The organism is Janthinobacterium lividum, from assembly GCF_034424625.1.
Lineage (GTDB): Bacteria > Pseudomonadota > Gammaproteobacteria > Burkholderiales > Burkholderiaceae_D > Janthinobacterium > Janthinobacterium lividum.
The window spans coordinates 3,196,291-3,253,069 of the sequence record NZ_CP139976.1 but is presented as its reverse complement, the minus strand read 5'-3'; the positions used below and the strand labels follow the sequence as shown (position 1 = coordinate 3,253,069).

Genomic DNA, 56,779 nt, shown 5'->3' with positions numbered 1-56,779 from the left:
TAAATTTTAAATTCGATGCGGGGGAAGGACTTGAGCAGGCTCAAACGAAATAACAAAATTATATCGTTTTGATGAGCCTGCTTAGAGGGGAATGGCGCTCAGCGGCGCGACGGGTGCTTTTGCAGGAATTGCGGTACTTTCGCGGCGGCCAGCTTGTTCAGCGACACCAGCAAATCCGCGTCGACATCGGCGATGCCATAGCTGCTGCGCAAATGGCGGCCGATATGGATCAGCACTTGCGCCGCCACTTCCGCATCGGACTCGGCCCTGTGGGCGGCGCTCTTGAAGGCGATGCCCAGCTGGCTGGACAGCAAGCCCAGCTTGTAACTGGCCATGCCGGGAAACACGCGGCGCGACAGTTTCAGGGAACACACGAGCGACTGGTGCGCCGGTGTCAGGTTCAGCCTGGCGCTTTCCGCGCGCAGGAATTTCTCATCGAAGCTGGCATTGTGCGCCGACAAGGCATCGCTGCCAATAAAATCCAGCAGCTGCGGCACCACCTCGGCCACGGGCGGCGCCTTGTCCACCATCGCCTGCGTGATGCCCGTCAAGCCCGTGATGAACGAGGGAATGCGCGCATTGCAGTTGATCAGGGTTACATAGCGGTCCGTGATCCGCCCGCCCTCGATGCGCAGCGCCGCCACTTCCGTGATGCGGTCGCCCATGTCGGGCGATAAACCGGTCGTCTCGAAGTCGATCATGACGATCGGTTTGTCAAACACATTCATGGGGCGCTCTTTCGTGGGTGCAACAGTGGGGGTATCGATAAAATGCGCAGGGCAAGGCGCCGCGTCGCAGACAGTACACTAGTACGGCAAGACGCGGCAACGCCGCCATGCACATTTTATCAGCCGAACTTGCGCACGGCGTCCAGCGCCAATCCCGCGCCAATACTGCCGAACAGATCGCCCTCGACCTTGCGCGCGGCCGGCACCAGGGCGGCGATCTTTTCACGCAGCAAGCGCACGCCGCTGGAGCCGCCCGTGAAGAACACGGTATCGACGGCTTCCGGCGCCACGCCCGCGTCGCGCAGCAGGCGCAGCACGGTTTCTTCCACGGAACCGCACAGGTGGCCGATGGCTTCGTCGAACTGCGTGCGTTTGAGCAACAGGCTTTGCGCGGGCGACAAGCGGTCCAGTTCCAGCTGCACTTCGGCCGCGTCGGACAGGGCAATCTTGCCCTCTTCTACTTTCATGGCCAGCCAGTGGCCGGCGCGCTCGTCGATCAGCTTTTGCAGACGCCCCATCTTGTCTTGCTCACGTGCATCGCGGCACACGTCGGCCAGCTGCACCCAGATCTTTTTCGTGTACGCCAGGTTGATCGTGTGCCAGGTCGCCAGGTTGAAATAATAACTGGACGGCACTTCGCTATTGTTATGCAGGCGGCTGCCGTAGCCCAGCAAGGGCATGACGGAAGACAGGCTCAGGTACTTATCGAAATCCGTGCCACCGATGTGCACGCCGCCGGTGGCGAGGATGTCGTCGCGCCGCTCGGTCTTTTTCGCCCGTTCCGGCGACAGCCGCACCAGCGAAAAGTCGGAGGTACCGCCGCCGATGTCGGCGATCAGCACCAGCTCTTCCTTGTCGATTTGCGACTCGTAGTCGAACGCGGCGGCAATCGGCTCGAACTGGAAGGCGACGTCCTTGAAACCGACGGAGCGGGCCACTTCGGCCAGGGTATCCTGCGCCAGCTGGTCGGCTTGCGCATTGTCGTCGATAAAGAAGACGGGACGGCCGAACACGGCGGACGAGAATTCGCGGCCGGCGGACTGCTCGGCGCGGCGTTTCACTTCGCCAATGAATTGCGCCAGTAACATGCGAAATGGCAAGGCGCGGCCACCCACTTCCGTCTGGCCATCGATGAGGCTGGTACCAAGCAAGCTTTTCAGCGAGCGCATCAAGCGCCCCTCGTAACCGGCCAGATAGCCGGCCAGCGCCGCGCGGCCAAAACTGACCTCCTCGTCTTCCGCATTGAAGAAGACGACGGACGGTAAGGTCGTCTTGCCATCTTCCAGGCCGAGCATGGTGCTCTGCCCGGGACGTGCCCAGCCTACCGTGGAATTTGACGTGCCGAAATCGACGCCGCAAGCATTGGCCATGTCGACCCTTCCCTGAATAAAGGGGCGTTATGTTATCAGAAGGCAGGCCATTGCACCAGCAAAACCCGTTCGACGGGGTCAACAGCATAAACTTGCTTTGCATCAAGTAGCGGCCGCGCGCAAAAGCTACTCTTGGAAGTGATGCCGAGCAACTCGGCCAGCTCCCGGAGACCCATCGTGCCCCTCGCCCGCCTGCGCCACCTGCCCGCTGCCTTGCTGCCTGCTACCTTGCTGGCGGCCTTCTTCGTTTCCCTGGCCGGCTGCGGCGGCGGTTCGGCCGATACCCAGGCCGGCGCCGGCTGCTCGCTGCACAGCACGGCAGGCTGCGGCGGCAGCCCGCCGCCCACCGTGCCGCCCGTGAAGCCGCCAGTTACCCCGCCCGTGACGCCACCCGTGATTCCGCCCATCACGCCGCCCGAGCCGGCCAGCCTGGCCAGCGCCGTCAACCTGGTCTTTTCCAGCACGGAACTGGCCTCGGCGGGATTGGCTGGCAGCGAAGTGGCCGTCACGGCCCTCGTCAAGGATGGCGCCAACCTGGCCTTGCCAAACGCAAAGATTTCTTTTGCCGCCGATTCCGGCATCCTCGGCAACGTCGACGCCGTAACGGACAAGAACGGCCAGGCGCGCGCTTTGCTGGGGACCGGCGGCGTCAACAGCAACCGCAGCATCACCGTGACGGCGCATGTCGGCACGCGCAGCGGCAAGGGCACGGTGGCCGTCACGGGCAGCAGCGTGGAAGTGCTGGGGCCGGCCGCATTGATGCTGGGCCAGGGCGCCGACCTCACCGTCACCGTGCGCGACTCGGCGCGCAAGCCCGTGGCCGGCGCCGCCATCGCCTACAGCACGGGTGGCGGCAACGGCGTGCGCGTCAAGGATGGCGGCGCGGCGCTCAGCAATGCGCAAGGCCAGCTGCTGTTGCGCCTGACGGCTGGCAGCCTGGGCAAGGATGCCGTCTCCGTTAGCGCCCTGGGCGCCGCCACCACGCAAGCGTATGCCGTGGCCGGCAGCGACCTGCGCCTGAGCCCGGCCGTGGGCCAGGACGCCAGCGGCGCGGACGTGCTGCCCGAGATCGCCACCCTGGCGTGCCAGCCCATCGACGCGCGCTATGACAGGGCGGGCGTGGCGCAAGCGGGCAGCGCCAGCCTGTCGACCTCGCGCGGCAGCCTGTTCAGCGACAGCGCCTGCAGCCAGGCCTTGCCTGCCAGCCTGATTTTCAGCAATGGCAACTTGCCGCGCAGCTACGTGCAATCGGCCAACGCGGGCGTGGCCACCATCACGGTCGCCGTGGCAGGCGGGCCCACGGCGCAGACGCGGCTGGAATTCATCGCGCCATTGAGTCCTGCCAGCAAGCTGGCCGTGCAAGCGGACCCGGCAGTGCTGCGGGCCAATCCCGGCAATGGCGTGCCCGCCGACAGCATCAGCACAAGTATCAGCACAATCAGCGCCGTCGTGCGCGATGGCGCCGTCAACAACCTGGTCAAGAACGCGCCTGTGCTGTTCAGTATCTTGAGCGACCCCAGCGGCGGCTACCTGCGGCAGGCGGGCCGGGTGCTGACGGGCAGCGGTGGCCTGGCGCGCGCCGTGTATGTGGCGGGGCCGGCCGACAGCGGCCGCGACGGCGTGCTGATCCAGGCCCGCATCGAAGGCGCGCCGCAAGCGGCGGCCACGGCCCTCGTACGCCTGACGGTGGCGCGGCAAGCGCTGTCGATCAAGCTGGGCACGGGCAGCCTGCTGCGCGAATATTCCCCCAGCGTGCTGCAGAAGGACTTTGCCGTATTCGTGTCCGACAGCGCCGGCAATGCCGTGCCCGGCGTTGCCATCACGGCCGCCGTCTGGCCCAGCCGCTATGCCAAGGGATCTTACGTGTGGCAGGCGGACAAGCCCGAATTCCCCGACACGGGCATCTGGCGCCTGGCCCTGCCCCACTACAGCTGCGCCAACGAGGACGTCTTGCGCAACGGCATTTTTGACGCCGCCTACGACAGCAACGGCAATGGCGTGCTCGACCCGGGCATCCCCCTGACCGTCAGCGCCAGCGGCCTGAGCGACACGCTGGGCATGGCCACCGTCACCGTCAGCTATCCGCGCAACTACGGTTCCTGGGTGGACGTCGTCCTGACTGTGCGGGGCAGCGTCAGCGGTACGGAGGCGAGCGCCACGGCGGAATGGCCATTGCCTACCCTGGCCAGCGATTTCAGCGCCCGCCGCGTGGATCCGCCGGGACGCCTCAGCCCCTATGGCAGCGGGCCGTGCGACAGCAGCGATTGAGGGGCTGCCCGAGCACTTGCCATTCAGTCATATTTTTTTGCAACATGAACAATAAGCGTGAATAAGCATGCAGTCTTGCCATAAGGCAATCTTTTGCGCTATGCTCATTCTGCCCGCCCAGGCCGTCACAAGCGGCCGGGCCTGCAGGAATACTTTGAGACAGGTTGCTTGCCAGACCAATATGCGAAAAAAGAATACTGTAGCCCGGACACCCATCACCACCACCCGCGCCATACCCGGCGCCGGACGACGCGTGACCTCGTATGACGTGGCCCTGCTGGCCGGCGTGTCGCAATCGGCCGTGTCACGCTGCTTCAAGCCGGGCGCCAGCATCTCGCCCGCCACCCATGCCAAGGTCATGCAGGCGGCCATCACCCTCGACTACATCCCGAACGCGGCCGCGCGCAGCCTGATCACGCGCCGCTCGAACCTGGTGGCCGTCATCATTTCCAACCTGGCCAATCTGTACTATCCGCAAGTGTTGTCCGACCTGAGCCAGCAAATCGCCCGCCTGGGCAAGCGTCTCTTATTGTTTACCCTGGAGCGCGAAGCAGACATTGGCAAGGTCTTGTGCGATGTGTGGCAATACCAGGTCGACGGCGCTGTCGTGGCCGCCTGCCTGTCGGACGAGCAGATGGCTGAATTCGGCCGGCGCGACGTGCCGCTGGTGCTGTTCAACCGCAGCCCGCGCGAGCACGCCGTGCACGCCGTACTGTGCGACCAGGCCGAAGCGGCGCGCCTGCTCGTCTCGCGCCTGGCCGAAGCGGGCCACCGCCAGTTTGCCATCATCGACGGCCCAGGCGACTCGGCCGTCGCGCAGGAACGCAAGGGCGGCATGCTGGACCGGCTGCTGACCCTTGGCTTGCCCGCGCCCATCGTCGTCAGCGGCAACTACGACTATGCCAGCGGCGGACGCGGCTTGCGCAAGGTCATCGACCGCCTGGGCCGCGTGCCGGACGCCGTCATTTGCGGCAACGACATCATGGCCATCGGCTGCCTGGACACGGCGCGCCACCAGATGGGCATCCAGGTGCCGCTGCAGATGTCGGTGGCCGGTTTCGATGCGATGGAAGCGTCCGGCTGGCTCAGCTACGACATCACCACCCTGCGCCAGCCCGTGCAAAAGATGGCCACCGATGCCGTCGCCATGCTGGGCGAACTGATGGAGCGGCGCGGCGGCATCGCCGAGCGGCGCCGCTATTGCTCGTATCTGGTCGAGGGGAGTACGGCGCGGCTGACTGCTGAGCAGCACCACTTCGGCATGATGGCCGCCGCCTGAAAACAAAAAAACCCCGCATCGCTGCGAGGTTTTTTGTTGCCGCATCGGTTGATCAGCCGAAGATCTTGCCCTTGAGCATATTCAAGCCCTGGCTGACGAGGTCATTGCCTTCCGGCACCTGACCATCGGGCGTCAGCTTGTCGATCAGCTGGGGCAGCAAGGCTGCCAGGCCGCCCGAGGCCGCGTCCGGTGCGACGCCCGCTTTTTCAGCGATCTGGGTGATGGTGTCGCTGCCGAGCGCATCCTTGATCTGTTCGCCGGAGACGGGCGCATTGGCGCCGGTGCCGATCCAGCTGGCCACCTGGTCGCCGAGGCCGCTTTCCTGGAACTTCTGCAGCAGGCCGGGCAAGCCGCCATGCTGGTTGACCAGGTCCATCACGCTGGCCATCAATCCCGATGGGGCTTCCCCGTCAGCACTTTTATTGCCCAAAGCGCTCATCGCCTGTCCTGCAAGTTGGTCTAGCAAACTCATCGTATTCTCCTGAACGCTATCGATTAGTGCCGCGTGACTGCGGCGTCGGTATGGCGCAGACCATTCTCCGCCACGGAAATCATTATACTATGAATAATAACAGTGACATAATTACAACCCCAAGGCGAACGCACAGACGGCCTCAGTGTCGAGGCGCCCACCTCCATCATATTTAGTTCGGCACAACTTGCAAGCGTAAATTGATCGTGCGCAAAAACGTGTAGAATTAATTTTCCTACTTACTGAGGAGTATCAACATATGAACATCAATAAAGCGGTAGACAAGGCTTACGAAAAAAAGACGTTCAAGGAAATCGCTGATGCCCCCGTCGACGCGCTGCAAGGCGTGAGCGAGAAGGATGCGGAGCTGCTCAAGCAGGCATTCAATATCAAGACCGTGCGCGATCTGGCGAACCTGAAATACTCGAAATGGGCGCGCGCCATCGTCACCCTGGCCGATACGGAAGAATAGACCGGGCCATGCTTTTGGCATCCCCGTCAGCACAGCCCGCCCGAATCGGCGGGCTTTTTCATTCCAAACAGCCAGCGGCTGGCAAGGCGATAGCCGCCGGGAGGCGCCATTGGCCACGCCGCTGACCCTGCCCGGCATCTGCTGGCCCCTGCAAGCGAGCACAGGCCATCTTGCCGTCACCACATCCCACATCACGGGCCACTTTCGCGCCGGTGCGGGGCTGGACGCCATCGTCCTGTGTGATCTGCTGCCCGCTGGAAAATTTCGCAACGGCGCGGCGCGCCACTGGTGCCGCACGCACCAGTGCTACTGGGGCACGCAAGCCGATCTGGCCGGCTGGCAAGCAACACAGCCCATGCGTTGCCGCCAGCACGCCAGCCCCATGGGCTATGTGCTGTATCCGGAATTGTTCGACCCCACGCAATTCCACGCCAGCACCCTGCGCCTGGGCAATGATGGCCTGCTGCAACTGCGCGCCCGGGCCAATGACGGCGGCGCCCTGCTTGCGCGCGACGCGGCCGCGCTGGCCATCGACTGCCGCACCCTGCCCGGCCTGTTTCCTCCCGACATAGTGCAACTGAATATCACACCGCCCGCCGCGCAGGCGTTCGCCGCCGCGCTACAGGCTGGCGGACCGCTGGGCTGCAGCGACTGCGCCCGCTGCAGCCACCCGCACCTGGATCTGGGCGACTTCGCGCTGGCGCCGCACCGTCGCCACAGTTGCGGCCATTGCGGCCACGACGCCTCGCACAGCGCCACGGCCATCGTCTCGACGCCGCTGTGGCGGCTGCGCGAGTACGCCGCCCGCCTGCCTGGGCGCGGCATGCAATGCTTCTGAAGGTGCGCCCGCCCACAGTCGGGCAAGGCACTGCCGGGTAGACTGGTTCCATTACCATCACGAGGACGGTCCCATGCCAACAGCGCAACACCAGGATGAAAATGACCAGCCAGGCGATGCAGGCGACTTGTCCGACCTGCTCAGCGAATTGCGCATCCTCTTGCCCGGTGCGCAGATGCTGACGGCCTTCCTCATCATCCTGCCCTTCAACGGCGGCTTCGCGAAGATCGTGCAGGCGGAGAAAATCGTCTTCCTGCTGACGTTTTTCCTGTCCATGACCAGCCTGGTGCTGCTCAGCGCGCCAGCCATCCAGCACCGCGTGATGCGCCCCCTGCAAGACCGCGAGCGCTTCAAGCGCGTGGCCGACCGCATCATGATGTGCGGCGCCTTTTCCCTGGCGCTGGCGTTTATCTTAGGCACTAACCTGGTGATGTCGGAAGTGTTCGGCCACGTCGCCGGCATCATCGCCTGCGTGCTGATGGGCGCGCTCATCATTTGCATGTGGTGGTGGTTGCCCTTGCACTTGAAACACGCGAGGAAAATCTAGGCGGCTACGCTCGCCTGCTGCAGCAAGGTTTCCCGGAAAATCCCCACCAGCGGACGCAAATTGACCTTGTGCCAGGCCAGCCACAGGGGCGTGCGGTAGCTGAACCACGGCAATTCCCTTACGACGACGCCGGCCGGCGCGTGCTGGCGCAGGCTGTGCTGGATCATGGCCATGCCCAGCCCGGCCGCCACCAGGCCCAGCGCCGTCAGCGGCTCTGTTGCTTCCATGCGGATATCGGGCGTAAAACCGGCGCGCGCGCAGGCGGCGATGAAATTATCGTGTTTCAGCACGCTTTCCTTGTGCAGCACGGCAATCCATTCCTCGCCTGCCAGATCGTCCGGGGTCAGCTCGGCCTTGTGCGCCAGCGGGTGCGTTTCCGGCAAGGCCAGCAGCATGGGGTCGCTCAGCACTTGCGCGCAATCGAGGTCCGGGTCGTTCGGCAGCGGCGGCTCGCACAGCAGCGCGATATCGAGGCTGCGCTGGCGCAAGCCTTCGATCTGCTCGGCCGAATGCAGGTTGTACAGGGCGATGTGCACTTGCGGCCGCGTGGCTCGCAAGGCGCGCAAGCCGTCCGGCAACACGCCCGCATGCATGGCGTTTTCGATGTAGCCTATGCACAGGCCACCCTCGTCGCCGCGTCCCAGCCGTTTCGCCAGTGCTTCCAGGCGGTTCCCGTGGGTGATAAACGCGCGCGCTTCGGCCAGGAAGGTATGGCCGTCGCGCGTCAGGCGGATGCGCTGGGCGCTGCGCTCGAACAGGGTCAGGCCCAGCCTGTCTTCGAGCTGGGCGATTTGCCGGCTCAGCGGCGACTGGGAAATATGCAGGCGCTCGGCGGCCCGTCCCACGTGTTCTTCCTCGGCGACGGCGATGAAGTATTGCAATTGGCGTATGTCCAGCACGTCAGACCTTTCAGGACTCAAGTTACGCCAATTATGTCTTGGACAGGCTTAACTTGTCTAGCTATTCTGTCTTCACTGATCCACACATTGAAGGAAAACATCATGACAATCAAACACTTACTGACAGGCAAACTGGGTTTCGGCACGGCGCCGCTGGGCAATATGTTCCGCAACATTCCGGAACAGGAAGCGCTGGCGACCGTCGACGCGGCGTGGGAATCGGGCATCCGCTACTTCGACACGGCCCCGTTCTACGGCGCCGGCCTGGCCGAGCTGCGCCTGGGTGCCGCCCTGAAGCAGCGCCGCCGCGACGATTACGTGCTCAGCACCAAGGTCGGCCGGCTGATCCTCGATGAACTGGAAGACCCCGCCGCCCGCGAACTGGGCGAAAAAGGCGGCCTGTTCGAATTTGGCCGCAAGAACAAGATTGTCGATGACTACTCGGCCGACGCCACCCTGCGTTCGATCGAAGACAGTTTGAAACGCCTGGATACGGACCACCTCGATATCGTCTGGGTCCACGACATCGCCCAGGATTTTCATGGCGGCAACTGGCTGGCGCAATTCGAGATTGCCCGCACGGGCGCCTTCCGCGTGCTGACCCGCTTGCGCGAAGAAGGCGTCATCAAGGCCTGGGGCGTGGGCGTGAACAAGGTGGAACCGCTGGAACTGACCCTGGACCTGGCCGAAGCCCAGCCGGACGCCTTCCTGCTGGCCGGCCGCTACACCCTGCTCGACCATGAACGGGCGCTGCAACGGCTGATGCCGGCCGCGGCAAAACAGAACGTCGACATCGTCGTGGGCGGCCCCTACAGTTCAGGCATCCTGGCTGGTGGCGCGCACTTCGAATACCAGAAAGCCTCGCCCGAGATCATTGCCAAAGTCGAACGCATCAAGTCCATTGCCGCACGCCACGGCGTCAGCGTGAAGGCGGCCGCCCTGCAATTTTCCCTGGCCAATCCGGCCGTGGCCGCCGTGATCCCCGGCGCCAGCCGTCCGGAACGCCTGGCCGAAGACCTGGCAGCCTTGAACAGCGTCATCCCCGCCACATTCTGGCAAGACATGCGCTCCGAGCAACTGGTGTCGGCTTTCGCGCCCCTGCCCGGCAGCCCTCTCTGATATAGACAAGGAATTCATCATGGCACACACGACTACTTCGATCGACATCGCCGCCACACCGGCACAAGTGTGGCAACTGATCGGCGGCTTCAATTCGCTGCCCGACTGGCTGCCCTATATTCCCAGCAGCACGTTAAGCGACGGGGGCCGCATCCGCCACCTGGCCAACCCGGCCGGCGACGTCATCGTCGAGCGGCTGGAAGCGTACGACAATGCAGCGCGCAGCTACAGCTATTCCATCCTGCAGGCGCCGTTTCCCGCCACCGATTACCTGTCGACCCTGCAAGTGAGCGCGATTGCCGGCAGCGACGGCGCGCGGGTCACCTGGTCGGGCCGCTTCACGCCCGTGCGCGTGAGCGAGCAGGAAGTGACGGAGCTGTTCCACGGCATTTATGTGGCGGGCCTGGAAGCGCTGCAGCAATCGTTAGCGAAGTAATACGCAAGGAAGACCATTTCCGCCACAGCCAGGCTTTCTTCGCTCTCCCTGTGGCGGAATCGCGCATATTCCGTGTTATCGTTAACAACAAGAGCAAACGCTGTTGTGTGCAGTGCAGCAGATTTTAGCCGGCGCCCTGCAGAGCTTGCCCGAATCTTTTACAATGTTGTCTTTGGGCAGCTCTTCTAGCCCGAGAATACCGGCCATCCGTCGATTCTGGTGGCGCATTGCCACCTCCGGCTGGGCCACTGCGCGCCCCTCCGCCCTGTCATTCTTTACCCAACTAACAAGAACATGCACGCCTCCGTAGATCCCCTGATTCCGCGCGTCACCGCGCCATTTGGCGCTGGCTATGCCGACCTGGCCCTGGCCATCGGCGGCCTCGCCATCGGCACGGGCGAATTCGCCTCCATGAGCATCCTGCCCGTGGTGGCCGACGACCTGGGCACGACCTTGCCGCAGATGAGCCACATGATCAGCGCCTACGCGCTGGGCGTGGTCATCGGCGCGCCCCTGATCACGATCTTCCTGGCGCGCATGCCGCGCCGTTTGATGCTGATCTGTCTGATGCTGATGTTCGCTGGCGGCAACTTGCTCAGCGCTATCGCCCCTAACTATGGCTTGCTGGTCGTCGCCCGCTTCGTGGCCGGCATCCCGCACGGCGCGTACTTTGGCGTGGCGGCGCTGGTGGCGGCCGCCCTGGCCGAACCAGACCGGCGTGGCCAGGCCGTGGCCCGCGTCCTGATGGGCTTGACCGTGGCAAATATCTTTGGCGTGCCGCTGGCCACGTATATCGGCCAGACCCTGGGCTGGCGCTCGGCCTTTTTGCTGGTCGCCGCGCTGGGCTTGCTGACCATGCTTATGGTGCGCATCTTCGTGCCCATGGTCGCTGCCGGCGATTCGAGCCCGCGCCGCGAACTGGGCGTCTTCCGCCGCCTGCAAGTGTGGCTGACCCTGCTGATGGTGGCGATCGGCTTCGGCGGCATGTTCGCCGTCTACACGTTTATCACGCCAACCCTGCTGGAAGTGACAAAAGTGTCGCCCCTGGTCATTTCCATCTTGCTGGCCATTATCGGTATCGGCATGACCGTGGGTAATCTGATCGGCGGCTGGCTGGCCGACCGCTCGCGCCTGTGGACCATCTTCGGCGTGCTGCTGTGGAACGTGGCCGCCCTGGCCGCCTTTACCTATACCAGCAGCAATGTCTGGTTGACGGCGATCAACCTGTTCGCCATCGGCGCCGGCATCGCCGTCGCCCCGGCCGTGCAGACGCGCTTGATGGACGTGGCCGGCGACGCGCAAACCGTGGCCGCCGCCCTCAACCATTCCGCCTTCAACATCGCCAACGCGCTGGGCGCCTGGGCCGGCGGCATCGCCATCGCCATGGGCATGGGCTTGCGCTCGACGGGCTGGGTCGGCGCCATGCTGGCCTGCGGCGGCATCGTCGTGCTCGGCATTTCCGTGCTGGTGGAAAATCGCAGCCGCAATGTGGGCGGCGCGCAGCCGGCTTGATGCTTGCGCATTGGTAGGATAATTTTCTTTGGATAGTTATCATTTCCTATATCATGAATAAAGATCGGATCTCGCAATTCCTGCTCATCCGATTTCTTTACATGATGAATGTGCAAGCCATGAACAAAGCAATCATCGCTAGATACACATCTGAAAGCTGTCCTCTGTGAATACAGCGACCATCTTCATTGACGAGGTTCTCGGGAGAGCGCAGCAAGGCATAACCGAGCCATTTATTTGCCGAGGCGACGATGGAGCGATTTACTTTATCAAAGGCAAAGGGGCTGGTCGGCGTAGCCAGATTTGTGAGTGGGTCTCGGCGCAACTGGCGACCGAATTTGGCCTTCCCATCGCGGAATATGCATTGGCCGAAGTGGCTGAGGAACTCATTGAGGCAAATGCATTTCCAGATATCAGTCAACTCGGTAGCGGGATAGTCTTTGCATCGAAAGAGCTTCCACATCCACAAGAGTTGACAGCGATCACACGAGACCTTGTGCCGGATCAACTGGCAAGCGATGTGTTGGTTTTCGACTGGTGGTTGCATAACGAAGATCGTCATTTAACCGCACGTGGCGGCAATCCTAACTTGCTTTGGGACATGCAGAGTTCAGAATTGGTCGTGATCGACCATAACCAAGCCTTTGATCGACACTTCGATTCGAGCAACTTCCTGAAAACGCATGTGTTTGCGAGCAGGTGGAATGACATTTTTAGCGACCATTTTCAACGCGAACACTACGCAAGGAAACTGGAGGCAATTTTGCCAAAATTGGCGAATATCCGTGCTAACATACCCGACTCTTGGTGGTATGTTGACGAGGGCGTCCCAGCAAATGTGACATGGGATGAAATCGAAGCATGCCTGCAACGGTGCCGCCGAGAAGATTTTTGGAATACCCCATGAAAAAGTTCGCCTGCCAATATGCTCTTTTGCGATTTCGCCCGTTTGTCGAAACCGGAGAGTTCGCCAACGTCGGTATTGCGCTGATCGCCCCCGAAGCGCGCTTCTTTGGCTTCCGCATACTGAAGCGGTATGGCCGCATCACACAATTCTTTCATCAGCTTGACCGTCAAATTTATCTGGATGGCCGCCAACTCTTTAAAGAAGAGATGGATCGCTTCGCTCTTGAGCTTCGTCGGCTGGCACTAGATGGACGAAAAACACAGCCAAATATTGTTCTCGCAAGAAATCTGTTTGCTGAAGTGGTACGCCCACGAGAAGCGATGCTGCAGTTTGCCGATCAACGAGTCGTCTTGGCGGAGGATCCAAAGGCCAAACTTCTGCAGCTGTTTGATCATTATGTCGAACGCAACTTTGTAACCAAGGAATACCAAGAGCGTTTACTGGAAAACAATGTTCGCAAACTCCTCATCAACGCGCAAATCGGAGCGCGATATCAACGTGAAAAGCTTGGTACAGAAGACTTCGCCGTAAACTTTCCCTTTGTCGACATGGTTGAAGGCAAAGCTGAGCGGGTGATCAAACCACTGTACCTTGCTCAAGGCGACAGCACCAAGATCCTTACGCATGGTGGTCAATGGGTTGACAAAGTCCGGCGCCTACGCAAACGCAATGCATTACCACCAAAGGTCTTGTTCCCCGTCACTCAACCGGCGGCCAACACCAAGCCTTACCATGCATTCCAAGAGATTCGGCAAGATTTGCTGGCTGAAAATGTACAGGTAGTGGCCGCAGACGATGAACGTCAAATACTCAAGTTCGCGACTGACAGAAGCTGACTTTAGCGCCTGATCATAATAGTAGCGATCTTGAAAGTGGCCGTACCGCTCAAAATGTCCGTGAATGACCCAGGTCGCTACTTATATCGCGCAGAGGACATTGACAGGTATGGCTACTCCGCAATGGCAAACGCCACCGCCGCCTCGCAATGAATCGCCGTGGTATTAAATAGCGGCAAATCGACATCGCCGAGCTTGACCAGCAATGGAATCTCCGTACAGCCCAGAATCACGCCCTGCACGCCTTTTAGCCGCAGTTTCTCGATGATCTCCAGGAAAATGTTCCGGCTGGCGTCGGTAACAATATTCTGCACCAGTTGCGTGTAGATAATGTCGTGCAAGATTTCCTGGTCGGCCTCATCGGGCGTCACGGTCGTGATGCCCAACTTCTCCAGCGCATCGTGATAAAAGCGGCCCGTCATGGTCTGTTTAACGCCCAGCAAGCCGACCTTGCGCACACCCGACTGCCGCACCCGCTTCGCAGTTTCCTCGACGATGCTGATAAAAGGCAAGCCGATCCGCGGCACGACGGCCGGCGCGAAGCGGTGCGCACCATTCGCGCACAGCAGGAAGAAATCCGCGCCCATGTCTCGCAGGCGCAGCCCTTCGCCGATCAGAAATTGTTCGATGGCATGCGAATCGGGCTGCGCCGCGTGCGCAACGAAATCGGCCTGGTCCATGCTGACCAGCATGATGCGCGCGCTGTGCGCGGGTCCGATGCACGCCACCAGCATTTCATTGATGAGCCGATAGTATTCCAGGGTGGAGGCCCAGCCGATGCCGCCAAGTAAACCTATAGTCTTGTTTTGCACATTATTCCCAGCGAAAAGAATTGCGCAAATTATACGTTGAGATATATCAATTTATCTGCAGCGATGCAAGCGGACAGGACTGTCAGAAGTGACGCATGTCAACGATGGAGCGCCAGTCCACTTAATGGTCCGTGCAACTCGCGCCAAAGCCCGTGCGCCAATGCTTGTAGCCCGTTCCCGCGTTAGCCGCCTCCGCCAGCAAACGCTGTATCGCATGGAAGCCGAACAGGCTGGCGCAGGCGCACAGCGCGGCGTCATCCACTTCATCCTCGTATGCATTAAGAAATAGTTCTGCCAGCAAACCTTGCAGCGATGCATAGCTGCACCACACCTCGTCAATATTTTCCAGGCTGCAGCGCTCGAAGCGGCCATTGGCGGGATTGAAGTAATCGAGCACCATGCCGCATTCCCACAGGGGTACGATGCCGCGCCCGGCAATGGGCGAGGATCGCCACGCACGCGCCGCCCGGCAATGGTAATCCAATGGCGCCGCAACGCTGTCACCATCCAGATGACGCAGCATGGCTTCGCTGAGTCCCAGCGCGCTCAGCGCTTCCTGATGACTCATCGCCCTGCCCTGACGTGGCGGCAGCGAGCCATCAGACATCCGCCACAATGCCGCCGCACCTTATGCATCTACCCACGCAAACAGCGCCTTGTCCGGCATGGCAGACCGATGCCAGTTCGATTTCAATTCCAGGAGAAATCCAGCCAGGTCGAATGGCTGAACATCGATACCCGCCCATGGTGCCGCTCTGGACCATGCCACGGCAAGCTCCAGCAGGTCGTCATCCGCCATCCGGCCGATCGCCTGCGCAATCGCATCATTGAATACGTAAATATCGTGCCCCTCGATCCGCAGGGGCCGCAGCGCATGTTCTGCCGACTGGGTCAGCAATTGCGCCAGTGACGCAAAATCGAGTTCCCCTGGCAAGGTGATGCCGGTGACGGGAAACGCATCGAAGGCATCTTCCCAGCTGGCACATGCGCGCATCCCGGCGTCGGAACAGACAAAAATATCGATTTTCTTTATGTATTCAATCATGTATCAGCACAATTGCTTGTTGATGAGTTCAAGCAATTGCGCATCGACGTTTTCCGCCTCCAGCACAATCGCCCGCAAGTCCGCCAGTGCATAGCGTACTTCGTCCTGATGGCCACCCGGATAGCCGCTCACGTGCACCACTTGCTGCGTGAACGGCAGGATACCCCAGCGGCCATGGGCAAAACGGTTCCGCTGGAGACTGACCGATTTCGCTGCCGCATGCCATGCATGGCATGCCCGCAGAAAATCGGCGCGCTCCTGATGCAATACATCGGCGAAGCACAGGAAAAAATCCAGCTTTCTGGCAAAGTGGCAGTTCGACAATGCCGCTTCCGATGCACTCATCTTGGCCATGACAGACATGGCCACAAGATGGAGCGTCAGATTTAATTCGATGCGGGAGAAAACAAATAAAAGCTTGCCCAGGCAACAACTGGCAAACTCTTCCATGTCTTCAGCGTTCAACTCCCCTTCGGGTATCGGCAACAAGGCGACTCTCCTTCCGTTCAGCAGGGCACGCCCTGCCGGTTCGACCTCTCGCGGTCATACCGCCGTTCAAAGGCGCCGACGTCGGCGGCTTCTGCCCACAAGCTTGCAATGTAGTCGAATTCCAGCTCGAATGGCTGCTCGAAATCGGCCACGTCCGTCGCGTATTCGCAATTGCGGCTCAGCATGACCAGCCAGTCGGGATAGCCTAGCGCCGGATACAAGCGCGTCAGTTTGGCGTCGAGCGACTGCACGCTTTCGCGGCCTGCCAGGTAGGCGGCGCGCAGTTCGACGATGTATTTGCCAGCGAGGAATTCCTCCTCCACGCGCGCGTCGCCACGGTAGCGTCCGATGATGGCCTCGGCCAGCGGCAGCACTTCGTCGCGGCTGCGGGCGCTGGCCAGCAGCACGATATTCAGGTCGTCGCCCTCCTGGTCCAGGCGCAAGCGCTCCACGGCCCAATCTACGCAGCGATCCGCCCGGCCATCGCCATGGCGCAGCTGGAAGCACTCAAGCTCAAGTTCTGTCAATTGTTCCATTGTTCTTCTTCGCAAGCGCGTAGCTGCCATAAACGGTGCACGGCACCTGGAAGGATGGTTATTGCGGTCATATTATACGACGGGCAGCGAAAAGCACACGCATGGAATATCACTTGGATAGACTGGGAGCACGCTTCGACATGGAAGGAAAGGAAACAATTAATTATATTGCCGCGCAGCGGGGTATTTAATCATAAAAATGGAAACAATGAACTAATTATAAATACAAACCCAAGGTTTTTCGGGAAATTTTTTTAAGGAAATATCAAAACAAAAAGGCCATGTACGCGGCATGCCGGACATGGCCATCACCTCGCTTATTGCGGATTCGTCGCCACGATGAATGGATCGAAGGTCAGCAGAGTATTGCCCGACAACAACAAGGTTATCGTATATTGCACATTGCTGCCTTTGGCATTGACGCGGCCACCCCATACGGTGCTGTCATATTGCGGGTAAGGCGCCGGATTGATCATGCCGCTGGTGATGGCGGTGCCATCGAAGTTGTGAATGGAAACCCGCTCGGCCGGGTCCAGCGAGGTGACGTTCCAGACGATGGTGTCGCCGTTCTCGCACGTTGTCACCAGTTCATTTCCGCCTTCGCTGCCATTGCCCGAGTAGCCGGTCGTATCGACCATGAAGACGTACTTGCTCAGATTTTTTTGTGCCACTGCCTGACCAACATTGACCGCTACCAGTACATTAATTGTTGCCATGATTTTACCCCTATTTGGAATGGAATTAAACATTACAACTATCCTTTGTGCGATGAAATAATGAAGGCCTAGTCAAATTAGCAGCAGCGCTTTCTGCGCAATCGGAACCCATCACTGGCGCATAAAAATACGCAGAATATATCAATTAAAAATACACGAAATATATCAATAAGTCACAAAATCTATCAATAACATCACGCACGCCATGATCAATAAGACTTTTTAATCTTCATTACCGCAACCACGATGAGAGGATATTTTAAATATTTTTTCAAGTCAAATTATTTCTAATAATATTTAGAATCTATCCATTAATAACATTTAATTTTCAAATGAAATTTTTTATAGATTAAGTATTAGCATTCCGTATTTGATTTACCGCAAGCAATAGAGGTATTTCAACGGAAATAGATGACAGGGAGGAGAACAGGCGCAGGCAATGGGTGCCGCATCCGGGCCGGATGGCCCTAGGAAAATTCAGTTCGTTTGCAACATCTTCTGCAGCACCGCATCAAGCTCATAAAAATCCACGGGCTTGGTCAGGTGCAAATCAAAGCCCGCATCGGACGCCATCTCGCGGTCCTTGTCCTGGCCCCAGCCCGTGACGGCCACGAGGATGGCATCCTTGCCGCAGGGTTCACTGCGCAGCAGCCGCGCCACGTCGTAGCCATTCATGTGCGGCAAGCCGATGTCGAGCAATATCACTTGCGGCATGAAGCTGTGCGCCGCCTCCATGCCGGCCGTGCCGTCGTAGGCCGTGCGCACGTCATAGCCGAGGATGTCGAGCGCCAGCGCCAGGCTTTCGGCCGCGTCGGCGCTGTCATCGATCACCAGCACCTTGCCTTCGCGCGTGCCGGCCAGCAAGCGGCGGTTGGGCTCGGGCGGCGCCAGCAAAGGCACGGCCGGCAGCGGCAGGCGCAAGGCAAAGGTGCTGCCCTGCCCCACGCCATCGCTGTGCGCGCTGATACTACCACCATGCAATTCGGCCAGGCCCCGCACGAGAGACAGGCCGATACCCAGGCCGCCCTGGGCCCGCGACAGGGCCGGCTCCAGCTGCGAAAACAGCTCGAACACCTTCTCCAGGTGCCCGGGCGCGATGCCGATGCCCGAATCGCGCACGGTAATGTGTACTTCGTTAGCCGTGCAGGCCACCTCCAGCCCGATGACGCCATTGGCGGGCGTATACTTGACGGCATTGGTCAGCAGGTTGGCGATCATCTGCCCCAGGCGCGTGGCATCGGCGTCGAGCCAGATAGGCTGCGGCCATTGCTCCACGAGCACCTTGTGGCCGGATTGCGCGGCCAGCTCCGCCACGCTGTGCAGGGCCGCTTCGACCACGGGCGCCAGTTCCACGCTGGCGCGGCGCAGTTCCAGACGGCCCTGCGTGATGCGCGACACTTCCATCAGATCGTCGACCAGGTGCGTCATGTGCCCCACTTGCCGACCCAGCACGTCTCGCGCCCAGCACAGTTGCGGGTCGTCCAGCTGCGCCAGGCGCAGCACTTCCAGCACATTGCGCATGGGCGCCAGCGGGTTGCGCAGCTCGTGCGCCAGGGTGGCCAGGAACTCGTCCTTGCGCCGGTCGGCGGCCGCCAGTTGCTCGTTGAGCTCGCCCGCCTCCTTGCGCGCCAGCTGCAGCTGCTGTTCGTATTTGCGCCGGTCGCTGGCGACAAAGACGGCGATCTCGTCATAGCGCAGGCCCTCGTGCACGCGGCGCACGGCGTTGAACAGCATGGGGATGGAATGCCCCTGGCGCTGGCGCATGTCGAGCAATATTTCCGACACGCTGCCCTGCACCTGCATCAGGGGCAGCCAGTGCGTCTGGTGGAATACGCGCCCGCCGATGGTCAGCAAGTCCTGCAATTTCTTTTTGCCGAGCAATTCCCCGGCGCCATAGCCGAGCCAGCCGCAAAAAGTGGCGTTCGCCTGCACGATGGTGCCGTCGGCCGTGCACAGCAGCAAGCCGCACGCCGCGTGCTGGAACAGGGTACCGGTATCAGGCATGGAAGGCATCGTGTCGCGCATTACAGGTGCAGGCCATCGAGAAAATGACGGATGGTGCGGTAGCTGGCGTCGGGCACGCTCATGTGCGGACAATGGCCGACATTCTCGATCACCTGCAGGCTGCTTTGCGGCAGCATTTCACGCAAGTACTCGCCCACGGGCAGCGGCGCGATGAAATCGTCGCTGCATTGCACGATCAAGGCCGGCGTGCTGTTGTGCGGCAAGACGGCGCGGTGGTCGGACAAAAAAGTGGTTTGCGCGAAATGCCGGGCGATGGCCGGATCCGTGCGGCAAAAACTGTTCACCAGGTCTTGCCCCAGCGCCGGCTGGCCGGGCGCGCCCATGATGGCGGGCGCCATGCCGGCGGACCAGCCCAGGTAATTGCTCTCCATGGCATCGAGCAAGTCATCGATATCGGCACGGCTGAAGCCGCCCCGGTAGCCGGCCGCCGCATCGTCGACATAGCATGGCGACGGCGCCAGCATGACTTGCGCGGCGAACAGATCCGGCTCGGCGATCGTCGCCAGCAAGGCGCTCATGGCGCTGACCGAATGGCCGATGCAAATCACGGGGCCGCCGCCGACCGCATGGATGACTTGGCGCAAATCGGCCCCATGCGCGTCGAGCCGCGCATAGGTATCGAAATCATAGGCGGCCAGGTCCGAAGCGCCGCTGCCGACCAGGTCGAACAGCACGGTGCGGTAGCGCGCACGAAACAGCGGTTCCAGGTAGCGCCACATGGTTTGATCACAGCCAAAGCCGTGCATGAACACCATGGTAGCTGCCGCGCCCGCCTGCGGTGCACCGCTGCGTTCGCTAATGCGGACATTGTTCCTATCTTCTATGCGCATGCCGCTTCAGCCTTGAATATTTCCACATGGAATGTAAATTAACTTCTTGCTAGCATCTTAGCATGCGCTATTTAACATTGGGCAACACCATTGACGCTGGACAAACGCCACGCCACGGCGGATAATGAGAACGATTCCCATTATCAAAAATGTCAGGCCTGCACTCGGCCCATATTTGGCTTTTCCCTGTGCGCCCCGGTGGCGCCCGCTGGCGGCAACAAGCCGGTTTTATGTTGAAGGTTTGTACCGCATGCGCGCTTTCTGGACTGTCATACACCGCTGGGCCGGTCTTACCATCGCCCTCTTCCTCATCGTTGCCGGCCTCACGGGCGCCGTCACGTCGTGGGACCATGAACTGGATGAATGGCTCAACGCCGACATAATGGACACGCCGGGCCGCGGCCCCCTGCAGCAACCATTTGCGCTGGCGCATAAAGTCGCTGCCGCCGATCCGCGCGTGGAAGTCAATTACATGACCCTGGGCCTGGAAGAAGGCCATGCGGCCGCCTTCATGGTGCGCCCGCTAACCGACCCGGCCACGAACAAACCGTTCGTGCTCGACTACAACACCGTCTACATCGACCCCGTCACGGCGCAGATCACGGGCACGCGCGATTCGACGGCCATTTCCCTGTCGCGCCGCAGCCTGATGCCGTTCTTGCGCCATCTGCACTACAGCCTGCACGTGCCCGCCTTCTGGGGCACGGACCGCTGGGGCTACTGGCTGATGGGGAGCGTCGCCCTGATCTGGCTGCTCGACAGCATGGTGGCGTTCTACCTGACCACGCCGCGCCGCTTGCGCCCGCGCGCGCAAGACGAAACTCCGCGCCACCGCGACGCCGCCAGCTGGTGGCAACGGTGGAAACCGTCGTGGGTGCTGCGCTGGGCGGCCGGCGGCTACAAGCTCAATTTCGATCTGCACCGCGCGGGCGGCCTGTGGGTGTGGATAATCATTATTGTCGTCGCGTTTACGTCGTTCTCGCTGAACCTGTACCGCGAAGTGTTTTATCCCGTCATGTCGCTGGTCTCCACCACCACGCCGGGGCCGTACGAAACCCAGACGCCGGCGCCCTACGGCACGTATATCACGCCCGTGATCGGTTTCGAGCAGGCGGTGGAGATCGCCAAAAAGCAGGCCGTGCAGCGCGGCATCACCTCGCCCATCGGCGGCATTTATTATGGCGGCAACTATTCGTTCTACAACGTCTCCTTCTTCGACCCCGCCGACGAATTCGGCGCGGCCGGCATGGGCCTGTCGAACCTGTACGTAGACGGCATGGATGGCAGCATCATCGGCCAGCACAAGCCGTGGGAAGGTACGGCCGCCGACGTCTTCGTGCAACTGCAGTTCCCCCTGCATTCGGGCCGCATCCTCGGCTTGCCCGGGCGCATCATGATGTCCTTCATGGGCGTGATGGTGGCCATGCTTTCCGTGACGGGCATCGTCATCTGGGAGCGCAAACGGCGCGCGCGCCGGCTGCAGGCGAGAAACCATTGACAGTCACCTGAAGCCGCAACTCCATAACGGTGCAGGCGGGCTCATTCAGCCTGCGCCGCACGCGCGCAACGCGTAACGCGTAACGCCTTCGCACCTCCGCACTTTGCTCCACAGTAGCCGGCACATGCCGGCTGTCTGCGCTGCGCGCTTTCCGTGCGCCAGCCAGGCAACGTCCCCTTCCTTGCTTCCACCGCCCTTAAATGCAGTTTACTTGCAATAGCATTACGCGCAAGTTATTATTGCAACTCAATTGCATTTACCATTTGCACGGCGCCTGCGTCCAGCGCCAGCCCCACCTTCCGCCTTTTTTAGAGAGTCATATGCGCCATCACGTACTTGCAGCCGCCATCCTGTCCAGTATCCAGAACGCTTACGCGGCAGAGGACGTTACCTTGCAGACCATCAAGGTCCGGGCAGACCGGCCTTCCACCATCGACAGCGTCGTCCTCGTCGAGAATACGCAAGCCCAGAACCGGACCCTGGGCGGCATGCTCGAACATGTCTCGGGCGTGCAAAGCAGTGCCTTCGGGCCGAATGCGGGCGCGCCGGTGATACGCAGCCTGAGCGGCAGCCGCGTGCAGATCCTCGAGGATGGCCAGTCCATCCTCGGCATGAATGCGCTCAGCGGCGACATCAACATCCCGTTCGATCCGCTGTTTGCGCGCAGCGCGACCGTCAACAAATCGTCGGACGCCGTGCGTTTCGGCGGCAATGCGATTGGCGGCAGCGTCGACGTGGATTCCGGCCTCATTTCCAGGAAGATGGAAAGCAAGGAGAAGGACCTGGAACTGATCCTGCGCAAGGGTTTCAACGATGCCAATGCCCAGGGCTTGCGCATGAACTTCAACGATGGCAAGCACTTCTCGACGAATCTGCAACTGTCCTTCCAGAAGATCGGGCATTACGATATTCCCGGCAACAGCAAGGCCAGCGTGTGCAACAGCCAGCTGTTTCCCTTGAAGGGTGGCGTGAATACCTTCCTGGCCGACAGCTGCCAGAAGGAAGCGAGGATCCAGCAAGTCTACAACAAGGCTTCACAACCGTTTATCGACCAGTTCATGACGGAAAACCCGGACTGGGCGGATGGAGACTTTTCCTTCTATACCAATCAGCCGACGTCCGTCTGGCAGCGCAAGACCTACGTTAATCCGGCCAACCCCGCTTACGTGCCCGGTACGCCGTCGACGACCCAGAACAAGATCAACAAGGACGTGACCCCCGACTACCACGGCACCCTGGGCAACAGCTATGCCAGCAATTCCCACTTTGCCGTCGGCAGCACCTACTTTTTCAACCGTGGCTACGTGGCCGTCAGCATCGATACCAAGAATAGCGAGTATGGCGTGCCGGGTTTTTCCATGGAAAACAAGGCTTTCGGCGCGAACTATGACGAAGGGCTGCCCGTCGGCGTGGTGATACAGCAAGATAAATATGCGCTGGAAGCCAATCTGCTCGACCCCGTCGCGTACATTGAAAGCGCGCAACTACGCGTGTCCCGCCTGAACAATGCCTCGGGAGAACGCCTCGGTGCGGCCAAGGCGAATGACTACCAGTTCGACACCAATCAGGCCGAGCTCCTGCTGGCGCACCGGCGCGCAGGCCCCTTGAGCGGCTTGCTTGGCCTCAGCCATAAAGCCAGGGATATCGCCGGCAGCGGCCCGCAGCTTTACCTGCCCGATGCGAGCACGGCCAGCCGCGCGCTGTTCGTCAAGGAAAGCCTCGATGTCGACTGGGCCACCTTCGACGCGGGCTTCCGCCATGAAAAAGTGGACCACGAGCTCCGCAAGAGCGGATTCAAGACATCGAGGAATGCAAAAAATGCCAAACTCGAGGACAGGTCGTTCAGCCTGAACAGCTATAGCCTGGGGGCCTCGGCCAAGCTGGGCCAGCTGTTCGGCGCGAAGCTGCGCTATGCCTCTTCGGAAAGAGCACCCGACGTCAATGAGTTGTATGCAAGCAACCGTCACTATTCGATCATGACCCAGGAAGAAGGCAACCAGGACTTGAAGGCGGAGCGCGCTCGAAATACCGAACTCACCGCCTTGTTCGGCAATCGCGGCTTTGCCATGTCGGCAACGGGCTATGTCATGAAGTACGAGAACTATCTCTACCTTGGCCACTCGGGAGCCCAGATGGCCAATCGCCTGCCCTTGAAATATTGGAAGCAGACCGATACGACGGTCAAGGGATTCGAGATCGACGCCTCCCAGGTCATACAGCTTGGCAGCTACGGCAAGGTGAACCTCTCCGCATTTGCCGACTTGGTCAAGAACAAGGCGGACAATCCCGACAAGCTGCGCGCGCACAACGATGGCGCGTATCTGCCCAACATGCCCACCAACCGCTATGGCGCGAATCTGCTGTGGGAAAACATGGGGTGGAAGGCCAGGCTGTCCAGCACCTGGTACGACAAGCAGAAATATCTGGGCAAAAGCGTCAGCGAGGAAGTGCCGCTCGACGGCTACACCATGGTGAACTTCCAGGTGAGCCGCGCGCTGCAGGTGCCGAACTCGCCGTTTGCAGGCATCGACGTGTTCATCAGCGGCACCAACCTGCTCGATGACGATGCCCGGCCGCACAATTCTCCACTGAAATACATCGCGCCCTTGCCGGGCCGTGGATTCCAGATTGGCTTGAGCGCCAGGCTTTAAGAACATCTATCAAAACCTACTGCGCGTCGCGATTTGCGGTCTGCGATGCTCACTGTACCTTCGTACAGTTGCGCTTCTCCACCACAACTCACATCCGCTCGCTACGGTTTTGTCAGGCGTTGTAAGGCAAGGTGCCGTCCCGCTCCCTGCCCACCAGCGCCAGCAGGCTGTCGCCCCGGTTGCCGTCGCAGCAGATGGCCACGCCGTCCGTGAAGTCGGGCGCCGTCAGCCGCGTGAGGACGCTGCCGGGCGGCATTTCCAGCGCCAGCCGGGCGCCCCGCTCCCATGCCAGGCGCACGGTACTGCTCCACTGTACGCGCTGGGCCATGTTGGCTGCCAGGCTGTCGCGGATGCGGGCCGGGTCGAACAGCGAGCGCGCCGCGCTGCTGCTCAGATAGACGAGCGATGGCCGGCGCAGGGCCACGCCCTCGAAGGCGGCGGCCATGTCGAGCGCCGCGCCTTCCAGCAACGGGCAATGCGACGGTACGCTGACGGCCAGGCGCTTGGCCTTGCAGGCGCCGTGCGCCAGGGCCAGCGCCATCACGGCTTGCAAGGCGGCTTCGCTGCCGGCAATGGCGATCTGGCGCGGCGCATTCAGGTTGGCGACATACACGGGCGTAGCTGCGCCGTGCACCTCGGCCAGCACGGGTTCGAGTTGCGCCAGATCAAGCCCGATGATGGCCGCCATGCCGTAGCCGTTGGGATATGCCTGCTCCATCAGCTCTCCGCGCCGCGCCACCAGGCGCAAGGCATCCGCATAATCGAGCGCGCCGGCGACGACGGCCGCCGCATATTCGCCGATGGAAAAACCGGCCACCATGTCGGGCCGCGCGCCGCGCGCCGCCAGGGAACGCGCCATCGCCACGCCCGCGATCAGCAAGCACAGTTGCACGGCCCGCGTCGACGCCAGCGCGACAGCCGTGTCCAGCGCCAGGGAATCGTGGCCCAGCACGCCCGCAGCTTCGGCCAAAGCCCCCGCCACGGCCAGGTCGTCGGGCAGCGCATGCAGCATGCCCGGAGTCTGGGCGCCCTGGCCGGGAAAGGTAAACAACACGCTCATGCCAGCTCCCATGGCGTGGCCGTCAGCACGGGACCGTGATCCGTTTTCAGCAAGACCTTGCCCCGGCCCGCCGCCCACTCGGCATACGCAAAGCCGCCAAGGCCCGTATCGATTTGCAGGTCCAGCCGGCACGCCGTGACCTTGGCGGCGATGGCACGCAGGGCCTCGGCCTGCGCGGCGTCCGGCGGCGCGGCGATGCGCAGCACGAGATCGAGGTCGCTGTCGGCGCGCAGCACGGGCAAGCTGCTCGCCAGGGCGAATCCCACGCCGCCCGTCGGCCCCCAGGCCCAGCCCGTGGCGTCGAGCAGCGGCGCCACCTGCCGCAGCGCATCGAGCGCAGTACAGTCAAAACCGGACGACGGGGTGTGCGCCAGCCGCGCCAGCATTTCCGGCGTGACGCTACGCACGACGTCGGCCGCGTCCACTTCGCACGCATGCCGCTCGCTGCGCAGCATACCGCGCATGCCCACGGGAATGCGCCCGGGCGCCGTGCTGGCGCGCCGCACCACCAGCGGCGCCGCCTGCAGCCACACTGCATCGCACCAGGCGGGCAAGGATGCGACGTCCGGCGGACCGTCCAGCCACAGCAAATCATGCGCGCGCCAGGCTTCCATCAGGCCACCACCGCCTTGACGGCAAAGAACAGCAAGGACGGTCCCAGCAAGCAGCCCAGGCCCGTATGAAACGTGGCCACCAGCGCGCCATACGGCACCAGCTTGCGGTCCGTGGCGGCCAGGCCGGCCGACACGCCGCTGACGGTACCGGCCAGGCCGCCGAACACCATCGCCGAGCGCGGCGTTTTCAGGCGCAGGAAGCGCGCCGCGGCGGGCGTGCCCACCATCACCAGGATGGCCTTGATCAGGCCCGCCGCAATGCTCAATGCCATGACGTCGGAACTGGCGCCGATGGCCGCGCCCGTGACGGGGCCGACGATGTACGTGACAGCGCCGGCGCCGATGGTGGTCATGCTGACGGCGTCCGAATAGCCAAAGGCATAGGCGACACCGGCGCCAACGAGGAAGGGCAGCACCACGCCCAGCACCAGCGCCACCAAGCCGATCAGGCCAGCCTTGCGCGCTTCCGTCGCCTGCACTTCGAAGGCCGTGGCGACAATGGCAAAATCGCGCAGCATGGCGCCGCCCATCAGGCCGATGCCGCCGAACAGCGACAAATCTGCCAGGCCCTTGTGGCCGCCGCTATGCACGCCGCCCCAGTAAGCGAGGCCCAGGCCGATCACGATGGCGATGGCCGAGCCGTGCACGCGGCCGAAGGTCAGGTACTTCGACAGGGCGATCGACAGCAGCATGATCAGGCCGACAAAGGCGAAGGCCGTCACCAGGCCATTGTGGATGGCGGCTTTTTCAAAGATTTCAAGCATGACGGTGCTCCTTCATCAACATGGAGTCGGCTTGCACGCGGTCAGCTTCAGCGGCAGCGATGGCGGCAGGGCTTTCCGAACGGTTAATCAGCGAAATCACGGCGCCGCAAACGAGCACGGAACCGATGGCGGCCAGCACGGCCACCGGCCCGCCGCGCAGGGCCGCCACCACATCCTGCTGCGCCGCCATGGCCACCACCACGGGAATATACATGGCGCCCCAGTATTCGACGCCCCGCTCCGTCATCTGCGGAAGCCAGGATCGGCGCTGCATGTAGAGCCGGGCGCAGATCAGCAGCAGCATGGCGATGCCCACGCCGCCCACGTTGGTCTTGACGCCCATCAGCTGCCCGAGCAGGTCGCCCAGGAAGATGCCGAGCAAATGGCACAGTGCCAGCAATGCGGTTCCGTAAATGATCATGATTGTCTCCGTTATAGGAATAGGAATGACTTGATGTCTTCTCTGTTGTTTCACCTACCACTGCTGCCCCAGCACCTCCCTGACTCTTGCCGATGCCTGGCGGTGCGGCGCGCCCAGGCGGCTGGAAAGATCCCGCTGCGGGTCGGCACGGATATCGCCGAGAGCCGCCTGCAGGCAGGCGTCGACGGCGGCCGTATCCTGCGCCGACGGATCATCGGGCTGCGCCACCTGCAAGGTTTGCCACAGCAGTCCCAGGCTGGCGTAGTTCCTGATGTCGTAGGCCATCGGCGCGATGGTCGCGGCCAGCGCTTCGAGCGCTGCCACGGTGCGCAGGGTGATGCGCGCCGCCGACGCCTTGCCCATCGCGTGCACCATCACTTGCGGATCGTCGAGCGCGATCAGGCGGTTGGCCTGGTAGCCGTGGGCGAGGAAGGCGCCCGACATGGCCTTGCCGACGATCAGCCCGATCACGGGATGGCCGGCCAGGCGCGCCTCGGCGTAAGCCCCCGCCGCGCCGGCCAGCGCCTGGTGGATGCCGTACGCTTCCTCGCGCCTGCCATAGGCCTGGCTGGCCACGTCGATGACGGCGACGATGGGCCGTTTCACGGCCAGCGCGCGGTCCTCGGCAACCACCTGCTGCACCGCGCGCGCCAGCTGCCACGCCTCGGCCAGGCCGATTTCTCCCGTGCGGGCACGCGCAAAACGGTTGTCCGGGTCGGGCAGCACGGCGAGGTAGCGCGCCGGCGCGCCCGCCAGCGGCGCGTCGACCACGCGCACGGAAAGCGGATAATCAGGCAGCGGCGCGGCGTGCTGCGTCAGAGCCGCCAGCCAGACGGCGCCGCGGCTCGTATCGGTAATGGCGTTCATGCTGCTGCTCCTTTGCTGTAGATCAAACGCACGGCTTCCGGCGTGGCTTGCGGGCCCGCGTCCACTTGCGCCAGGCGGGCCAGGAAGACGTCTGCCTGGTCGCTGCGGTGCTGCGCCGGCACGCCGCGTGCGAACAATGCGGCCACGGTGGCGCGCATCTGCGCCGTGTCGTCTTCCACATAGGCGTCGGCCAGGCCGCTGTGGAAGCGCTGCTCGCCGCCAGTCAGGCTCCAGATGAAGGGCTTGTTGCGCGAGTCGAATTCGTCCACGCCCGCCTCCTGCTCGATCACGGCCGGACCGTTGAGACCCAGGCGCGCCTCGCGCGTGACGACCAGATAGCTGCACAGGCCCGCCGCGATCGACATGCCGCCGTAGCAGCCCACGGTGCCGGCCGTGATGCCGATGACGGGCTGGTAGCGGCGCAGGTCGACGATGGCGGCATGGATGTCGGCAATGGCAGCGAGGCCCAGGTTGGCTTCCTGCAGGCGCACGCCGCCCGTCTCGAACAGGATCACGGCGCGTGTCGGCACGCCATTGCGGTTGTCGTGCGCCGCCAGTTCCAGTGCGCCGGCGATCTTCGCGCCGCCCACTTCGCCCATGCTGCCGCCCTGGTAGGCGCCTTCGATGGCCAGCACCACGGCCGGCTGGCCGTCGAACAAGCCCTTGGCCACCACCACGCCGTCATCCGCCTGCGCCGTCACGCCTTGCTTCGGCAGCCACGGCGAAGCCATGCCGCAGAACGGGTCGAGCAGTTCGCGCATGCTGCCAGAGTCCAGCAAGGCCCTGGCCCGGCTGCGCGCGCCCCGTTCGATGAAGCTGTCGCGTTCCAGCAATTCCTTCAATGTACTCATGCCGCCCTCCCCGCTTGCAATTCTTCATAGGCTTGCTCGATGCGCATGCGCACCACGCCCGGCGTGGCGCCGCAATCGTTGATGACGATGCTCGCCGCCGGCAGCGGCTCGCCGCCGAATACGCGCTGCAGGAGCGCATCCCACACGGCACCCTTGCCATCGACGGAGGTGTTGACGACGATGCGGATCACGCCATCGTCGCCAGGCTGCAGCAGCACTTCCAGGTCGCCCGAACCGACGACGCCGGCCAGCGCGCGCCCCGATGCCGGCTGCCCGGCCGGGAATGTATAGTCACGCGTTTCCATGCGCTTCTCCTTCTGTCAATCGGTCGAGGAACAGGGTGGCCGCCAGCAAGTCCGCCGCGCCGCCCGGCGACACGCCGCGCGCCAGCGCCACCGCTTCCAGCGCCATCAGCGCCTCGGTACCGGCGGCAGTGGCCGCGCCGCCGGCGGCCAGTACCCGCGCCGCCCCCGTTTGCAACGCCAGCAAGGCCGACTCGCCGCCGCGCGACAGCACGCAGGTGTCGTCCAGCTGGCCGAGAATGGCCAGCAAGGCGTTCAGCCGCGCCGTCGTTTCATTGTCGCCGCGCAGCCGCGAGGCATGCAGAGCAGGCAATCCGGCGCCCGTCACCAGGGGGAAATCGGCGCGGGCCTGGCCCCGAGCGCCATCGACCCGATACTGGCGGCATGCCAGCTCGCCCTTGTTGCCGGTAACGCCAGGCGCGCCGCGGTCATGCAAGCGGGCCAGCGCGCCGGCCCGCGCCGCCACGGCCTGCGGCGCCAGCGATGCGCCCCGAGCCCCCTGCTGCGCCGCCGCCGTCACCAGCAGGCCCAGGGCCCAGATGGCGCCCCGGTGCGTGTTCACGCCGCCCGTGGCTGCCAGCATCAGCGCCTCGCCATCGCGTCCGATGGCGCCGATGCGCTGGCGCAGGCCGTCGTCATCGTCACTTTCCCAGCCTGCGTGCGCCATGGCGGCAAACACGGGCTCCAGCACGCAGGCCGAATGGCACATCAGGGCCCAGTTCAAATCCGCATGGGCGCCACGGCTGCGCAAATCGACCAGGCCCGGTTTCGGCGTCAGGGTCACTTCATCGAGCAGCGCCTGCAGCACCTGCCGCGCCAGCGCCGCAGGGAGTACCTGCACCGGCACTGTCGTCGTCATTGTGGTCATCATTGTCATCATTACCAGCTCCTGAATTTGGCGGGGGGTTGATACAGGCCGTCCGACCATTCGACCAGGTCGGCGATGCTTTTTGCGGCCAGCAGCGAGCGGTTCGCTGCGCCGCGCTGCACGCCGATATCCTCGGGCAGCGCGATCAGGCCGTCGGCGCGCAGTTTGGCCGTCGTCTTCGGGTCGTGGCGCAGGCCGATGGGCGTCACGCCGGCCACGGCCGCCAGCATGGCCTTGCGCTCGTCGAGCGAACGGGCCTTGTACAGGTAGGCGATGCCCTCTTCCGTCAGCACGTGCGTGACGTCGTCGCCATAGATCATCACGGGCGCCAGCGGCATGCCGCTGGCCTGGCCCACGGCCACGGCGTCGAGCGATTCGACGATGGTCGGCTGGCCGCCATCCTGGAACGTTTCGACCATCTGCACCACCAGCTTCCTGCCGCGCGCCAGAGGGTCGTCCGTCTCGATCAGGTCCAGCCAGGCGGGCGTCGGGTGGCGCCGGCCATGCGGATCGTGGCCCATATTGGGCGCGCCGCCGAAACCGGCCAGGCGGCAATTCGTCACGGTGGACGAATTGCCCAGGCCATCCATCTGCAGGGTGGCGCCGATGAACAGGTCGACCGCGTACTGGCCGGCCAGCTGGCACAGGGCCCGGTTCGAGCGCATGGAGCCGTCGCGGCCCGTGAAAAACACGTCGGGCCGCGCGGCCGCATAGCCTTCCATGCCCAGCTCCGCGCCGAAACAGTGCACGCTCTCGACCCAGCCCGTCTCGATGGCGGGGATCAGAGTCGGATGGGGGTTGAGCACCCAGTTGCGGCAAATCTTGCCCTTCAAGCCCAGCTGCTCGCCATACGTGGGCAAGATCAGTTCGATGGCGGCCGTATTGAAGCCGATACCGTGATTGAGCGACTGCACCTGGTGTTTTTCATACACGCCGCGGATCGCCATCATGGCCATCAGCACGTGCACGGGCTTGATCACGCGCGGGTCGCGGGTAAACAGGGGTTCGATGAAGAACGGCTTGTCGGACTGCACCACGAAATCGATCCACGAGCCAGGCACGTCGACCCGCGGCAAGTCGCTGACGTCGTCGACGATCTGGTTGACCTGGGCGATGACAATGCCGTCGCGGAAGGCGGCCGATTCCACCAGGGTGGGCGTGTCTTCCGTGCTGGGGCCTGTGTACAGATTGCCCTGGCGGTCGGCCATGTAGCCGGCCACCATGACGACGTTGGGCGTGAGGTCGACGAACAGGCGCGCATACAGCTCGATATACGTGTGGATGGCGCCCACTTCCAGCAAGCCATCCTGCAGGAACTGGGCGATGCGCAGGCTTTGCGTGCCGGCAAACGAGAAATCGAGCTTGCGGGCGATACCCCGCTCGAACAGGTCCAGATGCTCGGGCAGGCTGACGCTGGGCATGATCAGGTGCAGATGGTGGATCTTGTCGGGATTGACCTGGGTCAGCATGCGGGCGAGGAAATCGGCCTGCTTCTGGTTATTGCCTTCGAGGACGACGCGGTCGCCCGGCGCAAGCAGCGCTTCGAGCACGGCGACCATGTCGCCCTGTTGCAGCACGGGGCCGCTCGCGTACTGGCGCACGGCCTCCAGGCGGCGGCGCTTCTCGGTGCGCCGCGTGTCCCATTGTTTTTGCCGCTGCCCTGGCGCTGCTGTGGCGGTTGACATCATGCCTCCGGAATGAGCTATCGAACCCCGACGATAGAACGAAAGCGTCACCGCGACAATCAACCTGCTACCATGTTCATTACCCTGAAGTTAATGAACTAACGATAATCACGGTGATTATGGCCATCAACGAAGAAATTACCCTGAAAAAGCTGGAAGTTTTTCTCAGCTTCATGGAATTGAACAACCTGGCCCGCGTGGCCGATGCGCTGGGCCAGAGCACGGTCAGCGTGCACCGCGCCCTGCATTCGCTGGAAGACGGCTTGCGCTGCCCCCTGTTCAAGCGCGAGGGCCGCAGCCTGATCCCGCTGCATGCGGCCTACACCTTTGCCGAATCGGCGCGGCGCGCGCTGGCCGAGTGCGAGGAAGGCGTGCGCAAGGTGCGCGAAATGTCGGGCATCAACCCCGTGCGCCTGAAGATCGGCTCCCTGTATTCATTGACCCTGCACTGCATCCCGCAACTGGTGATCGCCCTGAAGCTGCGCCGGCCGGGCCTGGATATCGACCTGACCCTGGGCTCGAACCGCGAACTGCTGCAAAGCCTGGCCGATGGCAGGCTGGACGCCATCATCGTCGGGGTGCAGGAAGACGAACAGCATGCGGGCCTGGTGGCCGTGCCCCTGTTCCAGGACGACATCTTCCTGGCCGCGCCGCTGGCTTCGCCCTATGCGGGGGCCGCTTCCGTGGACTTGCAGGCGCTGCGCGACGACAAATTCGTCACGCTCAACGAAGGCTTCGTCACCTCGCAAAGCTTCAACCATGCATTCGAGCTGGCGGGATTCGTGCCCGACACGGCCATGAGGGTGGGCGACATCTTCTCGCTGATCAACCTGGTGAGCGGCGGCATCGGCTACAGCCTGCTGCCCGGCCGCGTGCGCGCCTTCAGCTCCCGCATCGAACTGATTCCGCTGGACGCGCGCTACGGCTCGCACCAGCAAATCACCCTGCTGATGCTGAGCAGCCGCGAGCGCGACCCGAACTTGCTGGCGCTGGCGGCGGAGTGCAGGTTGTATGGGCGACGCGAGCCTGCTGGCGCGTGATTACCCCGAGCAGTGAAAAAGCTGGGGTCGGACCCTGAGGGTCCGACCCCGGAACTTGCCTTGGGGGTGAACTTAAATAGCACTATCCCAAGGCGCCGACAACCGCACCGCGCAGTTGATCAGTCCCACCATCGAGTAAGTCTGCGGGAAATTCCCCCACATCTCTCCCGTCACCGGGTGCGTATCTTCCGATAGCAAGCCCAGGTGATTGCGTGCCATTAACATTGTTTCAAAGATCTGGCGTGCCTCATCCTTCCTGCCGATGCGGGCCAGGGCGTCGATGCGCCAGAAGGTGCAGATGTTGAAAGCCGTTTCCGGTTTGCCGAAATCGTCGGGCGCCTCGTAGCGGCGCATGTAGGGGCCGTCGCACAGCGATGCTTCGAGGGCGTCGACGGTAGCGATGAAACGGGGATCCATGGGGTCGATGAAGTTGACTTCCGCCATCAGCAGGACGGAAGCGTCCAGGTCGCGTCCGCCCAGGCTTTCCGCGAAAGCCTGGCGCTCTTCGCTCCACGCTTCGCGCAGCAGGCGTTCGCGGATCAGCACGGCGCGGCTGTTCCAGTGGTCGGCCCGGTCGTCCAGGCCCAGCTTGTGCGCGACCTTGGCCAGGCGGTCGCAGGCGGCCCAGCTCATCAGCATGGACGAGGTATGGACGCGCGCCCGCGTGCGCAGCTCCCACATGCCCGCATCCGGCTCCGCATGCAGGCGGAAGGCCTGGTCGCCCACGGCTTCCAGCGCGGCGAACTCGGCTTTTCCCGCCCGGTGGAACAAACGGTGGTCGAGGAAAGCCTGGGCAGCACCGAGCACGATGTTGCCGTACACATCGTGCTGGAAGTGTTCCTGCGCCTGGTTGCCGACGCGCACGGGACCGTTGCCGCGGTAGCCGGGCAAGTGGTCGAGCATGGATTCGGGCAACTGCTCTTCCAGTCCGATGCCGTACAGGGGCTGGATGTGGCCGCCTTTCGAGCGGGCGACGATATTCGTCAGCCAGCGAAGGTATTCCTCCATGGTGCCCACTTCGGACAAGCTGTTCAATGCCCGCACGACGAAGAAGGCGTCGCGCAGCCAGCAATAGCGGTAATCCCAGTTGCGGCTGCTGCCCGGCGCTTCCGGGATGCTGGTGGTCATGGCGGCGATGATGGCGCCCGTGTCTTCATATAAAGACAATTTTAATGTGATGGCGGCGCGGATGACCACGTCCTGCCATTCCAGCGGCACGGCCAGCCGGCGCGTGTAGGTGCGCCAATAGTTGATCGTTTCCTTTTCGAAGATGCGCGCCGTCTCGTCGATGCCGCCGGCCAGGGTTTCATCCGGGCCCAGCAGGAAGTTGGCCGTGCCCCCAAGCACGAAATACGTTTCGCTCAGCACATAGTTGAGCGACACATCGGTGTTCAGGCGCAAGGTCTGTTCCGGCCCCACGTAGCGGATATGGTGGCTGCCCTGCGTGATTTGTGGCGCCAGCTTGCCCCATTCGTAGCGGGGGCGCAAGCGTACCCGGATACGCACGGCATGATCGAGCGGCCGCACCCGGCGGATCAGCATCAGCGGGCGGAACATGCGGTCGCGGCTGAGGAATCGGGGCGCGAAATCCGTGATTTCCACGCCGCGCCCCTGCGTGTCGTACAGCCGCGTGCGCAGCACGGCCGTGTTCGGCTCATAAAACTGTTCGCTGCGGGCAAAGTTTTCAATGTCGATGGCCCACACGCTGCCGTTTTCCGTGGCGTCCAGCAAGCCGTTGAAGACGGGATCGCCGTCGAAACGGGGCAGGCAGGACCAGACGACCTGCCCCGCCTGGTCGATCAGGGCGCTGAAGGCGCAATTGCCCACCACGCCGCAGTTGAGGGATGCTTGCGCGGACGCGCCGCCGGGGGTGTCATCAGCTTGTTCAGTGGATATGGTCATCGGCTACTCCTTGAAAGGCGATACGGACGCGGCCAGCAGCGCGGCGCGCAAGGCGCCCGGGCTGGCCAGGCGCAGGGTGGCGGCGCTGGGGCCCTTGCCCACTTTCACGCCCTGCCCGCCTGCTAGTTGAACATAGGCAAAGCCTGCCTCGTCGGTGGTATCGTCGCCCGCGAACACGGGCCGGCGGCCGGCGAATGGGATTTCCTGCATGAAGGCGGCGATGGCGCCGCCCTTGTCGGTGGCGGCCGGCTTGGCTTCCAGGACCATTTTGCCATGCAACAGCAGTACCCCGGGGCACGCTTGCACGGCTGCGGTCATTTCCTGCCAGCATAACTGCTCAAGTTCGGGCGCCAGCCGGTAATGCAGGGCCACGGCACCGCGCTTCTGCTCCACCAGCAAACCGGGGTACCTCGCCGCCAACGCCTGCGCACGCGCCAGCACGGGCGAGACATCGGGCGTGGCCGCCACATGCAGCACGCCATCGGCGCCGCGCCGCTCCACGCCATGCACGCCGGCAACCGGCAGGGTCAAGGGCGCCAGCATGGCATCGATCTGGACTATGGGACGCCCGGAAATGAGGGCCAGCGCGCCGCCGTGGCGCTCGGCCAGCAGCGCCAGCGCTTCAACCACGCCCGCTTCCAGGCGCACGCCATCGGGCGTGGACGCCAGGTCGACCAGGGTGCCGTCGAAGTCGAGGAAGACGGCTGTGCCAGGCGTACCCAGCAGTTGCAGCAAAGCCGCGCTATCGTCAGGGGTATCGTCCATCAGATCCCCTTGCGCCGCTTGATGCGGCTGTGGGCGTCGATCTTGGTCATGACCTTGTCGCGCTGGCGCAAGCGGGCCGCGTCCAGCAGCATGCGCCCGGCCCAGCGGTAGACATTGAAATGTTTCACACGGGCCCGCATGCTCTTCATGCGCTCGCGCTGCTCCACGGGCGGCATCACGAGGGCGCGGTACAGGGCGTCGGCGCCCTGCTCGATGTGGTACGGGTTGATGATCAGCGCTTCATGCAGCTCGCGCGCGGCGCCCGTGAATTGCGACAGCACCAGCACGCCCAGCTCGTCGTCGCGCGCGGCGATGAATTCCTTGGCCACCAGATTCATGCCGTCATGCAAGCTTGTCACCATGCACACTTCGGAAGCGCGGAAATAGCGCTGCAAATCGTCCTGGCCGTGGTGCTCCGCTTTCAGCAGGATGGGCACATAGTCTCCGCTGCCGAAGCGGCGGTTGATGCGTTCGACCATCTTGCGCACGCGCGCGTCGAAACTTTGATATTCATCGAGCGAAGCGCGGCTGGGGGCGGCAATTTGCACAAAGGTAAAATTGCCCACCATGCCAGGCTGCTGTTCCAGCATGCGCTCGACGGCCTGGAAGCGCTCGACGATGCCCTTCGTGTAGTCGAGGCGGTCCACGCCGATGCCCAGCAAGTGGTCTTGGGCCACGCCCAGCTCGCTGCGGATTTGCGCGCGGCAGGTGGCCACGTCCGGTTGCGCCGGATTGTCTTCCGGCCAGGCGATGGAAATCGGATAATCCTCGACCTGCGTCATCTCGCCGCCATAGGAAATCGTCGACGCTTCCGGCTCGATGCGGGTTTCCAGGTAGCGGTCCACCGTTTCCAGGAAATTCTTGCGGTGGAATGGCGTATGGAAACCGAGGATGGTGCTGCCCAGCAAACCGTCGAGGATTTCTTCGCGCCATGGGCAAATGCCGAACGATTCCGAGTTTGGCCAGGGAATATGCCAGAAGGTGATGATCGTCGCTTTCGGCAAGGCTTCGCGCACCATGCGCGGCAACAAGGCAAAGTGGTAATCCTGCACCAGCACGACAGGGTTGTCCGTCTTCGCCTCCGCGATCACGGCGTCGGCGAAGCGGCGGTTGACCTTCACGTACTGTTCCCAGTCGGTCGAGCGGAACACGGGGCGCACGTGGGCGATATGGCACAGCGGCCACATGCCTTCATTGGCGAAGCCATAATAGTAGCCCTGCTCTTCCTCTTCCGTCAGCCACACGCGGCGCAAGGTATAGCTGGGATTGTCGGGCGGCACGGGCACGTGGTCGAGCTTATCCACCGTCTCGCGGTCGGCGGAACCGGCGCCATGCGCGATCCACGTGCCGGAGCAGGCCCGCATCACGGCTTCCACGGCCGTCACCAGGCCGCTGGCGGGACGCTGCACGGTGATGCCGGCATCTGTTTTCGTGTGGATATACGGTTCCCGGTTCGACACGACGAGCACCTGGTCGCCCTGCAAGTCCGCTTCCAGCAAGGCGCGCAGCTTGTCCGGCGTCCAGTCGGACGACCAGCCGTTGTCGCCCTGGCGTTCCAGGTGGTATTCCTGCAGCAATTCGCGCAAGTCGCCGATCAGCGGCTGCATTTCCGGCGGCGGCGCGGGCGCGGCGGCGGGCGCCGTCGCGGCGGCCACTGCGCCATTACTTTTCGGCAGCAATTCGCCCCGTAGAATATCCTTCACGGCCGACAGCCAGCCGCGCCAGCTCAGGTGCGCCACGAACACGGTCATCAGGGAAATCAATACGGCCAGCACGGCCAGGAAGGCAAAGATGAAGCGCTTGGTATCCGTATTGCGGCGCTCGACAAAGCTCATGTCCTGCACCAGCACCAAACGGCCCAGCTGGGATGCTTCCTGCATGACGGGCGTTTCGCTGATGTGGACTTGCCCTTGCGGCAATTGCGCCAGGGATTTGTACAGGCCGCCCGTGGAAGGCGTGCTCCAGCAGCCGATGGAAGCGGGATATTGCGCGGACTGGTAAACCAGGTGGCCCGCGTTGTCGCAAAAGCCGATGGCGATCAGGCGTTCGTCGCGCGTGGCGCCCTGGAACAGTTCGCCGATGCGGGTGGCATCTTGCGCGGGCAGGTATTCGGTGAGCGAGGGCCGGAGGGTTCCGGCGAGCAATTCTGCCCGGCTGTCGAGGTCGCGCACATACCAGCGCAGGGTGATACTGTCGAGCAGGGGTACCACAATATAAGCAAACAATCCCAGCACCAGAGCCAGTGGCAGGATGAAGCGCAAGGACATTCGGAGTGATCGTACTATCATCGTTTTCCTTTGCAAAAACAAAAAGCATGGCAAGTATGACTATGTTTCCACTGCGGCGACGCCCGTTTGCTTTCCATATTGAAACGTCAACATGGCATGGCGCAGCGCAGCAATTTCTTCCAGTATCCACCTTGACGCAGGTCTTATCCGTACGGCAACGCACGCCCCCGTTACGCCATCTGCCCGTAAAATACCCGCTTCCGACATCCATTTCATTTAAAAACAAGGAGTTTTCGCCTATGGATCTCAGCACGTTCCACTCGCTGATGGGAGGCCCGCTGCGCTCGGCGCTGACCGTGTTCGTTTCCGCCCTGCTCGTCACCGTGGTCGCCATCGGCGTGCACCGGGCCGGCATCAGCCTGCTGAAAAGACTGGCCAATGGCCGCCCGTTCACCACCAATGCCACGCGCGTGGCCTTCCGCGCCAGCCAGCTGTGCGTGATCGTCTTCGGCCTGCGCATGGTGCTGGCCGGCGCGCCCGACGACACGCCGGGGCTGGTCGCCATGTCGCATATCACCAGCGTGGCGCTGATCATCGCGCTGACCTGGCTGGCCATGCAGTGCATCCAGGCCCTCTCCATCACGATTTCCGAAGTCAATCCCGTCGACGTGGCTGACAACCTGCGCGCACGCCGCCTGATCACCCAGGCCCGCGTGCTCACGCGCAGCGCGCACGCCATCGTCGTGATCCTGGGCCTGGCCTTCGTGCTGCTGACCTTGCCCGGCGCGCGGCAGATCGGCGCCAGCCTGCTGGCCTCGGCCGGCGTGGCGGGCCTGGTGGCCGGTATCGCCGCCCGTCCCGTGCTCGGTAATTTCATTGCTGGGTTGCAAATTGCGTTTTCGCAACCGATTCGCATCGATGACGTGCTGATCGTCAACGGCGAATGGGGCAAGGTCGAGGAAATCAAGGGTACGTATGTCGTCGTGCGCGTGTGGGACGAGCGCCGCCTGATCGTGCCGCTGCAATGGTTCATTGAAAACCCGTTCGAGAACTGGACGCACAGCTCGTCCACCCTGCTGGGCACGGTGTTCCTGTGGCTCGATTTCAGCATCCCGCTCGAACCGCTGCGCGCGGAACTGACGCGCATCTGCGCATCCGCCACGCAATGGGATGGCCGGGTCTGCACGGTGCAGGCGACGGATTCGAACGAGCGGGCCGTGCGCGTGCGCTTTCTGATCAGCGCGGCAGATTCAGGCCTGGCCTTCGAGCTGCGCTGTATCGTGCGCGAGCAGATGCTGGCATTTATTACGGCCCACTACCCGCACGGCCTGCCCCGCCTGCGCTCCACGCACGACCCCATCGAGCTGCACGCCATGCAGGCGCAAAACGACAGCGTGTCACTGCACAAGGCTTGAAAAACCTGCGGCGCGCTGCCCTTGCCCGCGCGCCGCTACAATGGTTCGCATGAGCACCACCGCCTGGTTCATCCTGATCGGCTGCCTGATGCTGGCGCGTGGCCTGGGCGCCGACGGCATCGCGCGCCTGCCCTTGACCTCGGCCATGGCTTACCTGGGCGTGGGCCTGCTGCTGGGCCCCATGTTCCTCGGCCTGTTTGCGTTCGACCTGGTGCAGCAAGCGCCCCTGCTGGAAACCCTGACGGAAATCGCCGTCCTCATCTCCCTGTTTTCCGCCGGCGTCAAGATGCCCGTGCCATTCAGCCTGGCGCGCTGGCTGCCTTCGCTGCGCCTGGCGTGGCTGTCGATGGCTATTTCCGTGGCCCTGGTGGCCGCGTTCGCCAACTGGGTGCTGGACCTGCCATGGGGCGCGGGCGTGCTGCTGGGCGCCATCCTCGCACCCACCGACCCCGTGCTGGCCACCGACGTACAGCTGCGCCATGCGGGCGACAGCGAGCAATTGCGCTTCATCCTGACCAGCGAGGCGGGCATGAACGATGGCAGCGGATTTCCTTTCGTCATGCTGGGTCTGGGCTTGCTGGGCCTGCATGAACTGGGGCCGCACGGCGCCACCTGGCTGTGGCGCGATTTGGTCTGGGCCAGCGCGGGCGCCATGGCCCTGGGCGCGGCCGGCGGCGCGCTGCTGGCCTGGCTGGGCTGGCAGGTGCGCGCCAAGGAACCGAAACACGCGATGCTGGACGATCTGGCGGCCCTGGGCTTGATCGCCCTCGTCTACGGCCTGACGACCTGGCTGCACGCGTGGGGCTTCTTGGCCGTCTTCTTTGCCGGCGTGGCATTGCGCCAGACGGAACTGCGGCTGGCCGGCGCGCCGAAAGACCGGCAAGGCTTGCTGCAGGCGGAAGAAACCCATGCCGTGTCCGCCACCAGGCCGCACGGCAGCGACGTGCCACTGACCGTCAGCGGCGAATCCCTTGTCTTCAAGGAACACCTGGAACGCCTGTCCGAACTGACCCTGGTGCTGTTGCTGGGCGGCGCCGTCACGGCCGCCGCCTGGAACTGGCAAGCGTGGAGCGTAGCGCTGTTCCTGCTGCTGGTGGCGCGCCCGGCCAGCGTGATGCTTGGCTTGCTGGCGTCGGGCACCGGCATGCGCCTGCGCGGGCTGGCCGCGTGGTTCGGCGTGCGCGGCATCGGCTCGCTGTACTACCTCAGCTATGCCATCGCGCATGGCTTGCCGCGCGGCCTGGCGCGCGAACTGGCCGACATCACCCTGGTCGTCGTCATCCTGTCCATCGTCGCGCACGGCCTGACGGTCAAACCCCTGCTGGAGCGCTACTGGCGCAAATAGGCGCCGGCGCCCCATTACCATTGCTGTGTAGCAATGTTTTTGTCAATTGCCCCTATGGCTGGCAGAAATATTGTTAAGATCATTCAAAATGGCAAAAGAGAGAAGCAATGAAACGAAGAAGCGTGCTGGGACTGGGCGTCTCACTAGCCCTGCTGCAAACGGGCTGCGCCACCGATCCGGCCAGGCTGGCGTGGGAAACGGCATTTGACGGCTTCATGCGCGATGGCCTGGCCCGCACGGAAACGCCAGGCATGAGCGTGGCCGTGGTGCGCGGCGAGCGCACCATATTCGCGCGCGGCTATGGCTGGGCCGACATCCAGGCCGGCAAGAAAGCCGATGCCAACACGGTGTTCCATGTCGCCTCCGTCAGCAAGCTCGTCACGGCCACTGCCATCATGATGCTGCTGGAACAAGGCGCCTTCCAGCTGGACGACAAGGTGGCGGCCTACCTGGACTTCCCGCTCATGCATCCGAAGTTTCCCGATGTGCCCATCACCTTCCGGCATTTGCTCAGCCACACCTCGGGCATTTCCGACGCCGTGTACGAAAAGACGACGGCGTTTGCCGTGCAAGGCGACCCGCGACTGCCCCTGCGCGACTTCCTCAAGGGCTATCTGTCGCGCGGCGGCGCCTGGTATGACGCGGATGTGTCGTTTGCGGCCCGGCCCGGCACGGAATGGCGCTACAGCAATGTCGGCATCGCCCTGCTCGGCTATCTGGTGGGCCGCTTGAACCCCGATGGCCTGGATGCCTTTGCGCACGCGCACCTGTTCGAGCCGCTGGGCATGGACAACACGGCGTGGAGCCTGGCCGGCTTGCCGCGGCGCGCCGTCGTCGCCCAGCCGTATGCGCACAAGGAGCCGGGCCTGCAAGTGCTGCCACCCGTCGGCTATCCGGACTGGCCGGCCGGCTTGCTGCGCAGCTCGGCACATGACTTTGCCCGTTTCCTGACCATCTTCAGCAATGGCGGCCGGGTCGATGGCCACCGTTACTTGCAAGATTCCACTCTGCAATTGTTTTTCGCCCCGCAAGCGGCCCCCGTCGTGCCTGCCGATGCGTCCGTGCGCCAGGCTTTGGTGTGGCAGCTGCGCGACGTCGACGGCAAGCCGCTGGCCACGCACAGCGGCGGCGACCCGGGCGCCGCGTCCGTCGTCTGCGTCGACCGGGCCAGCAAGACTGCCGTGCTGGCCTTCGCCAACGTCAGCGCCGACAAGGAGTTTCGCTCATTCCAGAAAGAAGTCGTGCTGCGCCTGCTGGCGCATGGCGGCAGCGGCGCGCCAGCGAGGTAGGCATGCCGCTTGTGTGAGCGGACGCACGGTGGCGCGCGGGCAAGAAAGTATGCTGTGCTGGTCAGACTTGACACTCAACGAGGAGACCAGCATGACTAACCGTATCGGCAACAAGGACGTGGCGCAGCAGCGCAGCAAGAGTGAAAAAGCCCGCATCAGGGCGCAGAACATCGCCAGCGAAGCGGTCAAGAGGGCCGAGGCCAGGGCCCGCTACCGCAATGCCGTCAAGGGCCAACCGGGCCAGCCCGCTCCCGGTGCCTAGACGCCGAACCAGCCGCGCAATTTCTCGGCGGCCCGTTCCTTGACCTCGGCCGTGATGTAGGTGGCGACCGTGGCGACAGCCGCCGCCAGCACGGCCAGGTCATCCGCATAGCCGACCACGGGCGTGATGTCGGGAATCGCATCGATGGGCGAAATGAAATAGCCGAGCGCGCCATAGATCGCCGTCTTGGCCCACAGCGGAGTATTCGGCTGCTGTGCCGCGTAGTACAGCCACAGGGCTTTCTCGATGACTTCGCGTCCCGCCGTCTTGGCGAACTTGACGACCTTGTCCCAGAAGCTGTCATCCGTGTATTTCTTTTCATACTGCTTGTCGGCCTGGGGGGCGTGGTCTTCTTCCAGATTCTTTTTTCTGCCAAACATCTGCTGCTCCTGTCTGCCGCGCACGGCGTTACGAATGCGCACCTTAGCATAACGGCGCGGCGGGTGCGCGGCCTGCAAGGTAAGCTATCGTCATGGAAATATCTGCCACCACCACGGCCCGCGCCGCTGGCCTGCGCTACACGGGCGACCACCAGGGCGGCATCGCCCGCCTGGGCAAGCCCGGCAAGTTCCGCTACCGGGACGCGGACGGGTCGATCCTGCGCGATGCCGCCATCTTGACGCGCATCAAGGCACTGGCCATTCCACCGGCCTGGACGGGCGTGTGGATCTGCCCGCACGCCAACGGCCACCTGCAGGCGACGGGACGCGACGCGCGCGGACGAAAACAGTACCGCTACCATGCGCGCTGGCGCCAGGTGCGCGACGAAGCGAAATATGAGCGCATGCTCAGCTTTGGCCGCGCCCTGCCCGCCATCCGCGCCGCCGTCGCGCGCGGCATGCAGTTGCAGGGCTTGCCCCGTGAAAAAGTGCTGGCCACCATCGTGCACCTGCTGGAATTGACGATGATGCGCATCGGCAACGAAGAATATGCGCGCACCAACAAATCGTTCGGCCTGACCACGCTGCGCACGCGCCACGTGCAGGTCGACGGCAGCGCCGTGGCCTTCCATTTCAAGGGCAAGAGCGGCGTGCGCCACGATATCCGCCTGAGCGACCGGCGCCTGGCCAGGGTGCTGCAGCGCATGCGCGAACTGCCGGGGCAGGAACTGTTTCAATATGTCGATGCGGAGGGCGAGCGCCACGGCATCGGCTCGGGCGACGTCAACGATTACCTGCGCGAGGTGACGGGCGAAGATTACACGGCCAAGGATTTCCGCACCTGGTCCGGCACCTTGCTGGCCGCGCTGGCCCTGCAAGCGTTCGAACAGGTCGACTCCGATGCGCAAGCCAAGAAAAACATCGTGCAGGCGATCGAGTCCGTGGCTAAAAAGCTGGGCAACACGCCGACGATCTGCCGCAAGTGCTATGTGCACCCGGCCGTGCTGGAATCGTATCTGGATGGCAGTTTATTGGATGGCATGCGCGCGCGGGCGCGGCAGCAAATGCAGGACGACCTACAGGCGCTGGCGCCGGAAGAAGCTGCCGTGCTGGCCTTGCTGCAGCAGCGCCTGCAGGCGCAGGCCGTCAACCAAGGGGCGCTCAAGCCTGGCGCGCGGGCTGCGGCTGGCACTGGGCCGACAGTGTGAGGGCATCGCTGCTGCAGATAGGCAAGGTGCCATGGCCAGCCTCGCGCGCCACAGGCGCCGGCGCGGCATCACTGGCCGGCGTCTCGCCCGTATTGGTCAAGGTGGCCGCCAGGGTCGAGAAAGTAAACAGGCAGATCAGCAGGAACGGCTTGTTCACGTGAATGGACTGGTCTGGCTTTTGCATCGCATACTCCGTCGGAATGGTTGGCTGTTGCAGCATGAACACGATCATCGCGTGTTTCCGCAAGGCATACAATCAGACAGTTTCGACAAGACGGGTAGGACAGCGCTGACAGCGCTCAGCCATAACGTCCCGTGTCGGCAGATTTGACACCCGCTCCGGTCCGCCTCGACCAAGCCCTTGTTTTTACAGAAAAAATTGTTCGGGAATGCTTCCTGCTTGACCTCTTGCCTGGGCACGCTTGGCGCCAGTCAATGGGGGAACGATCATGAGCTTTATCAAAAAGGCACTGCTGGCGCTGCTGCTATGCGCAATGTCTGCCGCGCACGCCGCCAGCATCGGCTACACGGCAACATCGCTGGGTGGCACGCAGTGGCGCTACGACTATACGGTCAGCAATACCACCCTGTCCGTGCCCATCGAGGAATTCACCTTGTTCTTCAGCGTGGACCAGTATGCCAACCTGCACAGCATCTCCACGCTGCCAGACTGGGACGTACTGCTGGTGCAGCCCGACCCCGCCATCCCCGCCAGCGGCTACCTCGACGCGCTGGCGCTGGCGGGCGGCATCGCGCCCGGCGCCACGGCCACGGGATTTTCCGTCACCTTCGATTACCTGGGCGCGGGCAGCCCCGGCGCCCAGCCGTTTTCCATCCTCGACCCCGTCTCCTTCATCGAGCTCGAAGCGGGCGCCACGCAGCCGGCGGCCGTCGCCCTGCCGTCCACGCCATGGCTGCTGCTGGCCGGGGTGCTGGCGGTGGCCTGCCTGCGGCACACGCGGCTGGCGGGCGCCGCGCTGGCCCCCTTGCTGACCCTGAGCCTGTGCGCCTGCGGCGGACCGAGCGATCCCACGCAGCCGCCCGCGCCGAAGGTCATGCTGGCCGGCACCGCAACCGCCGTCCAGGCCGCCGGGGACTTCGAAGTGACACAGCTGGAAAAGGTGGCCGAACAGCGCGTCAGCCGCACGGCCTGGGACTATACCTACCGCGTGCATATCCGCAACAACAGCGGCGCCGCGGCCAGCAATGTGCAAGCCGTGCTGGCCAGCGTGCCCGACGGCAGCACCATCATCGATGGCGACGTGCTGGCCGGCAGCATCGACGCGGGCGCCACCGTCGCGCCCGCGGACACCATCACCTTGCGCATCGAGCGCAGCATCGCCTTCCAGAGCGCCGGTCTGACATGGACCTTCAGCACCAGCGCCGGCATCTTCCTCGACCCCGTGCGGCCCGCGCAGGTGGTCGTGCTGCCGCTGGCCGGGCTGGGCTTTCCGGACGGCGCCGACAGCGTCAAGGCCAGCGGCGCCGTCACGGACGTGCTGCTGCAGGACGGCAGCCTGCGCTTTTCCACGCCCGGCGACACGGGCGTGGACCAGCACGCGCAATTTTCCCTCAGCAAGGGCGGCAAGATCACCATCCTGGACCTGCTGATCCAGACGGAACTGCCCACGGCCGTGGAAACCTATGTGGAGCCGGATGACAATGGCAACCTCCCCTCCACGGTGCCCGTGCTGGCCATCACGGGACTGGGGCCGAACAACCGCCTGCAGCCGGGCACCCTGGGATTGCGCCTGGTGGGCGCGGCCCCCATGGTCCTGCAGGACGACAGCGATGGCCTGCTGTCCACCCCGAATGGCGTGGCCATCAGCCTGAAGACCTACTGGACGTTCGATGCGGCCAGTGGCACCTTCAGCATCAGCGCCACGGCCATGCAGCAGTTGCTGGCATCCTTGCCCAACGGCAGCTACGACCTGAACCTCAATTTCGTCTCGCAGGATGGTGAATTCACGGCCAGCTATGCCTTGATCGTCATCAAGTCCGGCATCGTGCTGCAAGGACAGCTGCGCACGCCGGCGGGCGGCAATGCCACAGGACTGGCCGGCAAGAAAATGCTATTGACCGGCTATAACAACCATCAGCGCCAGGTGGCCGTGATCGACGCCACGGGCGCCTTCCACTTCGATGGCGTGCTGCCCGATACCTACCAGCTGACCTTGAACGACCTCGTCCACCCGAACGTGGTCAGCGTCAGCGCCGTCGTCTTCGACAGCAGCAGCACCGTCAACGTCGGCATCGTCTATCCGTACGGAGCCGGCCTGGCCCTGCGCGCCGAGCCGAAGACCTATGTGGCAGGCAGTGTCACGCAGGATGGCGCCGGGCCGCCCGCGCGCGCGGTATCCGCCAGCCCCCGTGCCGCGGGCGACGTCACGCCGCAGGATGACGAAGGCAGCAAGACCTTCACGGCCACGGCGGCCGCGCAAAACCAGACCATCACTTCACCCGTCGCCTTTACGGTGCCCAAGGGCACGAAAAACGTGGGCGTGAAAATCACCGTCAGCACAGCCGAGTATCCCACCTACACGACGGCGCAAAGCCAGTATAACGATACCTGGTCGTACGCCGTGACCGGGTTGCCCGGGGTCAACCTGGCCGCCACGGGCGCCGTCAACCAGACGCACTTCACGCAGGGCACCATCGTCAGGACGGAGTGCGTCGACGTCAGCAAGCAAAGCGAGGCCGGAGCGTTGAGCCTGGGCGGCAATGTCAGCGCCACGAATATCGGCGACAGCGCCCTGGCTACCGTGACGACGGTGGAACTGAGCCTCGTGTGCAAGGGTTTGAAGGTGACGCAGGCGAAGTTCAGCTCGCCGAACAAGGCCGCCCATCCCGTGCTGCAGCCGATCAAGCTGACGGGCAATCTGCCGGGACCGTATGTATCCGTCTCGCAAGGAGCAGCCACGGCCACGCACACCTTGCCGCTGGAATTGCATTACACGCCGGCGGCGGCGACGATTACGGAAGTCAACATCGGCATTTCGTCCGGCGGCGGCGATCCCGCCTTCAGCACGGAGAATTTATTGTCCCAGACCAATACCAAGACTGCCGGCACAGTGAAATTCCCCAGCCTGGTGCTGCCCGCCTTTGCCGGCGCCAAGCTCGACAAGAAGGCCGTCGTCACGCTGCGCCTGAAGGGCCGCATCGACAATGTCGATGCCAGCTCCGACCCGGCCGAAGGGGGACAAGTGGAGTTCAAGGGAGGCACGGCCTACATCCCCCTGTACCTGGCCAACAACGAGGCGGCGCTGGCGGCGCGGCGCTACGGCACGCGCGACGACGGCGGCGATTCGTGGGCCACGCGCCTGGCCATCGCCTGGCTGGCGGGCAAGCCCTACCGCTTCGACGACATCAGCGGCCAGCATGTGACGCAGACGGCAACGGGCCGTTCCATCCTCGGCCATAACGGCCACAGCGACGGCCAGCAGATCGACTTGCGCTACGCGGACGGCGCGGGCGGCTACACGGACGCGCTGGGCGGCCAGAACGATGGCGCCGCCATCCACCAGTTGATCCTCGACGCGAAGGCGGAAGTGGCGGCCAACCCCGCGCAAAAGCCGAAACTGGCAGCCCTGCTGGCGTGGATCGCGGCGAACCGCGCCATGCTGGACCAGGAAGCGGCGCCGGCCAGCACGCGCGTCATCTACATCGGCCCCAGCTTCATCAAGCTGGCCCTCGTCGACGGGCGTTTTTCCGCCGCCCCGGCCGACAATATCCCCGGTGCGGGTACCTGGACCAAGCCGGCAAAAGTGCACATTGAAACCGGACACCTGAGCCACTGGCACATCAGCATCACGGCCCATCCTTAAGCGGTGTCAGGCGGGCAAATCGGACAGTTCCAGTTCCGAAAAGCCCGCCCGGCGCCGCGCTTCCAGGTTGAACGGGCCGCGCAGGGTCGGGGCTTCGTAGCGCAGCGCCAGCTCGGCATACGTGGCGCGCAGTTCCAGGCCCCTTTGATCGCACAGGTAGCCATACCAGCGGTTGCCGATTTCCACGTGACCCACCTCATCGCGCAGGATGATGTCGAGGATGGCGGCGGCCGCCATGTCGCCCGCCTGCGCCAGCTTGGCGCGCAGCGGCGGAATCGCGTCCAGCCCCCGCGCTTCCAGGGTGCGCGGCACCAGCGCCATGCGCGCCAGCACGTCGCCGCGCGTCTTGTCGACCATTTCCCACAGGCTGTCATGGCCGGGGAAGTCTCCATACGTGTGGCCCAGCACCTGCAGGTGCGCCTGCAGCATGGCGAAGTGCGTGGCTTCCTCTTTCGCCACGCGCAGCCAGTCCGTGTAGTACTCGGCCGGCAAGTCCGGGAAGCGCCACAGGGCGTCGAGTGCCAGGTTCATGGCGTTGAACTCGATGTGCGCGAGCGCGTGCACGAGCATGGCGCGCCCTTCCGGCGTGATCATCGAACGCCGCCCCACCAGGCGCGGCGGCACCAGTTCCGGACGCTCGGGACGGCCAGGCACGGGGCCGGTGGGTGCCAGCGGCGCCTGCGCATCAAGCGCCAGCTGCGCTTCGGCCATGGCCGCCACCATCGCCACCTTGGTCGCCGGGTCCGGTTCGAGCAGGCAGGCCAGCGCAGATGCGCGCAATTCCGCTGGCGCGGTGGAGGTCAAGGGAGATGGTTGCATGGGGCTGCTTTCTGGCGCGTTGCTTGGTAAGGCGCGCAGTGTATCAAATTGCCTGCCTCAGCAGCCAGTCGAACAAGGCCTGCACGCGTGCCGGCAGCGCGGCGCGCCCGCTGTGCACGAGGTAATACGCCTGCGGGCTGGCCAAGGCAAACTCGCCAAACGGCAAGACCAGCTGGCCGCTGTCCAGCCACGGCTGCACCAGCCGGCGCCGGCCCATGGCCACGCCCGCGTGGTGGATAGCCGCCTGCGCGCACAGGTCGGCACGGTCGAAGCGCAGGCTGCGCGCAGGCAAACGCACGTCTGGCGCCTGCGCGTCCAGCCACAGGCGCCACTCGGCATCGGGCGCGCAGGCGGGCCAGGCCAGCGTATCGTGCAGCACCGTCGCGCCGGACAAGTGATGTGGCGTCTCCAGCAGGCCGTGGTCGCGCGCGTAGGCGGGACTGCAGACGGGCGCCAGCCATTCATCCATCAGCTTGCGCGAGGCCAGGCCGGGAAAGCTGCCGTCGCCATAGTGCAAGGCCAGGTCGACCTGGCCGGCGCGAAAGTCCACGCTGTCATTACTCACGCGCAAATCGATCGACACGTCAGGATACTGCGCAGCGAACCCTGCCAGGCGCGGCACCAGCCAGCATTGCGCCACCGAGGGACGCGCATGCACGGTGACGCTGCCCGCCAGCGTGTCGCTGCCGGCAATGGCCGCCTGCAGGCCATCCCAGCCCGCCTGCAGGGCGGCAAAGATGCGCTCGCCGTCCTGCGTCAGCTTGACTTGGCGCGTCAGGCGCTGGAACAAGCGCAGACCCAGGCCCGCCTCCAGCCGCGCGATGCGGTGGCTGACGGCGCTGGGCGTGAGCGCCAGTTCCTGCGCCGCCAGCGCGAAACTGGCATGGCGCGCCGCCACGAGAAAGGTGTGCAGGTTGGCGAACTGGCTGGCCGTGAGCGCCGCGCCGGCCGGCATCAGGCGGCTCCGGGCGCCAGCAGCGCGCGGCCACGCGCCACGTAGGCGGCCATTTCCGCCTCGGGAACCATGCTGCCGCCCGTGCTCCACACCAGATGCGTGGCCTGCGTCAGATTCTGCTGATATTGCGGCGCAGCCAGCACGAAAGGAATACCCGCGAAACCGGCCACGGCCGACGGTTCCAGGCGTAGCTGCTCCGTCTGCTCCAGCGTCGCCAGCAAGCGGTACAGTTCTTCATCCGTGACGGTGGCGTAGCCGTCGATCAGCCGCTGCATGGCCCGTCCGACGAAGCCGGACGGGCGTCCCACGGCAAGGCCATCGGCGGCCGTGACATTGTCGATGCCGATCTCCTGCACGCTGATCCGATCGTGCAAGCCCGTGTGCACGCCCAGCAGCATGCATGGCGAATGGGTCGGCTCGACAAACACGCAGTGGACATGGTCGCCAAAGGCCAGCTTCAAGCCGAATGCCACGCCGCCGGGGCCGCCGCCCACGCCGCACGGCAAATACACGAACAGCGGGTGCGCGGCATCGACCGTGACGCCGCTTGCAGCGAATTGCTCTTTCAGGCGCTGGCCCGCCACCGCGTAGCCGAGAAACAGATCGTGCGAGTTTTCATCGTCGACAAAGTGGCAAGCCGGATCATTCTCCGCCTGCCTGCGACCCGCTTCCACGGCCACGCTGTAGTCAGTTGCGTACTCGACGACAGTGACGCCGTGGCTGCGCAATTTGTCCTTCTTCCACTGGCGCGCATCGGCGGACATGTGCACGGTGGCGCGAAAGCCCAGGCGCGCGCTCATGATGCCAATCGACAAGCCCAGATTGCCCGTGGAACCGACGGCGATCGCATACTGGCCAAAGAAGGCCCGCACGGCGTCGCTGGCCAGCAGGCTGTAATCGTCGCCCTCCTTCAGCAAGCCGGCGTCCAGCGCCAGCATTTCCGCATGTTTCAGCACTTCATAGATGCCGCCACGGGCCTTGATGGAGCCGGAAATGGGCAAATGGCTATCCTGCTTGAGCCACAGCCGACCGCCAGGCATGCCAAGCGCCGCCTGCATGGCGGGCAGCGGCACGACGGGCGACTCGATGATGCCGCCGCTGGCCTGCGTTTCCGGGAACGCCTTCGCCAGATATGGGGCAAAACGGGCCAGGCGCGCGCTGGCGTCCGCCACGTCAGCCGCCGTCAAGCCCACGTCGTTCAAGGCCTCGGCCGCCGGCGCGATGGCGGGATTGAACCAGCTCAAGGGCTGCAAGGCCATCAGTTCTGTAATCAGGGGAAATTTTTCGCGCAGCGCGGCGATGGCGGAAGTGGGCAGCATGGCAACCTCGTGAAGGAACAAGCCATGATTAGACCGCATCCGGGCGCCGCTGGCAAAGGATGGTTGATCAGGCAATGGGTGACGAAGAATCACCTGTGAGGGGATTGGTGGGGGCGATAGCATACCCAGGGACACCTATCCGGCCGGTTCACCGGGCACACTTGCGGCCTCGCCGCGCAAAACCCGGGCTCCGGCCTTTTGAATCAGCTGTCATCATCAGACGAGATATCGCTGGCAGTATCCATCCCGGCATCGGCGATCACGCCTTGTTTTATATTGCTACCAGCCAGTTAGCAGACAAATGTCACCTTATCTTTGGCATCATACAAATTCAGTGCATTGCGCATACGGTTTTCGAATGCCTTGTACTTGCTGTTATTCGTCCCCCCATCCTGAGCGAAAACATTTTTGGGATCCATTCCATTGCCACCATTTTGAGTTGGCTGTGCGACTTGATGGCTGCTGTACGCCAGCGTATGAAAATCCATCGATTGCATCGGTTGATGGTAGCTACTGCCTGCCTCTTGCGTGTGAGTCGGTTCGCGCGCAAGCGATTTGCCTGCCTGATCTTGTGTCTTGTGAGCGTGCGTATGCATATTTCCCTTTTCAGATCTTATTTTATTTCTCTAAAATTGACCTGAAGACTGAAATGCTCATTATTTCAGGCTGCACATTAAACGTCGTCAAGACACTATAAAAGGTCTGTGATACAGGCACAAGCTGACGTCGTGGCGAACGGAGGCGGCATCAGCTTAGCCACCACCCTCCTCTGCACTCCAGATATCGCTCTTGGCGGGCGTCACTGTCACTTCGATAGCTTGCGCGCCAGACTTCATCGCCAGCAAGCGCTCCCGATACAAATAGAATGCCGCCTTACATACTTTATCCGTGTAATAGGCATTGAATCCGCCACTGATTGCGGCGCCGGCAACGGGAATGACATTCGCTAATTTGGCTTTTGTCAGATTGATGCTGAGGGCTTTCGCGATGGACAAGACTGCCTGAACAAACACGCTTTTTTCCAGCTGCTCCCACGTCTTCTTCTTCGCCACTTCCTGTGCAATTTTCACCAGATGCGACAAGGCGGCTTGCTTCCCGCCATCTGTAGTGCTCGATGCAAGCGCCAGGATATTCAACGAAAAAAGTCGCTCTTCCTGGGATGACATGTCAAAGCCGCAGTAGGTGCCGTATTCTCCAATTGCACGCAGATTCATTGCCAGCAGCGCTACCATGTCTGCCGGAATGGCGGCCAAGGCAACCAGTGGATTAATGACTGCCGTCCCTCCCGCAGCGGCGCCCTCCACCAGCGCGATACCCTCATATTTCGTATCAAGCCAGCCAATTGCCCTATCAATTGTTTGCAGATCGAGCAACTGCACTTGATCCAGTTGTGTAATTTCCTGCTTGGAGATTTCGGATAGCTCCTTGAGAATGGCAGGTGGCCTGACGGACCATTGCGAAGCATCATTCACCAAGCCCACGACACCATTCATCGCCTTGGCACAGGTTTCTGTGAAACCAGGAATTTTATCGGCTGCAGCCCCCGCAATTGCAAAGGGTTTGTTGACGTAACCCATGGCCGTGTCAAACCAGGTTTGACGTGGATTTTTCCACGCATGAATTTGCACAAGAGCGCGTTTTTCATATTCTGACAGCAAAAAAATCTCCTGAAATAGTGGCAAATGTGGCGGGATCGCAAAACATAAAATCGGGCATCCCGCTGCGCTACCCGATAACTTGAATCAAGGGAAATCTGCTACGCTTTCAACACAGCAGAACCGGCTTCATACCACACCCTAATACCGCATTCAACCTTGGCTATCGCCATCCAGCCCCTGGTTTCCATGATGGTTTCCATATTGACGGGGCGAACGCCGGTTTTCTCCAGCCATGCGTTGGCCAATACCAGCGACCTGTCCATGCCATCAGAAAGTGGGCTGCCCGAGGTGGAGGAACGAAAATCTTTAAATGCGATCATGTACACCCTTGTTGTGAGCCCGCATCATTGCAGCAGATAAGGCCAGCATCGCATCCATGTGCGCAACGCCTGATGCAGGCGCCGTAAAGGATAACAAATTAATGAAAAGAAACATGCACACATTCTCACAAACACCGGGCCAGCGCCGATGCGGTGCATTCGGCAGGCGCCTTCCACCTGTCGCAGCGGCAACTGGGAGGCGCCCGCGGATTGCCAGCCTTAGAACTTCAGCTGCAGCCCCAGATCAATCGACCTGCCCTCGGCCGGCAAGGCTTGCAGCGCCCCGCCGTTCGTTTTCAAGCCCGACAGGTACACGCCGCCCAGCGGGTCCGCGTAGGCGCGGTTGAACAGGTTGCTCACGCCCGCGCTCAGGCTGGCCATCTTGCCCAGCGACACGCTGCTGCGCAGGTTGACGAGCGCATAACCGCCCGTCTCGGGTTCGAAGCGGCGCGCGTCGACTTTCTGCTTGCGCGCCACGATCTTCGTCTCGATGCGGTTGCTCCAGGCACCCAGCTTGTGCTCGACGGCCAGCAAGGCGTTGAACGGCATCATCCGGTACAGGTCGCCGCCATCGCTGCGCTTGCCCCGCGTATATGCGGCGTTGCCGCTGGCAATGAAACTGCCCCAGCGCGTGCTGCTGGCCAGCGGCAGCTGCCATGCCACATTGGCGCCGTAAAGTTTGGCGTCGTGGTTGGCGAAGCGCAGCAAATTACCGTTCGCGCCCATTTTCATGTACGGGTGGAAAGATGCCAGCACATCGACGTCGATGTAATTGTCGACCTTGCTGTAGTACGGGTTGACGCGCACGAACCAGCCCTCCTCGCCGCCGCCATGCCAGTCGGCCGTGAACGCCGCCGTGTAAGCCGTCTCGGGCTTGAGATCGATACTGCCCACATAGCCATTGCCATCGCCAAACCAGTTGGTCATGGTCATCGCCATCGAGCCGCGGCCCCACGAGTAGCGCTCGTACAGGTTGGGCGAGCGCACCTTGCGCGCCAGCGCGAATTCATAGCTGCTGGCCGCATCGGGCGTGAAGGTGGCTTGCGCGGAGGCATCGATATTCGTGTCGCGCTGGCTGCGGCTGCGCGCATTGAAAGCCCTGGCTGCCATCACGTCCGGCATGTTCATCATGTTGGTGCCGTACGATTGCACGTCGCCCGTGTCCATGCGCACGGATTCGCCGCGCAAGCCCAGCACGCTCGTCCAGCGCGCATCCTGGCCATGGCGCGTCTCCAGCTCGCCAAACAGCACGGTACGGTCGCGCTTGCCGTCGTTGATGTTCAGATAGGTACGCGGCCCCATCATCATGGAACCGGGCACGGCCGGCCAATAGTCGTCGAGGCGAAAACCGTGCCACTCCTGGCCCAGGCGCAACTCGCCCGCAGCGGTCGGCAAGCTGGCCATCAGCGCATAGCCCGTGTTGCGTCCATGCGTAATCATCGGCATCGTGCCCGTGCGCTCGGGCGTGAAAAAGCCCATTTCGTGGTCCGTCTGCTGCCAGTAGGCGCGCGCGTCAAACACGCCCCAGGCAAATGTGCCCTGGTAAGCCAGGTTGGCGAACTGGCCGTGGTTATCCGTCATGTCCATGTACTGGTTGGGAAAACCCTGGTACGGGATGTGCTGCACGCCGGCGCGCAGGGTCAGCTGCTGGCCCTCGCGTTTCGCCGCCAGCACGATGGACTGGTTGATGCTTTCAACCATGCTGGCCAGCACCGTATTGCCATGCCCATCTTCATAGCTATGGCCGCGCGTGTAGGCGCCGCTGTAGCCGATGCTGAGCATATCATTGGCTGCCGAGGCATTCACGCTGGTCGCCACGCTGTTGTTGACGCTGCGGCCGGACACGGCAAAACTGCCTTGCGTGAGCAGCCCTGCGCCAGGCTGGGCGAACACGGGGGCGTTCGACTGCACCTCGATGGTGCCGCCGATGCTGTCGCCGCCCGCGCTGACGGGCGTCACGCCGGCAATCAGCTTGATGCGCTGCACCTGCTGCGGGTCGATATAGGACAGCGGCGCATTCATATGGTTGGCGCAGGCCGACGTCAGTTCCATGCCGTCGATGCGAATCTTGATGCGATCATCGGCGAAACCATTGACGACTGGCAAGCCGGAGACGCCGCCGCCGGCCGCCACGCTGTAACCGGGTGTACTGCTGAGCATCAGCGCCGTGTCGGCGGGACGGTAGCCCTCCTTGACGCCCGCGACGATAACTTTCATCTCGGGCAAGACCTCTTCAGTGCGGGTTTGCGCCACGGCGGGCATGGCGATGGCGAGGGAAATCAATAACGGTAAATGTTTCATGGTGCTGCTTTCAGATTCTGTATAGGTAAAACGAACACACGCAAGCGCACGACACGCGCGGCGCAAGGCAGTTCAGGGAAAGGGACAGATCAGAAAGCGGCGGGCGGCCCGCGGGGCTGGACGGGCGTCCAGGCGAACAGGGGCGTGGCGGATCGGTAGAACAGCAGGGGCAGCAAGCCCGTGAGGATTTCTCCGGAAGCGAGCACCAGGGTCGTGGGGGGAATATCGAGGGTGGCCGCATGCATGCTGCAGCACGGGCAATCGCCCATGCGCATGCCGCCCTTGGAGGTATCGGGCGCGTCCGTGGAGAATGCCGCAGGCAGCATGTTCATGCCGCCCGCCACAGAGCAGATTTCCAGGCTGGGCACGGCCAGGCCGCTGGCGACCGTCAGCGCGCGCGACACCGTAGGGGCGAGCGTGGCCAGGAAGATGGCGATACACGCGATCCACAGGACGATGCTTGCCTTGCCTTTGCTGATGAACATGGCAACATTGTATCAGGGCAAGCACCCTGCGCACAGGGTCCAGGTCAAGCCTTCCCTACCAATCCACTTTCATCGACAGCTTGACGGCGCGCGGCGCGCCGGACGCCAGGCGCGTGCCGGCGCCGGCCCAGTAGCGCTTGTCGGCCGCATTTTCCACGTTGAGCTGCCACACGACGGCCTTGTCCATCACGCGGCTCGCATAGCGGGCGCCCGCGCTGAACAGGCTCACGCCGCCGAGGAACGCCTGGTTCAGGTCGTTGACGGGACGGGCGCTGTAGTAATACGCGCCGCCGTTGACGGACAGGCCCGGCACGGCGTCAAACGCGTAAGCCAAAAAGGCGCTGGCCGTGCGTTTCGATGCGTTTTCCGGTGCCTTGCCGTTGTAGTCGGCGTTGATGCGCGCAAAGCTTGGGTCGAGGAACTGGGCTGACGTCTGCCACGACAGCTGGCGCGTCAGCTTGCCCTGGGTCGACAGCTCCAGGCCACGGTAGTGCTGTTCGCCATCGGACGTGAACACATTGCTGGCGTTGGTATAGTAGCCGGGGCGCGTGATGTCGAACAACGCGGCGGAAAGCAAGGTGCCGCTTGGGGTCAGCCAGCGCGCGCCCAGCTCTTTCTGTTTGCTGACTCCGGGCGCCATCTTGACGCCCTGGTTGGCGGTGCCCGTGGGCCCCGTCTCCCCCTCCTCCAGCCCGCGCGCCGTGGACACGTAAAACGACAGCTCGGGCGTGGCCTTGTAAATCACTGACGCCATCGGCGTCGTCTTGCTGACGTCGTAGTGGCTGACGCCCTGGTCGCTTTGATAGCTGCTGCGGCGCACGCCGATGACGCTTTGCCATTGCGGGCTGAAGACCATGCGGTCAAGCGCGTACAAGCCCGTGTCGCGCGTGTCGAGCGCGGCCGTCGTGGGCGAGGTGGGCTTGGGACCGAACACGACATTCGTCACGGGCACGGGGTTGTACAGGTTTTGCGAGGCAATCGTATAGTTGCTCTGGTAAATCGGATCTTGCGACTTGTCCGTGCGCGAGGCGCCCAGGGTCAGTTCATGGGCGATAAAACCCGTATTGAAATTGCCAGCCAGTTCCGCGCGCAGCAGGTCCGACGCCGTCACGCTGTGCTGGATATTGCCCGTGATGCGGCCCGCGCCCGTGGCCAGCGCGGACGCGTTGTTCAGGCGGAAGATGGCCAGGCGGCGGTCGCGCGCCGTTTCCGCGTGGCCCGCTTCCACCGTCAAGGCCCAGCCATCCGTGATGGCGTAATCGGCGCGCAATTGCGCGTTTTTCGTCTGCGCCTCGAAATTTGACCAGTCGGGGCCGATCAGCTGGCGCGGATCGACGGCGCGCGGCAAACTGATCACGCCTTTCACGGCCGTGGGCAAGGCCACGCCCGCCTGCTCGGTCACCCTGCGGCGCTCGTATTCCAGATCCGCCTTCAGCAGCAGTTTGTTCGTTACTCTCCAGTCGAGCGCCGTGGAAAGGAAACGGCGGTTGCCGTTGCCGACATGGTCCAGCCAGGAACCCAGGGTGCCGCCGGCCGCATTCACGCGC

54 protein-coding genes (1 of these 54 cut by a window edge) are annotated in these 56,779 nt (G+C 63.2%); 19 read left to right on the top strand and 35 right to left on the bottom strand.

The window, feature by feature from the left end; translation table 11 throughout:
• Nucleotides 1-98: 98 nt before the first annotated feature.
• Nucleotides 99-728: a 3'-5' exonuclease gene (locus U0004_RS14695; protein ID WP_170846245.1), complete on the bottom strand. Its 630-nt coding sequence runs from the start codon at nt 726-728 to the stop codon at nt 99-101.
• Nucleotides 729-847: 119 nt separating this feature from the next.
• Nucleotides 848-2,098, bottom strand: coding sequence for an Hsp70 family protein (locus tag U0004_RS14690; RefSeq protein WP_034781446.1), 1,251 nt, complete (start codon nt 2,096-2,098; stop codon nt 848-850).
• A gap of 177 nt (nt 2,099-2,275) precedes the next feature.
• Between U0004_RS14690 and U0004_RS14685 the strand changes: the two genes are divergently transcribed.
• Nucleotides 2,276-4,366, top strand: a complete 2,091-nt coding sequence (locus U0004_RS14685; protein ID WP_070256192.1) for an Ig-like domain-containing protein — start codon at nt 2,276-2,278, stop codon at nt 4,364-4,366.
• A gap of 253 nt (nt 4,367-4,619) precedes the next feature.
• The gene (locus U0004_RS14680; protein WP_231958244.1) at nt 4,620-5,645 is read left to right on the top strand and encodes a LacI family DNA-binding transcriptional regulator; all 1,026 of its coding nucleotides are present in this window, start codon (nt 4,620-4,622) and stop codon (nt 5,643-5,645) included.
• Between the two features lie 52 nt (nt 5,646-5,697).
• Here the strand turns inward: U0004_RS14680 and U0004_RS14675 are convergent, their stop codons facing one another.
• A complete protein-coding gene (locus U0004_RS14675; protein ID WP_034751100.1) occupies nt 5,698-6,117 on the bottom strand; it encodes a YidB family protein in 420 nt (139 codons plus the stop codon).
• 259 nt (nt 6,118-6,376) lie between these two features.
• Between U0004_RS14675 and U0004_RS14670 the strand changes: the two genes are divergently transcribed.
• The 3 genes from U0004_RS14670 to U0004_RS14660 all read left to right on the top strand — a co-directional run bounded on the left by U0004_RS14670 (nt 6,377) and on the right by U0004_RS14660 (nt 7,974).
• On the top strand, nt 6,377-6,589 hold the full coding sequence (locus U0004_RS14670) for a hypothetical protein (protein WP_034751103.1): 213 nt from the start codon (nt 6,377-6,379) through the stop codon (nt 6,587-6,589).
• A 109-nt stretch (nt 6,590-6,698) separates the two neighbouring features.
• On the top strand, nt 6,699-7,427 hold the full coding sequence (locus U0004_RS14665) for a hypothetical protein (protein ID WP_070256195.1): 729 nt from the start codon (nt 6,699-6,701) through the stop codon (nt 7,425-7,427).
• Between the two features lie 73 nt (nt 7,428-7,500).
• On the top strand, nt 7,501-7,974 hold the full coding sequence (locus tag U0004_RS14660) for a DUF6328 family protein (RefSeq protein WP_070256198.1): 474 nt from the start codon (nt 7,501-7,503) through the stop codon (nt 7,972-7,974).
• Here the strand turns inward: U0004_RS14660 and U0004_RS14655 are convergent.
• Nucleotides 7,971-8,873 (bottom strand): LysR family transcriptional regulator, encoded by a 903-nt coding sequence (locus tag U0004_RS14655; protein WP_070256201.1) that lies wholly within the window; start codon nt 8,871-8,873, stop codon nt 7,971-7,973. The two genes, U0004_RS14660 and U0004_RS14655, sit on opposite strands and share 4 nt — an antisense overlap.
• A 102-nt stretch (nt 8,874-8,975) precedes the next feature.
• On the opposite strand from U0004_RS14655, the gene U0004_RS14650 reads away from it, so the two are divergent.
• From U0004_RS14650 to U0004_RS14630, 5 genes are all read left to right on the top strand, one after another.
• A complete protein-coding gene (locus U0004_RS14650) occupies nt 8,976-9,992 on the top strand; it encodes an aldo/keto reductase (protein ID WP_070256204.1) in 1,017 nt (338 codons plus the stop codon).
• A 19-nt stretch (nt 9,993-10,011) separates the two neighbouring features.
• Nucleotides 10,012-10,428: an SRPBCC family protein gene (locus U0004_RS14645; protein ID WP_070256207.1), complete on the top strand. Its 417-nt coding sequence runs from the start codon at nt 10,012-10,014 to the stop codon at nt 10,426-10,428.
• Nucleotides 10,429-10,722: 294 nt separating this feature from the next.
• Nucleotides 10,723-11,940 carry an MFS transporter gene (locus U0004_RS14640; protein ID WP_034781463.1) on the top strand — a complete coding sequence of 406 codons (1,218 nt, stop codon included), beginning with the start codon at nt 10,723-10,725 and terminating at the stop codon, nt 11,938-11,940.
• Nucleotides 11,941-12,106: 166 nt separating this feature from the next.
• Nucleotides 12,107-12,847, top strand: a complete 741-nt coding sequence (locus U0004_RS14635; protein ID WP_139144134.1) for a HipA family kinase — start codon at nt 12,107-12,109, stop codon at nt 12,845-12,847.
• Nucleotides 12,844-13,683, top strand: coding sequence for a DUF3037 domain-containing protein (locus U0004_RS14630; RefSeq protein ID WP_070256213.1), 840 nt, complete (start codon nt 12,844-12,846; stop codon nt 13,681-13,683). Before U0004_RS14635 ends, U0004_RS14630 begins: the two co-directional genes overlap by 4 nt.
• A gap of 113 nt (nt 13,684-13,796) precedes the next feature.
• On the opposite strand, the gene U0004_RS14625 is transcribed toward U0004_RS14630, so the two are convergent.
• From U0004_RS14625 to U0004_RS14590, 8 genes are all read right to left on the bottom strand, one after another.
• Entirely contained in the window at nt 13,797-14,495 is a 699-nt protein-coding gene (locus U0004_RS14625) for an aspartate/glutamate racemase family protein (protein ID WP_070256216.1), read from the bottom strand.
• A gap of 121 nt (nt 14,496-14,616) precedes the next feature.
• Complete coding sequence (locus U0004_RS14620; protein WP_070256219.1) at nt 14,617-15,063, bottom strand: hypothetical protein; 447 nt, start codon at nt 15,061-15,063, stop codon at nt 14,617-14,619.
• A gap of 60 nt (nt 15,064-15,123) precedes the next feature.
• Complete coding sequence (locus tag U0004_RS14615; RefSeq protein WP_070256223.1) at nt 15,124-15,540, bottom strand: hypothetical protein; 417 nt, start codon at nt 15,538-15,540, stop codon at nt 15,124-15,126.
• A 3-nt stretch (nt 15,541-15,543) separates the two neighbouring features.
• Nucleotides 15,544-16,029 carry a hypothetical protein gene (locus U0004_RS14610; RefSeq protein ID WP_139144135.1) on the bottom strand — a complete coding sequence of 162 codons (486 nt, stop codon included), beginning with the start codon at nt 16,027-16,029 and terminating at the stop codon, nt 15,544-15,546.
• Nucleotides 16,030-16,046: 17 nt separating this feature from the next.
• Nucleotides 16,047-16,565: a hypothetical protein gene (locus U0004_RS14605; RefSeq protein ID WP_070256229.1), complete on the bottom strand. Its 519-nt coding sequence runs from the start codon at nt 16,563-16,565 to the stop codon at nt 16,047-16,049.
• Nucleotides 16,566-16,882: 317 nt separating this feature from the next.
• Nucleotides 16,883-17,281, bottom strand: a complete 399-nt coding sequence (locus U0004_RS14600) for a hypothetical protein (RefSeq protein ID WP_070256232.1) — start codon at nt 17,279-17,281, stop codon at nt 16,883-16,885.
• Between the two features lie 477 nt (nt 17,282-17,758).
• Entirely contained in the window at nt 17,759-19,285 is a 1,527-nt protein-coding gene (locus U0004_RS14595) for a hybrid sensor histidine kinase/response regulator (protein ID WP_231958235.1), read from the bottom strand.
• Nucleotides 19,286-19,305: 20 nt separating this feature from the next.
• The gene (locus U0004_RS14590) at nt 19,306-20,136 is read right to left on the bottom strand and encodes an alpha/beta fold hydrolase (protein WP_070256235.1); all 831 of its coding nucleotides are present in this window, start codon (nt 20,134-20,136) and stop codon (nt 19,306-19,308) included.
• A gap of 250 nt (nt 20,137-20,386) precedes the next feature.
• Between U0004_RS14590 and U0004_RS14585 the strand changes: the two genes are divergently transcribed.
• Nucleotides 20,387-21,634, top strand: a complete 1,248-nt coding sequence (locus tag U0004_RS14585; protein WP_070256555.1) for a PepSY-associated TM helix domain-containing protein — start codon at nt 20,387-20,389, stop codon at nt 21,632-21,634.
• A 320-nt stretch (nt 21,635-21,954) separates the two neighbouring features.
• Nucleotides 21,955-24,285 carry a TonB-dependent receptor gene (locus U0004_RS14580; protein ID WP_070256237.1) on the top strand — a complete coding sequence of 777 codons (2,331 nt, stop codon included), beginning with the start codon at nt 21,955-21,957 and terminating at the stop codon, nt 24,283-24,285.
• 112 nt (nt 24,286-24,397) lie between these two features.
• On the opposite strand, the gene mdcH is transcribed toward U0004_RS14580, so the two are convergent.
• From mdcH to mdcA, 9 genes are read right to left on the bottom strand one after another with little or no spacing between them, the layout of a single operon-like run.
• Complete coding sequence (mdcH, locus tag U0004_RS14575) at nt 24,398-25,345, bottom strand: malonate decarboxylase subunit epsilon (RefSeq protein WP_070256240.1); 948 nt, start codon at nt 25,343-25,345, stop codon at nt 24,398-24,400.
• Nucleotides 25,342-25,959, bottom strand: coding sequence for a malonate decarboxylase holo-ACP synthase (locus U0004_RS14570; RefSeq protein ID WP_070256243.1), 618 nt, complete (start codon nt 25,957-25,959; stop codon nt 25,342-25,344). Before U0004_RS14570 ends, mdcH begins: the two co-directional genes overlap by 4 nt.
• Nucleotides 25,959-26,723, bottom strand: coding sequence for a malonate transporter subunit MadM (gene madM / locus U0004_RS14565; protein ID WP_034781494.1), 765 nt, complete (start codon nt 26,721-26,723; stop codon nt 25,959-25,961). The genes U0004_RS14570 and madM overlap by 1 nt, the downstream gene beginning before the upstream one ends.
• Complete coding sequence (gene madL / locus U0004_RS14560; protein WP_070256246.1) at nt 26,716-27,144, bottom strand: malonate transporter subunit MadL; 429 nt, start codon at nt 27,142-27,144, stop codon at nt 26,716-26,718. Before madL ends, madM begins: the two co-directional genes overlap by 8 nt.
• Nucleotides 27,145-27,198: 54 nt before the next feature.
• Nucleotides 27,199-28,011 carry a biotin-independent malonate decarboxylase subunit gamma gene (gene mdcE, locus U0004_RS14555; RefSeq protein ID WP_070256257.1) on the bottom strand — a complete coding sequence of 271 codons (813 nt, stop codon included), beginning with the start codon at nt 28,009-28,011 and terminating at the stop codon, nt 27,199-27,201.
• Nucleotides 28,008-28,862: a biotin-independent malonate decarboxylase subunit beta gene (locus tag U0004_RS14550; protein ID WP_070256261.1), complete on the bottom strand. Its 855-nt coding sequence runs from the start codon at nt 28,860-28,862 to the stop codon at nt 28,008-28,010. Before U0004_RS14550 ends, mdcE begins: the two co-directional genes overlap by 4 nt.
• Nucleotides 28,859-29,167 (bottom strand): malonate decarboxylase subunit delta, encoded by a 309-nt coding sequence (locus tag U0004_RS14545; protein ID WP_070256263.1) that lies wholly within the window; start codon nt 29,165-29,167, stop codon nt 28,859-28,861. Before U0004_RS14545 ends, U0004_RS14550 begins: the two co-directional genes overlap by 4 nt.
• Nucleotides 29,154-30,044 (bottom strand): triphosphoribosyl-dephospho-CoA synthase, encoded by an 891-nt coding sequence (locus U0004_RS14540; protein WP_370452802.1) that lies wholly within the window; start codon nt 30,042-30,044, stop codon nt 29,154-29,156. The genes U0004_RS14545 and U0004_RS14540 overlap by 14 nt, the downstream gene beginning before the upstream one ends.
• Nucleotides 30,044-31,717, bottom strand: a complete 1,674-nt coding sequence (mdcA, locus tag U0004_RS14535; protein ID WP_115057621.1) for a malonate decarboxylase subunit alpha — start codon at nt 31,715-31,717, stop codon at nt 30,044-30,046. The genes U0004_RS14540 and mdcA overlap by 1 nt, the downstream gene beginning before the upstream one ends.
• Before the next feature lie 119 nt (nt 31,718-31,836).
• On the opposite strand from mdcA, the gene U0004_RS14530 reads away from it, so the two are divergent.
• On the top strand, nt 31,837-32,757 hold the full coding sequence (locus U0004_RS14530; protein ID WP_070256268.1) for a LysR family transcriptional regulator: 921 nt from the start codon (nt 31,837-31,839) through the stop codon (nt 32,755-32,757).
• A 72-nt stretch (nt 32,758-32,829) separates the two neighbouring features.
• Here the strand turns inward: U0004_RS14530 and U0004_RS14525 are convergent, their stop codons facing one another.
• Genes U0004_RS14525 through U0004_RS14515 form a run of 3 tightly spaced genes read right to left on the bottom strand, consistent with a single transcriptional unit; the run spans nt 32,830 to nt 37,691 of the window.
• Nucleotides 32,830-34,659 carry a glycoside hydrolase family 15 protein gene (locus tag U0004_RS14525; RefSeq protein WP_070256271.1) on the bottom strand — a complete coding sequence of 610 codons (1,830 nt, stop codon included), beginning with the start codon at nt 34,657-34,659 and terminating at the stop codon, nt 32,830-32,832.
• A 3-nt stretch (nt 34,660-34,662) separates the two neighbouring features.
• Nucleotides 34,663-35,424: a trehalose-phosphatase gene (gene otsB, locus U0004_RS14520; RefSeq protein WP_070256274.1), complete on the bottom strand. Its 762-nt coding sequence runs from the start codon at nt 35,422-35,424 to the stop codon at nt 34,663-34,665.
• On the bottom strand, nt 35,424-37,691 hold the full coding sequence (locus U0004_RS14515; protein ID WP_115057476.1) for an alpha,alpha-trehalose-phosphate synthase (UDP-forming): 2,268 nt from the start codon (nt 37,689-37,691) through the stop codon (nt 35,424-35,426). The genes otsB and U0004_RS14515 overlap by 1 nt, the downstream gene beginning before the upstream one ends.
• 260 nt (nt 37,692-37,951) lie before the next feature.
• On the opposite strand from U0004_RS14515, the gene U0004_RS14510 reads away from it, so the two are divergent.
• The 4 genes from U0004_RS14510 to U0004_RS14495 all read left to right on the top strand — a co-directional run bounded on the left by U0004_RS14510 (nt 37,952) and on the right by U0004_RS14495 (nt 41,963).
• Nucleotides 37,952-39,067, top strand: a complete 1,116-nt coding sequence (locus U0004_RS14510) for a mechanosensitive ion channel family protein (protein ID WP_070256285.1) — start codon at nt 37,952-37,954, stop codon at nt 39,065-39,067.
• 49 nt (nt 39,068-39,116) lie between these two features.
• Nucleotides 39,117-40,412 (top strand): cation:proton antiporter, encoded by a 1,296-nt coding sequence (locus tag U0004_RS14505; protein ID WP_070256287.1) that lies wholly within the window; start codon nt 39,117-39,119, stop codon nt 40,410-40,412.
• Nucleotides 40,413-40,519: 107 nt separating this feature from the next.
• A complete protein-coding gene (locus U0004_RS14500; protein WP_070256289.1) occupies nt 40,520-41,701 on the top strand; it encodes a serine hydrolase domain-containing protein in 1,182 nt (393 codons plus the stop codon).
• 91 nt (nt 41,702-41,792) lie between these two features.
• Nucleotides 41,793-41,963, top strand: a complete 171-nt coding sequence (locus U0004_RS14495; protein WP_167468658.1) for a hypothetical protein — start codon at nt 41,793-41,795, stop codon at nt 41,961-41,963.
• Here the strand turns inward: U0004_RS14495 and U0004_RS14490 are convergent.
• A complete protein-coding gene (locus U0004_RS14490; protein ID WP_052140069.1) occupies nt 41,960-42,343 on the bottom strand; it encodes a YkvA family protein in 384 nt (127 codons plus the stop codon). The two genes, U0004_RS14495 and U0004_RS14490, sit on opposite strands and share 4 nt — an antisense overlap.
• Nucleotides 42,344-42,435: 92 nt before the next feature.
• Here U0004_RS14490 and U0004_RS14485 point away from each other — a divergent pair, with 92 nt between their 5' ends.
• Complete coding sequence (locus U0004_RS14485; protein WP_070256292.1) at nt 42,436-43,551, top strand: DNA topoisomerase IB; 1,116 nt, start codon at nt 42,436-42,438, stop codon at nt 43,549-43,551.
• Here U0004_RS14485 and U0004_RS14480 read toward each other — a convergent pair.
• A complete protein-coding gene (locus U0004_RS14480; RefSeq protein ID WP_139144137.1) occupies nt 43,505-43,735 on the bottom strand; it encodes a hypothetical protein in 231 nt (76 codons plus the stop codon). The genes U0004_RS14485 and U0004_RS14480 overlap by 47 nt on opposite strands.
• Before the next feature lie 265 nt (nt 43,736-44,000).
• Here U0004_RS14480 and U0004_RS14475 point away from each other — a divergent pair, with 265 nt between their 5' ends.
• Complete coding sequence (locus U0004_RS14475) at nt 44,001-47,375, top strand: hypothetical protein (protein WP_070256298.1); 3,375 nt, start codon at nt 44,001-44,003, stop codon at nt 47,373-47,375.
• Nucleotides 47,376-47,381: 6 nt separating this feature from the next.
• Here the strand turns inward: U0004_RS14475 and U0004_RS14470 are convergent, their stop codons facing one another.
• The 9 genes from U0004_RS14470 to U0004_RS14430 all read right to left on the bottom strand — a co-directional run.
• Entirely contained in the window at nt 47,382-48,194 is an 813-nt protein-coding gene (locus U0004_RS14470; RefSeq protein ID WP_034781552.1) for a ferritin-like domain-containing protein, read from the bottom strand.
• A 43-nt stretch (nt 48,195-48,237) separates the two neighbouring features.
• Nucleotides 48,238-49,149, bottom strand: coding sequence for a DNA-binding transcriptional regulator DsdC (gene dsdC, locus U0004_RS14465; RefSeq protein WP_070256299.1), 912 nt, complete (start codon nt 49,147-49,149; stop codon nt 48,238-48,240).
• Nucleotides 49,149-50,468, bottom strand: coding sequence for a D-serine ammonia-lyase (locus U0004_RS14460; RefSeq protein WP_070256302.1), 1,320 nt, complete (start codon nt 50,466-50,468; stop codon nt 49,149-49,151). The genes dsdC and U0004_RS14460 overlap by 1 nt, the downstream gene beginning before the upstream one ends.
• A 290-nt stretch (nt 50,469-50,758) precedes the next feature.
• A complete protein-coding gene (locus U0004_RS14455) occupies nt 50,759-51,064 on the bottom strand; it encodes a hypothetical protein (RefSeq protein WP_139144138.1) in 306 nt (101 codons plus the stop codon).
• 156 nt (nt 51,065-51,220) lie between these two features.
• Nucleotides 51,221-52,126 (bottom strand): EcsC family protein, encoded by a 906-nt coding sequence (locus U0004_RS14450; RefSeq protein WP_034781566.1) that lies wholly within the window; start codon nt 52,124-52,126, stop codon nt 51,221-51,223.
• 98 nt (nt 52,127-52,224) lie between these two features.
• On the bottom strand, nt 52,225-52,446 hold the full coding sequence (locus U0004_RS14445; protein ID WP_070256308.1) for a hypothetical protein: 222 nt from the start codon (nt 52,444-52,446) through the stop codon (nt 52,225-52,227).
• A gap of 219 nt (nt 52,447-52,665) precedes the next feature.
• Nucleotides 52,666-54,747: a TonB-dependent receptor gene (locus tag U0004_RS14440; protein ID WP_070256311.1), complete on the bottom strand. Its 2,082-nt coding sequence runs from the start codon at nt 54,745-54,747 to the stop codon at nt 52,666-52,668.
• An 89-nt stretch (nt 54,748-54,836) separates the two neighbouring features.
• Nucleotides 54,837-55,232, bottom strand: coding sequence for a DUF2946 domain-containing protein (locus U0004_RS14435; protein WP_070256313.1), 396 nt, complete (start codon nt 55,230-55,232; stop codon nt 54,837-54,839).
• A 55-nt stretch (nt 55,233-55,287) separates the two neighbouring features.
• Nucleotides 55,288-56,779: the 3' portion of a TonB-dependent siderophore receptor gene (locus U0004_RS14430; RefSeq protein WP_070256316.1), read on the bottom strand. 653 nt of this gene lie beyond the right edge of the window; the window shows 1,492 of its 2,145 coding nt (coding positions 654-2,145); the start codon falls outside the window, past its right edge; the stop codon is at nt 55,288-55,290.

Bases quoted from the DNA above. Each gene is read 5' to 3' on its own strand.
- U0004_RS14695 (WP_170846245.1), bottom strand. From the start codon at position 728: ATGAATGTGTTTGACAAACCGATCGTCATGATCGACTTCGAGACGACC.
- U0004_RS14690 (WP_034781446.1), bottom strand. From the start codon at position 2,098: ATGGCCAATGCTTGCGGCGTCGATTTCGGCACGTCAAATTCCACGGTA.
- U0004_RS14675 (WP_034751100.1), bottom strand. From the start codon at position 6,117: ATGAGTTTGCTAGACCAACTTGCAGGACAGGCGATGAGCGCTTTGGGC.
- U0004_RS14670 (WP_034751103.1), top strand. From the start codon at position 6,377: ATGAACATCAATAAAGCGGTAGACAAGGCTTACGAAAAAAAGACGTTC.
- U0004_RS14660 (WP_070256198.1), top strand. From the start codon at position 7,501: ATGCCAACAGCGCAACACCAGGATGAAAATGACCAGCCAGGCGATGCA.
- U0004_RS14650 (WP_070256204.1), top strand. From the start codon at position 8,976: ATGACAATCAAACACTTACTGACAGGCAAACTGGGTTTCGGCACGGCG.
- U0004_RS14645 (WP_070256207.1), top strand. From the start codon at position 10,012: ATGGCACACACGACTACTTCGATCGACATCGCCGCCACACCGGCACAA.
- U0004_RS14640 (WP_034781463.1), top strand. From the start codon at position 10,723: ATGCACGCCTCCGTAGATCCCCTGATTCCGCGCGTCACCGCGCCATTT.
- U0004_RS14630 (WP_070256213.1), top strand. From the start codon at position 12,844: ATGAAAAAGTTCGCCTGCCAATATGCTCTTTTGCGATTTCGCCCGTTT.
- U0004_RS14620 (WP_070256219.1), bottom strand. From the start codon at position 15,063: ATGAGTCATCAGGAAGCGCTGAGCGCGCTGGGACTCAGCGAAGCCATG.
- U0004_RS14615 (WP_070256223.1), bottom strand. From the start codon at position 15,540: ATGATTGAATACATAAAGAAAATCGATATTTTTGTCTGTTCCGACGCC.
- U0004_RS14605 (WP_070256229.1), bottom strand. From the start codon at position 16,565: ATGGAACAATTGACAGAACTTGAGCTTGAGTGCTTCCAGCTGCGCCAT.
- U0004_RS14600 (WP_070256232.1), bottom strand. From the start codon at position 17,281: ATGGCAACAATTAATGTACTGGTAGCGGTCAATGTTGGTCAGGCAGTG.
- U0004_RS14595 (WP_231958235.1), bottom strand. From the start codon at position 19,285: ATGCCTGATACCGGTACCCTGTTCCAGCACGCGGCGTGCGGCTTGCTG.
- U0004_RS14590 (WP_070256235.1), bottom strand. From the start codon at position 20,136: ATGCGCATAGAAGATAGGAACAATGTCCGCATTAGCGAACGCAGCGGT.
- U0004_RS14585 (WP_070256555.1), top strand. From the start codon at position 20,387: ATGCGCGCTTTCTGGACTGTCATACACCGCTGGGCCGGTCTTACCATC.
- U0004_RS14580 (WP_070256237.1), top strand. From the start codon at position 21,955: ATGCGCCATCACGTACTTGCAGCCGCCATCCTGTCCAGTATCCAGAAC.
- mdcH (WP_070256240.1), bottom strand. From the start codon at position 25,345: ATGAGCGTGTTGTTTACCTTTCCCGGCCAGGGCGCCCAGACTCCGGGC.
- U0004_RS14570 (WP_070256243.1), bottom strand. From the start codon at position 25,959: ATGGAAGCCTGGCGCGCGCATGATTTGCTGTGGCTGGACGGTCCGCCG.
- madM (WP_034781494.1), bottom strand. From the start codon at position 26,723: ATGCTTGAAATCTTTGAAAAAGCCGCCATCCACAATGGCCTGGTGACG.
- madL (WP_070256246.1), bottom strand. From the start codon at position 27,144: ATGATCATTTACGGAACCGCATTGCTGGCACTGTGCCATTTGCTCGGC.
- mdcE (WP_070256257.1), bottom strand. From the start codon at position 28,011: ATGAACGCCATTACCGATACGAGCCGCGGCGCCGTCTGGCTGGCGGCT.
- U0004_RS14550 (WP_070256261.1), bottom strand. From the start codon at position 28,862: ATGAGTACATTGAAGGAATTGCTGGAACGCGACAGCTTCATCGAACGG.
- U0004_RS14545 (WP_070256263.1), bottom strand. From the start codon at position 29,167: ATGGAAACGCGTGACTATACATTCCCGGCCGGGCAGCCGGCATCGGGG.
- U0004_RS14540 (WP_370452802.1), bottom strand. From the start codon at position 30,044: ATGATGACAATGATGACCACAATGACGACGACAGTGCCGGTGCAGGTA.
- mdcA (WP_115057621.1), bottom strand. From the start codon at position 31,717: ATGTCAACCGCCACAGCAGCGCCAGGGCAGCGGCAAAAACAATGGGAC.
- U0004_RS14530 (WP_070256268.1), top strand. From the start codon at position 31,837: ATGGCCATCAACGAAGAAATTACCCTGAAAAAGCTGGAAGTTTTTCTC.
- U0004_RS14525 (WP_070256271.1), bottom strand. From the start codon at position 34,659: ATGACCATATCCACTGAACAAGCTGATGACACCCCCGGCGGCGCGTCC.
- otsB (WP_070256274.1), bottom strand. From the start codon at position 35,424: ATGGACGATACCCCTGACGATAGCGCGGCTTTGCTGCAACTGCTGGGT.
- U0004_RS14515 (WP_115057476.1), bottom strand. From the start codon at position 37,691: ATGTCCTTGCGCTTCATCCTGCCACTGGCTCTGGTGCTGGGATTGTTT.
- U0004_RS14510 (WP_070256285.1), top strand. From the start codon at position 37,952: ATGGATCTCAGCACGTTCCACTCGCTGATGGGAGGCCCGCTGCGCTCG.
- U0004_RS14505 (WP_070256287.1), top strand. From the start codon at position 39,117: ATGAGCACCACCGCCTGGTTCATCCTGATCGGCTGCCTGATGCTGGCG.
- U0004_RS14500 (WP_070256289.1), top strand. From the start codon at position 40,520: ATGAAACGAAGAAGCGTGCTGGGACTGGGCGTCTCACTAGCCCTGCTG.
- U0004_RS14495 (WP_167468658.1), top strand. From the start codon at position 41,793: ATGACTAACCGTATCGGCAACAAGGACGTGGCGCAGCAGCGCAGCAAG.
- U0004_RS14490 (WP_052140069.1), bottom strand. From the start codon at position 42,343: ATGTTTGGCAGAAAAAAGAATCTGGAAGAAGACCACGCCCCCCAGGCC.
- U0004_RS14485 (WP_070256292.1), top strand. From the start codon at position 42,436: ATGGAAATATCTGCCACCACCACGGCCCGCGCCGCTGGCCTGCGCTAC.
- U0004_RS14480 (WP_139144137.1), bottom strand. From the start codon at position 43,735: ATGCAAAAGCCAGACCAGTCCATTCACGTGAACAAGCCGTTCCTGCTG.
- U0004_RS14475 (WP_070256298.1), top strand. From the start codon at position 44,001: ATGAGCTTTATCAAAAAGGCACTGCTGGCGCTGCTGCTATGCGCAATG.
- U0004_RS14470 (WP_034781552.1), bottom strand. From the start codon at position 48,194: ATGCAACCATCTCCCTTGACCTCCACCGCGCCAGCGGAATTGCGCGCA.
- dsdC (WP_070256299.1), bottom strand. From the start codon at position 49,149: ATGCCGGCCGGCGCGGCGCTCACGGCCAGCCAGTTCGCCAACCTGCAC.
- U0004_RS14460 (WP_070256302.1), bottom strand. From the start codon at position 50,468: ATGCTGCCCACTTCCGCCATCGCCGCGCTGCGCGAAAAATTTCCCCTG.
- U0004_RS14455 (WP_139144138.1), bottom strand. From the start codon at position 51,064: ATGCATACGCACGCTCACAAGACACAAGATCAGGCAGGCAAATCGCTT.
- U0004_RS14445 (WP_070256308.1), bottom strand. From the start codon at position 52,446: ATGATCGCATTTAAAGATTTTCGTTCCTCCACCTCGGGCAGCCCACTT.
- U0004_RS14440 (WP_070256311.1), bottom strand. From the start codon at position 54,747: ATGAAACATTTACCGTTATTGATTTCCCTCGCCATCGCCATGCCCGCC.
- U0004_RS14435 (WP_070256313.1), bottom strand. From the start codon at position 55,232: ATGTTCATCAGCAAAGGCAAGGCAAGCATCGTCCTGTGGATCGCGTGT.